Annotated in this window: 39 protein-coding genes; 19 read left to right on the top strand and 20 right to left on the bottom strand. The window is 33.5% G+C overall.

Annotation, left to right across the window (positions count from 1 at the left end; genetic code table 11):
• The first annotated feature begins 141 nt into the window (after positions 1–141).
• From HJ01_RS13945 to HJ01_RS13880, 14 genes are all read left to right on the top strand, one after another.
• Positions 142–1131 (top strand): alpha/beta hydrolase, encoded by a 990-nt coding sequence (locus tag HJ01_RS13945; RefSeq protein ID WP_100208581.1) that lies wholly within the window; start codon positions 142–144, stop codon positions 1129–1131.
• A 177-nt stretch (positions 1132–1308) separates the two neighbouring features.
• The gene (locus HJ01_RS13940) at positions 1309–1722 is read left to right on the top strand and encodes a hypothetical protein (RefSeq protein ID WP_007139110.1); all 414 of its coding nucleotides are present in this window, start codon (positions 1309–1311) and stop codon (positions 1720–1722) included.
• A gap of 275 nt (positions 1723–1997) precedes the next feature.
• The gene (locus tag HJ01_RS13935) at positions 1998–2216 is read left to right on the top strand and encodes a hypothetical protein (RefSeq protein WP_007139109.1); all 219 of its coding nucleotides are present in this window, start codon (positions 1998–2000) and stop codon (positions 2214–2216) included.
• Positions 2217–2817: 601 nt separating this feature from the next.
• Positions 2818–3207, top strand: coding sequence for a hypothetical protein (locus HJ01_RS13930; protein ID WP_138984274.1), 390 nt, complete (start codon positions 2818–2820; stop codon positions 3205–3207).
• Positions 3208–3387: 180 nt separating this feature from the next.
• The gene (locus HJ01_RS13925; protein WP_007139106.1) at positions 3388–3819 is read left to right on the top strand and encodes a hypothetical protein; all 432 of its coding nucleotides are present in this window, start codon (positions 3388–3390) and stop codon (positions 3817–3819) included.
• Between the two features lie 148 nt (positions 3820–3967).
• On the top strand, positions 3968–4627 hold the full coding sequence (locus HJ01_RS13920; protein WP_040473999.1) for a hypothetical protein: 660 nt from the start codon (positions 3968–3970) through the stop codon (positions 4625–4627).
• 167 nt (positions 4628–4794) lie between these two features.
• A complete protein-coding gene (locus HJ01_RS13915; RefSeq protein ID WP_100208580.1) occupies positions 4795–5646 on the top strand; it encodes a hypothetical protein in 852 nt (283 codons plus the stop codon).
• A gap of 243 nt (positions 5647–5889) precedes the next feature.
• On the top strand, positions 5890–6993 hold the full coding sequence (hisC, locus tag HJ01_RS13910; protein ID WP_007139102.1) for a histidinol-phosphate transaminase: 1104 nt from the start codon (positions 5890–5892) through the stop codon (positions 6991–6993).
• Between the two features lie 176 nt (positions 6994–7169).
• The gene (locus HJ01_RS13905) at positions 7170–7682 is read left to right on the top strand and encodes a GNAT family N-acetyltransferase (RefSeq protein ID WP_007139101.1); all 513 of its coding nucleotides are present in this window, start codon (positions 7170–7172) and stop codon (positions 7680–7682) included.
• Between the two features lie 415 nt (positions 7683–8097).
• A complete protein-coding gene (locus HJ01_RS13900) occupies positions 8098–8895 on the top strand; it encodes a DUF1853 family protein (protein WP_050855238.1) in 798 nt (265 codons plus the stop codon).
• Between the two features lie 146 nt (positions 8896–9041).
• Positions 9042–9689, top strand: a complete 648-nt coding sequence (locus HJ01_RS13895; RefSeq protein ID WP_007139099.1) for an HAD family hydrolase — start codon at positions 9042–9044, stop codon at positions 9687–9689.
• Between the two features lie 177 nt (positions 9690–9866).
• Positions 9867–11711, top strand: a complete 1845-nt coding sequence (locus HJ01_RS13890) for a PLP-dependent transferase (RefSeq protein ID WP_040473998.1) — start codon at positions 9867–9869, stop codon at positions 11709–11711.
• Between the two features lie 437 nt (positions 11712–12148).
• Positions 12149–13903: a hypothetical protein gene (locus HJ01_RS13885; protein ID WP_007139097.1), complete on the top strand. Its 1755-nt coding sequence runs from the start codon at positions 12149–12151 to the stop codon at positions 13901–13903.
• Between the two features lie 675 nt (positions 13904–14578).
• Positions 14579–15496, top strand: coding sequence for an AraC family transcriptional regulator (locus HJ01_RS13880; RefSeq protein WP_007139096.1), 918 nt, complete (start codon positions 14579–14581; stop codon positions 15494–15496).
• Position 15497: 1 nt separating this feature from the next.
• On the opposite strand, the gene HJ01_RS13875 is transcribed toward HJ01_RS13880, so the two are convergent.
• The 3 genes from HJ01_RS13875 to HJ01_RS13865 all read right to left on the bottom strand — a co-directional run bounded on the left by HJ01_RS13875 (position 15498) and on the right by HJ01_RS13865 (position 18550).
• On the bottom strand, positions 15498–15872 hold the full coding sequence (locus HJ01_RS13875) for a DUF779 domain-containing protein (RefSeq protein WP_007139095.1): 375 nt from the start codon (positions 15870–15872) through the stop codon (positions 15498–15500).
• A gap of 73 nt (positions 15873–15945) precedes the next feature.
• Positions 15946–16980 (bottom strand): alcohol dehydrogenase AdhP, encoded by a 1035-nt coding sequence (gene adhP, locus HJ01_RS13870; protein WP_007139094.1) that lies wholly within the window; start codon positions 16978–16980, stop codon positions 15946–15948.
• 64 nt (positions 16981–17044) lie between these two features.
• Positions 17045–18550 carry an aldehyde dehydrogenase family protein gene (locus HJ01_RS13865; protein ID WP_007139093.1) on the bottom strand — a complete coding sequence of 502 codons (1506 nt, stop codon included), beginning with the start codon at positions 18548–18550 and terminating at the stop codon, positions 17045–17047.
• A gap of 264 nt (positions 18551–18814) precedes the next feature.
• Between HJ01_RS13865 and pheT the strand changes: the two genes are divergently transcribed.
• Positions 18815–21235 (top strand): phenylalanine--tRNA ligase subunit beta, encoded by a 2421-nt coding sequence (gene pheT, locus HJ01_RS13860; RefSeq protein ID WP_007139092.1) that lies wholly within the window; start codon positions 18815–18817, stop codon positions 21233–21235.
• Between the two features lie 121 nt (positions 21236–21356).
• Here the strand turns inward: pheT and HJ01_RS13855 are convergent, their stop codons facing one another.
• From HJ01_RS13855 to HJ01_RS13790, 14 genes are all read right to left on the bottom strand, one after another.
• Positions 21357–21911 (bottom strand): fasciclin domain-containing protein, encoded by a 555-nt coding sequence (locus tag HJ01_RS13855; protein ID WP_007139091.1) that lies wholly within the window; start codon positions 21909–21911, stop codon positions 21357–21359.
• A 168-nt stretch (positions 21912–22079) separates the two neighbouring features.
• On the bottom strand, positions 22080–22544 hold the full coding sequence (locus HJ01_RS13850) for a DUF5362 family protein (protein ID WP_007139090.1): 465 nt from the start codon (positions 22542–22544) through the stop codon (positions 22080–22082).
• 113 nt (positions 22545–22657) lie between these two features.
• Positions 22658–24433: a 30S ribosomal protein S1 gene (gene rpsA, locus HJ01_RS13845; protein ID WP_007139089.1), complete on the bottom strand. Its 1776-nt coding sequence runs from the start codon at positions 24431–24433 to the stop codon at positions 22658–22660.
• A 331-nt stretch (positions 24434–24764) separates the two neighbouring features.
• On the bottom strand, positions 24765–26144 hold the full coding sequence (locus HJ01_RS13840; RefSeq protein ID WP_007139088.1) for a nucleoside permease: 1380 nt from the start codon (positions 26142–26144) through the stop codon (positions 24765–24767).
• Between the two features lie 70 nt (positions 26145–26214).
• The gene (gene cmk, locus HJ01_RS13835; RefSeq protein WP_007139087.1) at positions 26215–26907 is read right to left on the bottom strand and encodes a (d)CMP kinase; all 693 of its coding nucleotides are present in this window, start codon (positions 26905–26907) and stop codon (positions 26215–26217) included.
• An 82-nt stretch (positions 26908–26989) separates the two neighbouring features.
• Positions 26990–27577: a murein L,D-transpeptidase catalytic domain-containing protein gene (locus tag HJ01_RS13830; RefSeq protein ID WP_007139086.1), complete on the bottom strand. Its 588-nt coding sequence runs from the start codon at positions 27575–27577 to the stop codon at positions 26990–26992.
• An 89-nt stretch (positions 27578–27666) separates the two neighbouring features.
• A complete protein-coding gene (porQ, locus tag HJ01_RS13825) occupies positions 27667–28686 on the bottom strand; it encodes a type IX secretion system protein PorQ (RefSeq protein ID WP_040473997.1) in 1020 nt (339 codons plus the stop codon).
• 172 nt (positions 28687–28858) lie between these two features.
• Positions 28859–31309, bottom strand: a complete 2451-nt coding sequence (gene lon / locus HJ01_RS13820) for an endopeptidase La (RefSeq protein ID WP_007139084.1) — start codon at positions 31307–31309, stop codon at positions 28859–28861.
• A gap of 361 nt (positions 31310–31670) precedes the next feature.
• The gene (locus tag HJ01_RS13815) at positions 31671–32975 is read right to left on the bottom strand and encodes an MFS transporter (RefSeq protein ID WP_007139083.1); all 1305 of its coding nucleotides are present in this window, start codon (positions 32973–32975) and stop codon (positions 31671–31673) included.
• Positions 32976–33121: 146 nt separating this feature from the next.
• On the bottom strand, positions 33122–33940 hold the full coding sequence (locus HJ01_RS13810; protein WP_007139082.1) for a M48 family metallopeptidase: 819 nt from the start codon (positions 33938–33940) through the stop codon (positions 33122–33124).
• Between the two features lie 94 nt (positions 33941–34034).
• The gene (locus HJ01_RS13805; RefSeq protein WP_007139081.1) at positions 34035–36431 is read right to left on the bottom strand and encodes a glycoside hydrolase family 31 protein; all 2397 of its coding nucleotides are present in this window, start codon (positions 36429–36431) and stop codon (positions 34035–34037) included.
• Positions 36432–36621: 190 nt separating this feature from the next.
• Positions 36622–38529 carry a 1,4-alpha-glucan branching protein GlgB gene (gene glgB / locus HJ01_RS13800; RefSeq protein ID WP_007139080.1) on the bottom strand — a complete coding sequence of 636 codons (1908 nt, stop codon included), beginning with the start codon at positions 38527–38529 and terminating at the stop codon, positions 36622–36624.
• Positions 38530–38594: 65 nt separating this feature from the next.
• Entirely contained in the window at positions 38595–39875 is a 1281-nt protein-coding gene (locus tag HJ01_RS13795) for a glucose-1-phosphate adenylyltransferase (protein ID WP_007139079.1), read from the bottom strand.
• On the bottom strand, positions 39872–41293 hold the full coding sequence (locus HJ01_RS13790; protein ID WP_040473996.1) for a glycogen synthase: 1422 nt from the start codon (positions 41291–41293) through the stop codon (positions 39872–39874). Before HJ01_RS13790 ends, HJ01_RS13795 begins: the two co-directional genes overlap by 4 nt.
• Positions 41294–41480: 187 nt before the next feature.
• Between HJ01_RS13790 and HJ01_RS13785 the strand changes: the two genes are divergently transcribed.
• The 4 genes from HJ01_RS13785 to HJ01_RS13770 all read left to right on the top strand — a co-directional run bounded on the left by HJ01_RS13785 (position 41481) and on the right by HJ01_RS13770 (position 44561).
• On the top strand, positions 41481–42347 hold the full coding sequence (locus tag HJ01_RS13785) for an alpha/beta hydrolase (protein ID WP_007139077.1): 867 nt from the start codon (positions 41481–41483) through the stop codon (positions 42345–42347).
• A gap of 17 nt (positions 42348–42364) precedes the next feature.
• Positions 42365–42751, top strand: coding sequence for a peptide-methionine (R)-S-oxide reductase MsrB (gene msrB, locus HJ01_RS13780; RefSeq protein ID WP_007139076.1), 387 nt, complete (start codon positions 42365–42367; stop codon positions 42749–42751).
• A 7-nt stretch (positions 42752–42758) separates the two neighbouring features.
• Positions 42759–43403 carry an endonuclease III domain-containing protein gene (locus HJ01_RS13775; RefSeq protein WP_040473995.1) on the top strand — a complete coding sequence of 215 codons (645 nt, stop codon included), beginning with the start codon at positions 42759–42761 and terminating at the stop codon, positions 43401–43403.
• A 126-nt stretch (positions 43404–43529) separates the two neighbouring features.
• The gene (locus HJ01_RS13770; RefSeq protein ID WP_007139073.1) at positions 43530–44561 is read left to right on the top strand and encodes an isoaspartyl peptidase/L-asparaginase family protein; all 1032 of its coding nucleotides are present in this window, start codon (positions 43530–43532) and stop codon (positions 44559–44561) included.
• 75 nt (positions 44562–44636) lie between these two features.
• Here the strand turns inward: HJ01_RS13770 and HJ01_RS13765 are convergent, their stop codons facing one another.
• The 3 genes from HJ01_RS13765 to HJ01_RS13755 all read right to left on the bottom strand — a co-directional run bounded on the left by HJ01_RS13765 (position 44637) and on the right by HJ01_RS13755 (position 50741).
• Positions 44637–45587 (bottom strand): NAD(P)H-dependent flavin oxidoreductase, encoded by a 951-nt coding sequence (locus HJ01_RS13765; protein WP_007139072.1) that lies wholly within the window; start codon positions 45585–45587, stop codon positions 44637–44639.
• 373 nt (positions 45588–45960) lie between these two features.
• On the bottom strand, positions 45961–47586 hold the full coding sequence (locus HJ01_RS13760) for an amidase (protein ID WP_040473994.1): 1626 nt from the start codon (positions 47584–47586) through the stop codon (positions 45961–45963).
• A gap of 149 nt (positions 47587–47735) precedes the next feature.
• A complete protein-coding gene (locus HJ01_RS13755; RefSeq protein WP_007139069.1) occupies positions 47736–50741 on the bottom strand; it encodes a histidine kinase in 3006 nt (1001 codons plus the stop codon).
• Positions 50742–50921: the final 180 nt, after the last annotated feature.

Raw genomic sequence — 50921 nt, 5'->3', positions numbered from 1 at the left:
TTTTGAGCTAGCTGGAGTTTAGTGGAATTATCGGTTCGCATCAAGTTTTCGTTAAGCCGAAAATTGAGCGGTTACGAACTTCCAGCCATCTCAAAGTGGCAAAACGTTGTAAGTAATTTCAAAAAAAACATCACCCCTAAAATGAAAAAAACATTAACATTATTAATTATCACTATTCTCTTTTGTAGTTTTAATATAGAAAACCATAAAAAATCTATCTTAAAAAACAGAGAGAGTATAGTTGTGAAAATTGATACTATTTTAACTGTTGAAATTGGAGGAGTCAAACAATTTGTCGAAATTAAAACAGATGATAGTACAAGACCTGTTTTATTATTTCTATCTGGAGGGCCAGGTGGGTCAATGATGAACTCAGCTAGTAAATATACCAACAAGCTAAAAGATAAATTTACAATAGTGCAATGGGATCAAAGAGGCGCAGGTAAAACTTTAGAATTAAATCCCTCTCCTATTCAACCTTCAGTTGTCCAAATGGAAAACGACACTTATGAAGTAATTCAATTTATTTCTAAAAAACTAAAAAAGAAAAAAATATATTTAGCTGGATGTTCTTGGGGTAACATTTTAGGTTTTTACATAGTTGAGAAACATCCTGAAGTTTTACATTCGTATTTAGCTATAAATCCAGTTGTCAGTCAAATGGCAAGCGAAAAACTATTATTAATAAGATTAAAAGAAGTTTATGAAAATAATGAAATTGCACTAAAAGAACTATCTACTGTAAAGATTCCATTTGAAAGAGCTGAAGATTTATTTTTCATTCGAAAATGGCTTTTTGATATGGATGGAAAAGATTACGCAATTAAAGATAACTTTAAAGATTTTTTTCTTGAATGGACTAAAACTTGGTTTCCTGTATGGCAAGAAGTAATGAATATCAATTTACCGAAGACCTTAATTGAAGTAAAGTGTCCAGTATATTTTTTTGTTGGAAAAGATGATATTCAAACATCTACTAAAATCACAAAAGAGTATTTTGAGAAAATGAAAACACCAAAGAAAGATTTGTATTTATTTGAATACTCTAAACATTCAATCCAAGAATCAGAACCGGAAAAATTTCAAAATATTATAATTGAAAACATATTATCAAAAAATACAATTGATTAGAAACTACTTACAACAGCTGTTTTGATATAGCTGGAATTTAGTGGAATTATCATTTCGCATCAAGTTTTCGTTAAGCCGAAAACTGAGTGTTTACGAACTTCCAGCCATCTCAAAGTGGCATAACGTTGTAGGCAATTTTAAAACCGAATCGCTAAAAACAATTAAAACCAAAATATTATGAAAAAAATTGTCATCTATGGAATTCTTGCTTTAATCGGTTTTTTTATGAATTCTTGCACTAAAAGTGAAAATGAGGAAATTATTGGAAAATGGGATGACAATATTAAATTATCTCAAAAGACAGCAACTCTAAATTCCAATGAGAATTCTATTACGATTACAACCGAATCAACATTTTGGTGGTTGGGTGGTATTTCTCTTAACAATAAAAATATTGAATTAGCAGACGTTGAAAAACTTTCTAAAAATTTTGTGATTGCAAATTCAGATTTCCAAGTTGAACGAAAAGAAGATGGAAAAAAAATTATTATTACTTTAAAGCAAAACAATACTAATTCTGAAAGAATTCTAGTTGTAAGTATGCAAAATGGTGATTATTTTGATGGAGTGAGAATAATACAAGCCAAATAAAAAAACTGCCTACAACAATTGCTACAATTGATTTGGGCAATAGGCTTAATTTGAAAATGAGTTTGTATTTGGGATGTTTAAGCAAATCCGAACACAAGGCTTAATTTAATCCCAAACCACTTGTAGCAAAGGAACGTTACATGCTAGTTATGCCGAAATTACGCAAGTAATTCGATTTGAAAATAAGCATTTGTTTCCGCAGAAAGTTTACAAAGCAGCTGGCGGTAATTTTAAGAAATACGAGAGAATTTAATGATATTTTAAAAATATAAATTATGATAAAGTTTTGGTTAATTGCCATTTTTATTTTTATTATTTCAACATATATATTGTCGAAATTAACTTTGAAATCAAACAGAGAAGAAGCTGGTGAAAGAATTTGGAGATTTGGAAATGGAAGATCCGTTTATTGGCGTATTCTTACTTTGTGCAGTTTTGGAATAACTGTTGTAATAATGCTTATTATGCATTGGATAGGAATTTCTATTCTGTAAAAAATTAAAATATTTTAAATAATCAATTTTAGCCCAAACCAGCTGCAGTAAGAAAACGAAGCGTGAAAATTGGAACTTTCCAGCAGAAACTTGAAAAACTAAAACCTCAAAAACAGAAGGGTGAAAGTTGGAACTTGCCGATAGAAACTTGAAAAGTTCTGCGCAGAAAATAAAAAGTGAATAATTAAAAATAATACTTCGAAAATTACAAACCGAAAGCAGACCAGAGCAATAGCGAACAGACGAAGAAAACGTGAAAGTTGGATTCTGTCAACAGAAGCGTGAAAAGTTTGCGGTTTAATTGTAATTTCAACAAAATAACCAGCCACCAACAGCCATTTTGAGCTAGCTGGAATTTAATGGAATTACCATTTCGCATCAAGTTTTCGTTAAGCCGAAAATTGAGCGGTTACGATTTTCCAGCCACCTCAAACTGGCATAACGTTGGCAAACAGTCTGGTAGAACTGAATAAGAAAATTATTTAATTGAAAAATTATGAAGAATCAAATTCTATTTTTAATCACTTTCATTCTACTTTCTTGTTCAAAAAGACAAGAAAATTTTGATTTATATATTTCCAATTCAAATTATGAATTGAATTTGAAAACTGGAGATTTTAAAATTAACTGGTATAATGATTATAAGGATAAAATAGAATTATCTAAAAATGAGAAAAACCAAATAAGAAAATTGATTTTTAAATATAATGTTGACACTTTTAAAGGCGAAAAAAATGTTTTTGGTGAAGAACCGCTAATAATGCCAAATTTTAATGACAAATTTACTCTAGCTATAGATAATAAAATAGAAAGCGAAATTTCTATCTCAACACAAGTAAATTTAGAAAAATCAAAACTGAATAAAATTGATACAGATATCTATAATTTTAAAACAGAAATTTTTAAATTGCTAAGTGAAAATAAAGACTTTGAAAGAAATATGGACACTGTAAAAATTGCAAATAAAAAAATAAAACGATTATTTCTATAAATTCAAAATGTTCTGAAATTGAAAAATTCCTTTCAAAAGAAAAACCGATCTGCCAACAGCCATTTTGAGCTATCTGGAATTTAGTGGAATTATCATTTCGCATCAAGTTTTCGTTAATCCGAAAATTGAGCGGTTACGAAGTTTGCAACATCGCTAAGTGGCGATCCGTTACCAGCAATTATGAAAAAGATTATTATAACATTACTATTTTTATTTGTAAGCTTTAATGTCAAAGCTCAAAATCAGAATATCCCTTTTGAAGATAAAGTCATAAAAGTCAAACTTGTAAAATCAATTTCTTACGATGCCTGTGACAAAAAAGACTCAAAGAAAAATGCAGTTATATTAGAATTTGACGTTCTGCTACCAGAAGATAAAAAAATCTTTGGTGACAAAATATATGCAGCCACTATTTGCAACGATTTTCCAGGAGAAGGTGTATTTGACAGAACGTATGATTGGGATTTACAACTTTATGAAAGCAAATACTATCAATGGGAAATTTTAATTCTCAATAAGGACTTATTTGAGAAAAACATCAACAGAAAGAAGTATTGGGTCAAAGATATCCGCCGAAAACACACTATATATTGTGGTCTCGCAAAACAATAACTGCTCGTAACAGCCGTTACACAAGATTTGGGCATTTGGCTGAATTTAAAAATGGTTTTGTATTTGGGAATATTTGGCAAATCCGAAGAATGGGCTTAATTTAGTCCCAAACCCGCTGTAGTCCCAGAACGTTATGCCTTATTTTGAAATGAAAGAAACTACAGAAAAATATTCGACAGAAGAAGTTCTTGAAATTTTCAAAGAACAACATAGACTTTGTAGTCCACTTGACTGCGAAGCAGACCCGTGGGCAGAAATAACAGCAGAAATGACAATAAGAGAATGGAGATGGGCTAACGACTTATTAGAATGGAAGAAACTAGGTGAATTTCTTAATCAAGAATTCCGAATTGACATAACCGAAAAAGAATGGTTTGACAATTTAGAACCCGCAAAAAGCAGAAAACTAATTGATGTTTGTGAACTAATTTCCAATCACGCAGTAAAAGAAGGTTACGAACCAAAGAAACTATTTGGACAACCTTGTATTAAAGCGGGTGTATTTTTGACGATAAAAAGAAACTTAAAACAAAAAGGTGTTGATGTTTCGGAACTCAAGCCTTCTTCAAGTTTGGTTGAATATATGGATAAATATTTTTCACCAGTTTTGGAAGAAATTACTTTGACAGGGACAAGACCAATAGAAAAAATTGAAACGAAAATAAGAGCCAAAACAAGAACAAAAGGATTTTGGAAATCAATTAACATTTTTGAACCTGAAATACAAGAATTACTAATCGGAGAAGTGAAAACGTTCCGGGATTTAGTGGAAAAAATAATTGAGGAGAAAAAGAAAAACAAGGCATAACAGCCACTACAACTGATTTAGGTATTTGGCTTAATGGAAAGTTGGTTTTGTATTTGGAAGTTTTGCAAATCCGAAAATAGGGCTTAATTTAATACCAAACCCGCTGTAGTGCCAGAACGTTAGCGGTCATTGTGGAACAAACGAGCAGAAAAAGAAATGAAAAAGAAATGAAAATTTTAAAATTGATATTTATAGTATTTGGACTTTTGCTTTTCGGGTGTAACCAACCGAGAAATAAAAACACGTCAGCAACAGATAAAAAATCGGCTGACACAACAAACAATAGGATGCCTAAACAAGAAAAGTCTGAAGACAATGAAAAACTTGAAGACTACAAAATAGACAGTATAAATAATGTTATTACTTTATTCAAGGCGAAAAACATTGAAAAAATTTCAAGTATAATTAATTTCCCGTTATACAGAGCATATCCAATACCACCTATTAAGAACCAAAAAGAATTTAAGAAAAGGTTTAGTGAAGTTTTTGACCAAGTTCTAATTGACAAAATTGCTAATTCTGAAATCAAGCAATGGTCAGAAGTCGGTTGGAGAGGTATAATGTTAGACAATGGTGTTTTGTGGATGGCTAATTCTGACGGAATAATAACAGCGATTAACTATCAAAGCGATTTTGAAAAAAAACTAAGGAAAGATTTAATAGACAGAGAAAAAGAATACTTATACAATTCACTAAAAACTTTCGAAAGCCCGACTTACAAAATAAAGACGACAAATTATCTAATTAGAATTGATAAGGTTACTAATCACAAATACAGATATGCTTCCTGGAAAATAAGTGAAAAAGAAACTTCAAAACCAGACATAGTCTTGAACGATGGAGAATTAGAGTTTGATGGAAATGGTGGAAATCACTCTATTACTTTTGTTCAAGGAAAGTATACCTACATAATTTACAGAAATATTATTGTCGAGGAAAATTCGCCAGACATTACGCTTGAAATTGAAAAAGCTGGTAAAATAATTTTATCAGAAGACGGAACATTAATACTTGAATAAAACAACGAACCGCCAACCGCCATTTTGAGCTAGCTGGAGTTTAGTGGAATTACGGTCTCGCATCAAGTTTTCGTTAAACCGAAAACTGAGTGGTTACGAACCTCACACCATCTCAAAGCAGCGGGAAGGTATGTGCTATTTTCGAGCGACAGAAATACAAGGGGAAGATTGTAACAAATTTAAAAATAATAGACATATTGAGTAATATTAAAATATTGTGTTTAACATTTTTAATTAAATATTATGAATAACCGAAGAAATTGGTTAAAACAAACTGCATTAGCATTTGTAGGTATTGGAATTATACCATTAGAGAATTTTGCAATTCCAAAATCAGAAAACATAATTGATGATAAAAATAATTTAATCCCAATTCGTTTAAGGTCTAATGAAAATCCTTATGGTCCATCGACATTAGCAAAAAATGCTATGTTGAAAAACATAAATATAAGCAATCGTTATAATTGGGAAATGTTAGACGAACTAATTGAAAAAATTGCCGTAAAGCATAATTTAACCGCCCAAAACATATTATTAGGTGCGGGTTCATCCGAAATTTTAAATTTAGTTGCCTTGTATTGTTCTAAAAAATCAGGAAATTTAATTATTGCGGAAACTACCTTTGATTATTGGACAATAACAGCTGAAAATGCAGGTCTTAAAAAAATTGCAATCCCATTAACAGCAGATAAAAAACATGATTTATCTGCAATGTTACATGCAATTGACACTGATACGAAAATGATTTATATATGCAATCCTAATAACCCAACGGGAACAATTTGTGCAAGTGAAGAACTTCTAAATTTCATAAATGAAGCCACAAAAAGGACGAAAGTTTTAGTAGATGAAGCGTACCTAGATTTTACCGACCAACCCTCACTTGCAAATCTTGTAACGGAGAATAAAAACTTAATTATTGCCAAAACCTTTTCAAAAATATATGCCTTAGCAGGTTCACGTATTGGATATGCAATAGCACATCCCGATACCATTAAGGAAATAAGTCAATTGCAATTTGCCACAAATGGTAGTGTAAGTGTTGTCTCGGCTTCAGCAGCTTTAGCGTCATTAAAGGATGATAAATTTGTAACAGATACTATTACATTTAATAATGAAGTACGAAAATTTACAGTTGATCAATTGGAGAATTTAAAAATACGTTGTATTCCGTCGCACACAAACTTTGTTTATTTTTCATTAGAGAATTACAACAAAGACCTTTTTGAGCAATTAAAAAAGAATAATATTCTAGGAACTAAAATTTATGAAGAAAAAGGAAAATGGTCAAGAATTACAATTGGTACAATGAAAGAAATGAAACAATTTATTAAAGCATTAGAGTAAATATAAAAAACAGCAAACAACAGACATTTTGTAATATGGTGGATTTAGGCTTAATTTAAAGATAGTTTTGTACTTGCAATTATTCATTAACCGAAAGTTTAAGCTTCCTTAATACGCTACATAGCCAAGCCGCAAAACTTTAGCGGTAAGCACATACAAACACTACAACAAACAAAATGAGACTTCCACCGTACGACAATTTTCCAAGTATTTCGGACGACAAAATATTGTTGCGACAAATTCAGTTTTCCGACATCAATGACATTATTGAAATTTCATTCTACGACTCTATTCAAGCTACAACACTGACACAAGCAATAGAAATGCAAGCCGAAATAAATGTGGACTATAGCAACGGAAATTCAATACACTGGGGTATTGTAGACAAATTAACAAATAAAATTGTTGGAACTTGCGGTTATTATCGTGGACTTGACAAAGGCGAAGGAGAAATGGGTTGTGTTTTATTAGCTCAATACCGTAGACAAGGTTATATGACTTTTGCAATGTTATTAGCAATTCAATTTGGACTAAATAATATTGGACTAAAACGCATTTGGGCTATAACAACTAAACAAAATCAAAAAGCAATAAAACTTATTGAGAAACTTAACTTTATTAAAATTGCAGATTTGGACGACAATGAAGTTGAATACGAATTAAGAAAAGATTTAAATCTAACAGACTAATGGAAAAAATGTCTACCTCCAACAGGCTTTTAGCAAAATTGTGGGCTTAGACTTATTTTAAAGATAGTTTTTTACTTGTAAATTAGTACTCACCCTACCGCATTGTAGGATAACAAACAAAATCAAAACCAATTGTAATCAAAATACAGGATGCCATTGCTTTCCCCAACTGTGAACAATTCGCAATGACAAAATGCTTACATTTTGATTTCTGCCATATTTAATATTTGTTATCTACAAGTTAAAATTTAGCATCTCTTTGTAGTTATCATTTGGGTCTCTCTGCTAAATGAACTAGTAGAACTAAGCGGATATCCGTTGCAAACAAGCTTTAGGTTTAACTAGATCTGCTGGACTTCTCGACTTAAATTCCAAATATTTACTACCTTTCAATAAAATAGTAATTCCATATAAAATGAACTCTAAATCGAGAATAGCGTCAATTTTAAAAGCGGATAGTTTGGACTCTTCAGTTACTGCTTTACCTACTTTTGATTTGTCAGTATTAATCCTTCCAAATGAGTTGGATTTCCAATTACCAACTAATATAAGATTAGGGCATTTAGCCGAAAAAATTGTTTCTGAATTGATTCAAGCCTCCACAAATTACAAAGTAGTTTATGAAAATTCTCAAATAATTGAAAAGCAAAAAACCATAGGAGAAATTGATTTCATCATTGAAAACGTCAAAGAAAACAAGATAATTCACTTGGAACTAGCTTATAAATTTTACCTTTTTGACCCTACAATCTCTTCGGAGGCCATAAATAACTGGATAGGTCCCAATAGAAACGATTCGTTAAGCGAGAAATTAGAAAAATTAAAAACAAAACAATTTCCTTTATTGTACCACAGCATTACAGCTGTAAACTTTGATAGTATCGACATCAACCGCGTTTCTCAATCCTTATGTTTGCTAGTTTCATTGTTTGTTCCCTATGCATTTAAAACAAAAGTAGACCCCGCTTACGAGAAAGCTATTAAAGGCTATTATTTAGATTCAAAGACTTTTATTAGCCTTGATAATGTAGAAAAAGTGTATTATTTACCTTCAAAAAAAGAATGGGGAATGGATCCTTCGCAAAATGAAATTTGGACCGATTATAAAAGTATCGAAAATAAAATTGCTACAAGCATACAAGAAAAACAAGCATTATTGTGCTGGCAAAAATATAAGGAAACCTATTTATCTTTTTTTATTGTTTGGTGGTAGATTCGTTTAATTATCATAATGCCGCGCAACTTTAAAACAAGAATAAATAAAAAAGGGTAGACTAAAAATAACAATATTCCTATCTTTGAGCGAAACGACAACATAATTGAAATACATATCCTTTCGATTAAATAAAAAAGTAACAAATGAGATTTAAAGGAATAATTTTTGATTTAGACGGAACATTAGTTAATTCGCTTGAAGATATCGCGGATGCTATGAATAATGTATTGCAAAGCCTTGACTACTCTACTCATAGTTATCAAGATTTTCAATATTTTATTGGTAGCGGCCTTAGGAATTTGGTTAGTAAAGCCTTGCCTGGAAACCATAACGATGCAAACCAAATTGATCGTTGTTACCATTTGATGGTACAAGAATATCGAACTATTTGTACACGTAAAACAAAACAATATGACGGGATTTTTGAATTATTGGATCAATTAATTGAGCGTGATATTAAACTAAGTGTATTTTCAAATAAAGCGGAGGATTTAACTCAAGAAATTACTACTGCTCTATTTCCTAACTATTTTAATCCAATAGTTGGTTTGACTGATGAACCACTTAAAAAGCCCAATCCATTTAAAGCTATAGCAATAAGCGAAAAGTTAAAATTGAAACCCGAAGAAATCATTTTTGTAGGAGATTCAGATATTGATATGCAAACAGCTACAAATGCCAATATGTATGCCGTAGGTGTATCCTGGGGATATAGAACTAAAGAAGAATTGTTATCCAATGGCGCACAAAAAGTTTTAGACCATCCTTTAGATTTAATTTCGATTTTATAAGAACTATTGCATTTCGATAGTAAACTTCTTCTGCACTAAAAATTTTCAACAAATCAACGCGTCTTAAACACATCTGAAGTTACAGGAACTTTAGACAAAATGCTACAAAAACATCTTGTTACATTTTTAGAATAAATGGAATTCATGTACCTTGCAGGTCTATCTAAAAGTGAAGTTATGAAAGAGAATAAAATGCTAAATTATATTAAAGAAGTTTTAAAAAACAAGCCAACTGGCTGGTTAAATATAACCACCCATCGCCTAGATATTTATGACGAAAAATTGGCTAAAACGCAATTTTTAGACCAGTTTGAAACTTTATATAATGACAATAATGCTACAATATCAGCACTGAGCGAATTGCCTACTGCTTACGACTATATTCGACTAGGTCATCCTTTATCTTGTGTACTAGAATGGGCAATTGCTCACATGCAACATATTAAACCAGAAAATGCAATCAGTTTTTCATCAAAGACGATTCCTGTTTTGGCAATTTTAAGAAAAAACTTATTAGACAATAAAAACACCCAAATCGCATACACAGGTGAGTTACCTCATGCTTTTGATAAAGAAGTGCTGCAGCATGTTTATGGTTATAAGTTTGAATTAAACAAAGTAGAGAGTGTAGAAGCCATTTCTGCTTTTGAAGGAAGTACTATTTTTATTTCACAACAAGAAAATATTAGTACAATTGATCTCGATCCAAAAATCGACTTTTTCGTTAGTATTTATGGTCAATTGGGAAGCGTTTTGTTAGTAAATGGCAAAGAAAATGAAAGTTATATTCCAGAAATTCAGCATGTAAGAAGAAGAGAGAGCATCGCTATGACACCAGCCAATAGTCTTGTTGCCTTAGAGTCTTTAATAGGGCAATCTACTATAGACACTAGTAAAAAAGAAGTCGCCACCAACAAAGCACTTGTTTTAAATTCTATTACAGAAATTACCTGTGCACATACAAAGCCATTAGTTGCTTCTAGTGGGTTGTCTATTCAATACGCGATTTTAATGGGGCTAATAGATGACGCACTCGAAAAACACAAAGGAAAGGCAATTAAAATTATTGTTCCTCCCAATTGTTATGGTGGAACAAATGACCAAGCAAGGCGAGTAGCTGCTAGCGTTGATAATGTTGAAATTGTCGATCTAGCCGTAGATGGTGGTAACGATATGGTGCAAAGTATTGCTATAATTTTAGATAAAATAGCAAGCGAAAATGCTATCCCCTACATCATCGCTGAAATTCCAACAAACCCTAGAGTTGAAGTGCCAAATCTTACACAACTAAAAGAAGTATTAAGTAAAATTCGCAAAACGACAACTGGTACAATTGCGATAGACCCTGTTTTTATTTTAGACCAAACTTTTTGTCCTAATGTGCACTTTTTAGGTGAAGACGACGTACTTTCAAATGTTAGGACAATTTCATTTGCCAGTGGTTCGAAATTTCCAAGTGGCGGGCAATGTACTGCTGGCTACTGTGTAGGAAATAAAAAAACTGAAGCTTTAATGGGCAAAATTGAAAAGCACCTACTACTTTGCGATAATGAAGCTACCCCTCTTCAATATGAAATATTGGCTAAGCAATTGCCTTCAATGAATCAAAGAATTAAGGATGCGTATAAAAACACCCGTGAATTTGTACATTTTATCCACGAAGTTTTGCCGGGAGCAAAAATCAATTTTGTTTCAGAAGAACTGGCGCAACAAGGCTTTACTCCATCTGTGTTTTCATTAGATCTTCCTACTAAAGGGAATACTCCCGAGGAAAAAGAAGCTCATAAAAGAGAATTAAATCTGAAGTTAATTCATTTAATGATTACAGAAATCCCTAATGAAAGTAAGTTCTGCGTGAGCTACGGACAGTTAAATGGTGTTTACTGGACAATACCAGCTACCTCTACTCAAGGGACAACTAAAGAAGGTGACAAAGATTACATTGTTCGGGCATCACTATCTCCTACTATGGATTTGGAACTACATAAAAAAGTCTTTTTAGATTTTGTCAGAACAATATAGAATCATTGGGGAGGTCGTAAGTCCTCCCCAATTTTTTATGCCAACTTTTTTTTAAGAACAAATCAATGCGCTTGCCAAATGGTCAAGCACACAAATTATCCAAATAGCACTCTATTGTCAATCGTTATAACAGGATTTTTTTCTGTAGCCGAAAAAAAACAATTAATATAAACCTAAATCGTAATAAAATCGTTTCTAAAAAAAGGGGGATTTACGAAATCGTTTTCAATCGATATTCTGAAAACAAAATAATTAATCGGTATTCTTCCATTTCCTGTTTTGGATATATTTTAAGAAATTGTTTAGTATATTTGGAATCATTACTAACAAAATTAAGATTATTTAATCCAAGGACTGCTCAAAACCCGATGAATTTGTATTTAGGCAGTAGGCAGCTTATTCTAAAATTCCAATTCCATAATTTTTAATAAAAAGAAATGACAGTATTAAACGATAATAAAAACGGTCTAACAAATAATAGCAATGGGGTAATGTTAAATGCGTATCCCGATAGTATTGGAACTAATTTGAGTGATATTGTTAGCATGCTAAAAATGCCTCAATTCAAAAATACATTTTCCCAGTTTTACGTTTTGCCTACCTTTTTTAATAGTGACTTAGATAGAGGGTTTTCCATCATAAATTATGACATCAATGAAGAGCTAGTTTCAAAAGAAGATTTAGTGGCTTTACGTGAATTGAATATCATGCTAAAGTTTGATATTGTTTTAAATCATTTATCGGTTGCTTCTCCCCAATTTAAAGATATAATTAAAAATGGGGATCAGTCTAAATTCAAAGACTTTTTCATTGATTGGAATGAGTTCTGGGAAGGAAATGGAGACTTAAACGCCGACGGTATAATCGTTCCTAAAAAGAATTTTTTAGACAAGCTTTTTATGCGAAAATCAGGACTTCCTATTTTAAAAGTTTTGTTTCCTGACGGAAAAGAAAAACCATATTGGAATACCTTTTACCAAAAAATTACTTTCCAAAAAATCACAACAACTGACTTAAAATCGATACTGAATTTAAGTCCCGAAAATGCCTTACTTATTTGTGATACAGTAAATAATGCTATTGATGAAGCTCAAGATTTACAAACTTTAGATTTGAGAGATCAATCAACTTATAAAGACGAAGTACTAGAAATAGTGAATCGCAATCGTACTTATTTAGGTCAAATGGATGTCAATGCTAAATCACCTTTAGTTTGGGAATTTTATGAAGAAGTATTGGCCAAAGTGGCAAGCTATGGCGGTCAAATTTTGCGATTAGATGCATTTGCTTATTTACATAAAGAAGTGGGTGAAACTAACTTTTTTAATAAACCAGGAACTTGGGATTATTTAGAGAAAATAAATCAGATTGCCAAAAACAATAATTTAGTTTTGCTTCCTGAAATTCATGCAGAGTTCGGAATGCACCTTCATGATGAGGTTGCTAATGAAGGATATTCTATTTATGATTTTTTCCTACCTGGACTAACTATACATGCGATTGAAAAAAACACGAATAAAGCGCTAATGACTTGGGCTAAAGAAATAATTTCTAAGGGCTTCAAAACAGTTAATATGCTTGGTTGTCATGATGGTATACCAGTGTTAGATTTAAAAGGTAAAGAAGTAAATGGCTTGTACCAAAAAGGACTCCTAGAAGATGCTGAGATTTCAGATTTGATGGAATTGATCATTTCACGTGGTGGCCAAGTAAAAAATCTTTATGGAGCAGATGGTAAAAAAATATCTTACTATCAAGTAAATGCAACGTACTTTAGCGCACTAGGCGAAAGCGAGCAAAAACTACTATTGGCAAGAGCTATTCAACTATTTATGCCAGGTATTCCTCAAATTTGGTATTTAGATATTTTTGCCGGAGCCAATGATCATGAAGCAGTTGCGAAGGCTGGAAAAGATGGACACAAAGAAATTAATAGAACCACTTTAACTATAAAAGATATAGAAGAAGGTCTGAAGAAAGAAGTAGTTACAAAACAATTAGACATCATTCGATTAAGAAATACTTCAAAAGCGTTCCTTGGAACTGTTACTTTTAATGATACAATTGAAGAAGAGATTAATATTCTTTGGAAAAATGAGGGCGAATATGCACATTTAATAGCCAACCTTAAAACATTAGATTTTTCGATAAAATATACAGAATCAGGGGAAGAAAAACGTTTCCAGTTTTAAATATTCGGTTTTTCTGATAAGCAGCAAAACTAAAAACTAACATTGTGAAGTAGCGTTCAATTGCTGCAAACAAAAAAAGCTCCAGATAGTTCTGGAGCTTACAGTAACCGGCTTGCTAAGATTTTAATCCTGATTAACAGTTAGTTAAATATAAATAAACCAGTGCGAACGCAAAAGTAGCTAAACTTTTTTGAGTTAAGTATATCTATCAGGACTTATAGTATAGCCTTACATTAAGAAAAAGCAACAAAGGATTATTTAATGATATGCTTGCTTGCAAAATGTTTGATGACTAAAAAGGAAGCAACTCCCAATAGAGTTTGGGTTGTAGTTAAAGGCTACTAACGTCTTCCCTAGCCCTGATGGAAGCGATATCTCGCGATTTAGAAAAACAAGGCTTTTTTGGCCGTAGTTTTTGTTATCGAGAATATAGCGCACAGCAGGACAAAACGTTTTTCAGCGTGCATTTTCTCTGCTCCTAAAAATAACAAAATCTTACTCTATAAAAGTAATTTGAATCTGTTTCTATTGCATTTTACGATCCAGAATTACACGAATTGCAGTTTCGAATAAATGTAGTTTACGACCTACAATTATATCCTTTTTAACAAAATAAGACTTCATTAATACGTTTATTTTCAGTAAGTTTATCTTTCCTTTTTATAAAGTACAATTATGAATCGCAATTACATTAATCCACCACATTTATCGAATGAAAAATCACTAAAAACTTTAGTCGAAAATAGAACCGTTTACAATCTAAATCACTGTGAGCTAAATCTGTTTGAAACCTATAAAGCTTCAGAACTAGTTCCTTTGAAATTTAACGATTTAGTAGTGACCAGCATGCTGAGAGGCAAAAAGGTGATGCATCTTTTTGATGATCCTGGTTTCGAATATTTGCCAGGAGAAACGGTTGTTATTCCTTCTAATGTAGAAATGAAAATTGACTTTCCAGAAGCCACAAAAAACAATCCTACCCAATGCTTGGCTTTGGCGATAGACCAACAAAAAATAGCGCAGACCTTAGATTTCCTCAATGAACGTTACCCTAAGGAAGGCAATAAGCAGTTCTGGCATTTAGACTATCAAAATTATTATTTCTATAATAATGTAGAATTAGCCTCAACTATCAATAAACTAATCAAGGAATGCATGAGTACATCACTCACAAAAGATGTTTTGGCTGATTTGACTTTGCAGGAACTGTTGATTCGGATTATTCAGACGCAAACGACAAAATCTATCGATGACGGTTTATATGCGAACCCAAATTCACCAATAACACAGGTTCTGGAATACATTCGCTTAAATCTAAGGGAAAATATCAGCCTTAAAAATTTGAGTGATATCAGTTGTATGAGTACCACATCATTCTATCGCTTTTTTAAAAGAGAGTTAGGCATGAGTCCAATTGAGTTTGTAATCAATGAAAAAATGCGATGCGCTAAAAAACTGCTCAAAAACCCTAGCATACAAATCAACGAAGTATGTCATTTATCTGGTTTTGAAGACAGCAATTACTTCATTCGTTTGTTTAAAAAACACGAAGGAATTACACCAAAGCAATACCAGTTATTGTATGTGAATTAAGTTATTCAATATATTTTACAGGTTCTAAATCAAGCTCCTCCTCTGGAGTAAAAATGCGATATTCAATTTGAAAAGTCTTTTTCAACGGTGTTTCTAATGAAAAACCACCAACTCCAAATGCGTCAATTACTTTTAAAGTAAAATGGGCGTGTTTCCAATATTCAAACAAATCTTTATCAACCCAGAATTCGGTTTCTTCAATGGTTCCAATACATACGTCTCCCATTCTTTGATAAAAGCCTCCTTTTTCAAAGCATTGTGGCTGGGATCCCTCACAACAACCTCCTGCTTGATAAAACATTAGGTCTCCATGTTTTTCTTGCAATATTTTGATTAATTCTATTGCTTTTTCTGTAGCATCAATTCTTTTTATCATCGTAATGTATTTATTTTTAAGGTAAAAACAGAAAACCTGCTAAAAGTCAGGCTTTCTGTTTTAGTAATTTCAATTATGGTTTTGCAATTTCAAGCACTACTCGTCCATCAATTTGTCCTTTTCTCATTTTATCAAAAACTTCATTAACATCCTCTAATTTTGCTGATGTAATGGTTGCTTTTACTTTCCCTTCTACTGCAAATTGTATTGCTTCTTTCAAATCTTTTCGTGTTCCTACAATAGAACCACGAATTGTTATTCTATTTAATACGGTATCAAAAATTGGTAAATCAAAACTTCCAGGAGGAAGTCCATTCAAAGCCATTGTTCCTTTTCTTCTCAATGTTTCTAAACCTTGTTTAAAAGCAATTGGAGATACCGCAGTAATTAATGCTCCATGCATTCCTCCAACTTCTTTTTTCAGAAATTCACCCGGATTTTGATGCTTGGCATTGACAACTATATCAGCACCTAATTTTTTTGCCAGTTCTAATTTATCATCTGCGATATCAATGGCTGCCACATTCATACCCATCGCTTTTGCATATTGTACTGCAACGTGTCCTAAACCACCAATTCCTGAAATAGCAACCCATTCTCCAGCTTTAACTTCAGTTTCTTTCAATCCTTTATAGGTAGTAACACCGGCGCACAGTATTGGTGCCATTTCCATAAAGTTCACATTTGAAGGTAAAAGTCCCACATACCTTGCGTCAGCAATTACATATTCGGCAAAACTACCATCAACACTATAACCACCATTTTGCTGCGTGTCGCACAGCGTTTCCCAGCCAGTAATACATTGGTCACAACCGCCACAAGCGCTATATAACCAAGGCACACCAACTGCATCTCCTTCTTTTACGTTCTTTACATCTGGACCTACTGCCACAACATAACCGACACCTTCATGACCTGGAATCAAAGGCATTTTTGGCTGGACAGGCCAGTCGCCTTCCGTTGCGTGTAAGTCAGTATGACAAACACCACTTGCTATTACTTTTACTAAAATTTCATTTCTTCCAGGACGTTTCACTTCTACTTCTTCAATTTTTAAAAGTGATCCAAATTCCCTTATCACTGCAGCCTTCATTGTTTTTGGTAACATAATATATTTGTTTTATAAAAAAAAGGTAAGTTTCGCAACTTACCTTTCAAATTAATAATTCATTCTAAAAGAATCCTAATTTCTTTTTATCATAAGAAATAAGCATGTTTTTTGTTTGACGGTAATGACCAAGCATCATTTTATGATTTTCGCGTCCGATACCTGATTGTTTGTAGCCTCCAAAAGGAGCACCTGCAGGATAAGAATGGTACTGGTTGATCCATACACGACCTGCTTGAATTGCTCTTGGCACCTGATAAATTTCATGTGCATCACGTGTCCAAAGTCCTGCCCCTAATCCATACATTGTATCATTTGCAATAGCAATAGCTTCTTCAGTAGTTTTAAAAGTAGTAACGGCCAATACTGGTCCGAAGATTTCTTCTTGAAAAATTCTCATTTTGTTATTCCCTTTAAAAAGTGTTGGTTGGATGTAATATCCTCCGTCTAAATCACCTCCTAATTTCTTAACATCACCTCCTATTAATAACTCGGCACCTTCTTCTTTACCCAGTTTTATATAAGACATAATTTTTTCTTTTTGTACTAGTGAAGCCTGAGCTCCCATCATAGTGGTTCTGTCTAATGGATTTCCCATTTTTATCGCTCCAGTTCTTTCAATCACTCTAGCAATAAACTTATCATAGATATCCTCATGAACTAACAGTCTAGAAGGACATGTACAAATCTCACCTTGATTTAAGGCAAACATTACAGCACCTTCAACCGCTTTATCAAAGAAATCATCATCAGCATCACCAACTGATTTCATAAAAATATTAGGCGACTTCCCTCCTAGTTCCAATGTTACTGGAATAATATTTTCAGTAGCATATTGCATCACTAAACGGCCTGTAGTTGTAGAACCGGTAAAAGCAGCTTTTGACACTTTTTTGTTGGTCACTAGCGCTCTACCCAGTTCAGCTCCAAAACCATTCACAATATTGATTACCCCTGGAGGTAAAATATCACCTATCAATTCCATCAAGACAAGAATCGAAATTGGCGTGCTCTCGGCTGGTTTTAAAACGACAGTATTTCCTGCAGCAAGTGCAGGAGCCAATTTCCAAACAGCCATAAGTATTGGGAAATTCCACGGTATAATTTGCGCAATAACTCCCAAAGGCTCGCTTAATGCAATAGAAACAGTTTGCGAATCAAGTTCAGCAATTGAACTTTCCTCAGCTCGTATAACTCCAGCAAAATACCTGAAATGGTCTATCGCCAAAGGAATATCTGCAGCCAATGTTTCACGGATAGCCTTACCGTTATCTACCGTTTCCACTGTGGCAATATATTCAAGGTTATCTTCTATAACCTGTGCAATCTTATTCAATAAATTACTTCTTTCAGTAACTGATGTCTTCCCCCAACTTTGAAATGCATCATATGCCGTATCCACAGCCAAATCCAAATCTGCTTTAGTTGAATGTGCAGCCCTTGTAAATACTTTACCATCAATGGGTGAAACCACATCAAAGTACTGCCCCCCAACTGGTGCCACAAATTTTCCACCTATATAATTATCATACGTTGCCTTAAATTCAGGTCTTTGTGCTATGTTGCTCATAATTATTTAATTTTAGTTTTCTCAAATTTACCCTTCATAAAACAATACATATAGCATTATTCGGTCAACTAGTAGCATAAAATTTCCATATCTATTTATTTAACAATATATTATTATTTTATTCGCAAATATTTATAGTTTACATTGCCAAATAATCATTTTTAAAGCTTTTTAAGTAGCACAATTAAGTCCTAAAAAACCAAATAAATTGTTTCTTACTACAAACTGCAATCCTTATATTTGCAACCTTATTAAAAATGACAGATGAAAATATCTTACAATTGGTTAAAACAATTCATTAAAATAGACTGGGATTCCGAAGAAACGTCCGCTTTACTTACTGATTTAGGTTTGGAAGTAGAAGTTGTCGAAAAATACCAATCTGTAAAAGGCGGATTAGAGGGGATCGTGGTTGGACATGTCCTTACTTGTGTTCCACACCCTGATGCTGACAGACTAAAATTAACGACAGTTGATATTGGTACGGGCGCCCCTATACAAATTGTATGTGGAGCCGCCAATGTAGACTCAGGGCAAAAAGTACCTGTAGCCACAATAGGTACTGTCTTGTATGATAAAGAAGGTGGCTCTTTTACCATCAAAAAAGGAAAAATCAGAGGACAGGAAAGTCATGGAATGATTTGTGCCGAAGATGAATTAGGTCTTGGTGAAAGTCATGACGGAATTATGATTCTTGATGCTGCTTTAGTTCCTGGAACAAAAGCATCTGAAGTTTTTAAAATAGAAAATGATGAGGTATTCGAAATTGGGTTAACACCTAACCGTGCCGATGCCATGAGTCATCTAGGTACCGCGCGTGATCTAAGAGCTGGTTTACTACAAAGTGGTGTGAATGTCGAACTGATTACTCCTTCAGTGAGTAATTTCAGAGTAGATATGAGAACGCTAAAAATAGACACTGTTATTGAAGAGTCGCAATTAGCGCCGAGATATTGTGGCGTAACGATTTCTGGTATTAGCGTAAAACCTTCACCAAAATGGCTACAAGATCGATTAAAAGCAATTGGATTAAATCCAAAAAATAATATTGTTGATGTTACTAATTATGTTTTACATGATTTAGGCCAACCTTTACATGCCTTTGATGCTTCTAAGATCAATGGAAAAATCATTGTAAAAACACTTCCATCAGGAACTAAATTTACAACCCTTGATGATATCGAGCGTACTTTACATGAGGAAGATTTAATGATTTGTGATGAAAAAGGTCCGTTGTGTATCGCAGGAGTTTTTGGAGGTAAAAATTCTGGAGTTTCAGAGCATACTACTTCTATATTCTTAGAAAGCGCCTACTTCAATCCGGTAAGCATAAGAAAAACAGCAAAAAGACACCAATTAAACACAGATGCTTCTTTCCGTTTTGAAAGAGGAATCGACCCTACAATTACAGCATACGCTTTAAAACGTGCAGCTTTATTAATTCAAGAAGTGGCTGGTGGAGAAATCACATCAGACGTTAGCGACATATATCAAAAGAAACTGGAAGATTTTTCTGTTTTTCTAAATTTTGCAAATGCAGCAAAAATTATTGGACAAGAAATTCCAAAAGATACCATTAAGCAAATTTTAGTTTCATTAGACATAAAAGTAAATAGCGTATCTGAATACGGATTAGGATTAACTATACCTTCTTACCGTGTTGATGTACAAAGAGAAATTGACGTTATTGAAGAAATCTTAAGAGTTTACGGATACAATAATATCGGCTTTTCTAAAAAACTGAACGCTACGGTGTCAAACTCTCCTAGAAATGAAGATTACAAACTTCAAAACATAGTTGCTACACAGTTGAATTCACAAGGCTTTCATGAAATGATGGCTAATTCATTGACAACAGCCTCTTATGTGAAGTTGTCAGATAACCTGAAGGAAGAACACAACGTAACAATGCTTAATCCTTTAAGCAACGATTTAGCCACGATGCGACAATCTTTATTGTTTTCAGGACTAGAGGCGATATCCTATAATATCAATCGTAAAAATGGCGATTTAAAATTATTTGAATTCGGAAAATCATACCATAAGTTTCTTTCTGGATTTGAAGAGCACAAACATTTGACTTTATTAGTTTCGGGAAGCAGAAATAAAGAGAGCTGGACAACAGCTCAAAAACCCTCTGATTTCTTCATGTTTAAAGGATATGTGGATGCTGTTCTTGCTAGATTTGGCATACAAAAAACGCAAAATAGTCCAGCTACCTCAGATATCTTTTCGGAAGGAATTGCGATTGGAACCGGTCATAATGCATTAGTGGAATTTGGAGTGGTTAAGAAATCAATATTGAAACATTTTGGAATTAAACAAGAAGTGTTTTATGCTGATTTTAATTGGGACCTAATTATAAAAGCAATCGCAGGTAAAATAAAATTTACTGACATTCCTAAATATCCTGAAGTGCGTAGAGATTTAGCCTTGCTAATCGATCAAAACGTAACTTACGATAGTATCTATACTATCGCGAGACAAACAGAAAAAAGTCTATTAAAAGGCATTAATCTATTTGATGTATATGAAGGTGAAAATCTACCCGAAGGTAAAAAATCATATGCCTTAAGCTTCACAATTCAAGACAGTTCAAAAACACTGACTGATGCACAAATTGACAAAATCATGAGTAAGCTACAGAAGAACTTTGAAACAGAGCTTGGAGCAAGTTTAAGATAAAAATACCTTATTATAAAACCAGAAATCCCAATTCTAAAATTAGAATTGGGATTTCTGGTATAAAAAAAGTCCCGTAGATATACAGGACTTTTCAATCAACAAACAAACCAACCTCTTATAATTATTGTTTTGGCAATAAAACTGCATCAACTACGTGAATCACGCCGTTTGATTGATTTACGTCAGCAATAGTCACTTGTGACATACCTCCTTTTTCATCCGTGATATACAGTTTTTTACCTTTCATCCAAGCTGTCAATGTTCCACCACTTACGGTTTTCATCATTGCTTTTCCATTACCCATTTTGATCGCTTTAGCAATATCGGTAGCATTCATTTTACCTGCTACAACATGATATGTAAGTATTGTTTGTAACATTTTTTTATTCTCTGGCTTCAAAAGAGTCTCTACAGTTCCCATTGGTAATTTTTCGAATGCTGCATTTGTAGGAGCAAAAACAGTAAATGGACCTTTTCCTTGTAGAGTTGCAACCAAGTCTGCTGCTTTAACCGCCGCCACTAATGTTGTATGGTCTTTCGAATTAACCGCATTTTCAATAATATTTTTAGAAGGATACATGGTGGCTCCACCTACCGTAACTGTTTTTTGAGCGAAAGATGTTGCTCCAAATACTAATGCGAATAATGCTACTGATAAAAATTTTCTAGTTTTCATAAATCTATTTATTAAAGTTATATAAAAGCATTTACGCTAAGAAAAGAGATCTGGTTTTAAAAAAGTACAACTATTTTTCAAATACCTTAAAATCAGCTATGTAAAATAAAAAAAACTAGATTTCAAATAGAAAACTAGCTTTACTCCTTTTAAAAATTCTAATATATCTTAGCTAAGAAAAGCGATGCCTCCAATAAGGATCGTAAATAGAAATATAAATCCATATAGTATTACAAATACCAAAGCTAAAATCCCCATGAACTTATAATGTGATTTCAAGAAACTGAAAGACTCATTCAGCTTATCGTTATCATCATTTTTAAATGCAGCTTTCATTTTTGATGAAAATTGAAATAAATAATATACAGGAAAAAAATAAAGTACCGCGATAGCAATATAAATTAAACTTATAAATCCCCCACCCATTCTTTGTAACATCGCCGCGTCTCCTCCCATGCTATCTAATTTAGAGAATATAGTCCCTATAAAAACAGCCAATAAAAGCATGAGACCTACTCCAACAAATCCTAAAATTGATAAAAAATAGGCCCACTTAGCTGTTTCTTTTAAAAACCCTTTTGATTCTTCATTCAAATAAAATTTTGAATTTTCCTGTAATGTAATTTCTTCCATATGATATTCTTATAAAGTTAGATATAAATATAACAAAAAAAGTAAGAAATTACAACTCGAAAAAAAAGCCCCACATTACTGTGGGGCTTTACTATTATAAGAAAGATGGAGAATTATTTTTTCTCTGTCTTTTCCATTTTAGCTTTCAATGCTGCAAGAACATCATTACCGTCTCCTAAAGTAGAGGCAGCTGCATTTGCAGATGGAGTAGAACTGTTAGAAGTAGCAGCTTTAACATTTTTCTCTTCTTCTTCACGGAAGATAGCAGTGTGAGACGCAACAACTCTTTTGAATTCTTTGTTAAATTCGATTACTTTGAAATCAGCAGATTCTCCTTTTTTCAATTTCTTACCATCTTCTTTTTCAAGGTGACGAGTAGGAATGAAAGCAACGATATCATCTCCAAATTCTACAGTAGCTCCTTTATCAACGATCTCAGAGATTTCTCCGTTGTGGATAGTTCCAACAGCGAATGAATCTTCATACTGATCCCAAGGGTTAGCAGTAGTTTGTTTGTGACCTAAAGATAATTTACGCCCTTCAACATCTAATTCTAATACTACAACGTCTAGTTTTTCACCAACATTTACAAATTCTGATGGGTGTTTGATTTTCTTAGTCCAAGAAAGGTCTGAGATATAAATCAATCCGTCGATACCTTCTTCAAGTTCTACGAAAATACCAAAGTTTGTAAAGTTTCTAACGATACCTGAATGTTTAGAACCTACAGGATATTTACTAGTAATATCAGTCCAAGGGTCTTGAGACAATTGTTTGATACCTAATGACATTTTACGGTCATCTCTGTCTAATGTTAAAATTTGAGCTTCAACAATATCACCTACTTTTACGAAATCTTGAGCAGAACGTAAATGAGTAGACCATGACATTTCAGAAACGTGGATCAAACCTTCAACACCTTCAGCAACTTCAATAAATGCACCGTAATCAGCGATTACAACTACTTTACCTTTTACTTTATCTCCAATTGCTAAGTTAGCATCTAGAGCATCCCAAGGGTGAGCGTTTAATTGTTTCAATCCTAATTGAATTCTTGTTTTCTCATCATCGAAATCAAGGATTACAACGTTTAATTTTTGGTCTAATTCAAGAACTTCAGATGGGTGATTAATTCTTGACCAAGAAAGGTCAGTAATGTGAATCAATCCATCAACTCCACCTAAATCAATAAAGACACCATAAGAAGTAATGTTTTTAACAACACCTTCTAATACTTGTCCTTTTTGTAATTGACCGATGATTTCTTTTTTCTGTATTTCAATATCCGCTTCAATAAGCGCTTTATGAGATACTACAACGTTTTTAAATTCGTGGTTGATTTTCACAACTTTGAATTCCATTGTTTTGTTTACGTATACATCGTAATCTCTAATTGGCTTAACATCAATTTGAGATCCTGGTAAAAACGCTTCAATTCCGAAAACATCAACGATCATACCACCTTTAGTTCTGCATTTTACAAAACCATTAACGATTTCTCCTGTTTCGTTAGCCGAAATAACTCTATCCCAAGATTTGATAGTACGAGCTTTTCTGTGAGATAAAACTAGTTGTCCAGTTTTGTCTTCACGGATGTCGATTAATACTTCAACAGTATCACCTACTTTTAAGTTTGGGTTGTAACGGAATTCGTTTAATGAAATAACACCTTCCGATTTTGCGTTGATATCAACGATAACGTCTCTATCTGTAATTCTTACAACTGTTCCATCTACTACTTCTTCTTGATCAGTAGAAATAAATGTTTTTGAAACTAATTCTTCGAATTCTTTTAAGTTTTTTTGATCAACTGCATCAATACCTTCTTCAAAGTTGTGCCAGTTAAAATTTGCTAAAAACTCTTCTTGTGATTTTACTTGTTCAGACATGCTGATAAAAATTTGTATTCTGTATTCTCTCGAGTTTCATAAAGTGATAGAAAACAACAGAAGTTGTTTGTATAATTAGTTGAACCCCAAAGGAAACTCTTATTCACCTAAAGGACTGCAAAGGTAATACATCTAAATCTAATTTTCAACTTTATTTTAACATGAAAATAATTAAGCTGAAATTTATAACCTTTTGATTACCAGTAACACATTCATCATGCGCTTTTAAAGACATCCTACTTAATTGTCATTATCTGTCTTATCTAACAATAAACAAAAAGACCCGATGCCATTTTTTCTGGAATCGGGTCTACTGTTTTTACTTTTAAGGTTAATGACCTACTACACTAGCCACATCTTCTGGATGATGTTTGTGCTTAAATAAAATTGCAAAAGCAATCGCTATAATTAAAGAGTAAATTGCAAAAGCCAGCCAGATCGTATGCCAGTCCTTCATAAAAATAGTATTACTCAGCATGCCATCTGTCGAAATTGAATTTCCTTGAGCTGTAATAAACTCTAACATCTTTTGATTCGTTTGTTCTGTTTGTAAGAAACTCGCTAAATCAGTTGTATTATTAAATGATTTGGTAAAATATTTATCAATAGCCCATCCCGAAGTAAAACTTCCAAAAACAGCTCCAAAGCCATTAGTCATCATCATAAATAAACCTTGTGCTGAAGAACGATTCTTTGGATCCGTATTGGTTTCAACAAACAATGACCCTGAGATATTAAAGAAATCAAACGCCATACCATATACCACACAGGACATTACAATCATCCATAATCCATTTGTTGGATTTCCGTAAGCAAACAGTCCAAAACGCAATACCCAGGCCATCATGGAAATTAGCATTACTTGTTTGATTCCGAAACGTCTTAAGAAAAAAGGAATCGCAAGAATAAACAAGGTTTCTGAAATTTGAGAAATTGACATGATAATAGTTGAATATTCTACAACAAATGAATCAGCATATTTTGGAAAATGCTTGAATTCATCTAAGAAAACATCTCCGTACGCATTTGTCAACTGTAAGGCCCCTCCTAAAAACATAGAGAAGACAAAAAACAAAGCCATTTTATAATCAGCAAACAACTTAAAAGACTCTAACCCTAATGTCTCAGTAAGAGAAGCGTTTTCAGTAGACAAACGTTGTGGTTTACACTTTGGCAAAGAAAAAGAATAGATCCCTAGAAGTACAGCTGCTAAGCCTGCTATATAAAACTGATATTCTGTTGCTTTATTTCCAGTTAAATTAGTAATCCACATTGCAACAATAAAACCTATAGTCCCCCAAACCCGTATGGGAGGAAAATTTTTAATAATGTCTTTATTATTTAATTTGAGTGCAGTGTAAGAAATAGAGTTACTCAAAGCGATCGTTGGCATATAAAAACACATTGCCAATAGCATTATATAGATAAAGGTTTCCGGTGTTGTTACTTGCGGTATATAAAATAAAACTCCTGCGTATAAAACATGAAGTACACCATATAATTTTTCTGCATTTACCCATCTATCGGCGATAATTCCAGTTAATGTTGGCATAAATAAAGAGGCAATTCCCATCGTCCCAAAAACCAACCCAAATTGAGTTCCATCCCATTGCATTGTGCCAAACCAGTAATTAGCAATCGTAATCAACCAAGCTCCCCAAACAAAAAACTGGAGAAAACTCATTATTATCAATCTGTTTTTAATTCCCATAAAATGAATTCTTTAATTTCAAAAATTAACAAGCCGTAAAACTAGTATTTAAATTGAAATATACAAACATTTAGTTTGCTTCTGTAGTTTCGTTCACTAAGCCCAATACAACGTCGAATTGTTCTTCTCTACTAAGATATGAATTGTCAATTTCTATGGCATCATCTGCCCGCACTAATGGAGAGTTATCTCTATGGGTATCAATGTAATCACGCTCTTCTACGTTATGTAAAACTTCTTCAAAACTTACGTCACCTCCTTTTTCCGTTAGTTCGTCAAAACGTCTTTGCGCTCTGGTAGTAGCGCTTGCGGTCATGAAAATCTTTAGTTCTGAATCAGGAAAAACAACCGTTCCAATGTCTCTACCATCCATAACGATTCCTTTATCCTTGCCCATCTCCTTTTGTTGCTCCACTAATTTAGCACGCACTTCAGATATTTCGGCTACTTTACTCACGAAACTAGATACTTCAATAGTTCTGATTTCATTTTCAACATTAGTATCATTCAAATACATTTCAGCAAAACCCAAATCAGTATTAAATTTGAACTGTAATTTTATAGATGATAAACTGGCTATTAATGTTTCTTTATCAAAAAACTCGTTGCTTATATACCCGTTCTGCATTGCAAATAATGCAATAGCGCGATACATAGCTCCAGTATCGACATATACATATCCTAAATGCTTTGCGAGTTGTTTTGCCAAAGTACTTTTTCCTGTAGATGAAAATCCGTCAATGGCGATGGTAATTTTTTTCAATTTTGTAATTTTAATGTTCCGTAATTAATTCTCTATTTTACCTTGTATGTATTTATAAAACCAATTTCATTTACTATTATTTTTAGTAGTAAATACTCATAATAATATTCGAATTTGAATTGTCTATTATAGTAGCAAGCCTTTCAAAATAGCGTTCGTTAACAGCGGGACAGCCAAAACTTTTCTCTATTGATCCATTTTGCTCTTGATCCGGAATACTGCTCATTTTATGCAAAACTATATTTCTCTTGAATGCATTGCTATTCGTTTTGTCTAATCCATATAATTTATAAGCTTTCCCGTAAGACCCCAAATAGGATTTGCCCACCGAATATTTTCCTAATGAAGTGCATAGTGAATTACTGACATTACTAAATATCAGCTCTCCACTTGATCTTTTTTCTGACCCAAATCCATGAGTAACTAAACCTCCATCTATAATTTCATTGGTTTTCAAATTATAAATAAAAAACCGAAACTTCCCAGACTCAATACCCATATCTATAAAAAAAGCAATTTCTTTATTATATTTTGAACTAGCGTCAACCACTTTTTTTACTTCATATATTTGAATAGCAAGTCTCACTTCTGCCGAATTATTTTCTGGCTTTTCCGAAAAACCAGAAAAAACAAATCCTACAAAAACCAATAGTATAAGCAGTACTCTCATCTCTTATTTGCCTTTAAATTAGTACTCATCGATATTTATATTAAACAGTAACCCGCGCGACAATTAAACCATTTTTGTCTCAGAAACTACTACTGAAAATTTATAGTCAACCCAAACAGACTTGTATTGCCTGCTAAAGTATAACGCGAATAGGAATAATTAAATTTTAATTTATTCATTTTTAATCCAAAACCAAGCGAAACTCCCGAAAAATTGCGCTGTTCCAGAATCCGTAATTCCTCTGCCCTTCTAAAATTATACCCAAACCGCAGGTTAAATGATTTTTCAGGAAACAATTCCACTCCAAAAATCACATGACGCAATGCGTTATTTGTAAACGAAACCTTCTCTTCATTTGCATTTCCATCAATTGAGGATTCAGCCCTTTCAGGATTAGAAAAAGCAATATTCCATTGCTGCAAATTCTCTAAGGTAAGATGCCATCTTAATGGCACATGTTCCAATTCCTGCGAAACACCTACTAATATTTCCAATGGTAATTTTTCATTCACTCCTGAATAAGTGGTAAACTGCGTTCCGACATTTCGAATCACTAAACCCCAATTAACATCATTACTTTCATCTACAAAAATAGCGCCAATATCTATGGCTCCGCCAAAAGACGAATAACTTTCAAGTGAGGAGGAAATCAATTTTGCATTTGCCCCTATATGTATAGTAGTATAAGGTATGTTATAAGCATATCCAAAAGAAAGCGCTATTTCGCTTCCTGTAAATTCACTTGTATACTGGCCGTTTTCATCATATCCTTCAAACTTACCGTAATTCACATAATTAACCCCAGCTTGAAATGTTTGCAAATGCCGATCGTAAGTATACGCATAAGAAGCCGTACCGTAGGTAACCTCATTAAAATAATTACCATAGTTCAATGCCAAATGGTTATTCATCTCGACATTTATCGTCGCAGGGTTAAAATTAACCTGATTAACATCATCATCATAGATAGTTATCGTTTTCCCGCCTAACGCCGCCTGTCTGGGCGAAGTAACCAAATTCAAAAACTGATAAGTATACTTGCCCCCTATTTGACTGTAAGACACAGTACAAATAAATATTGACAAGGATAGAAAAATGTTTTTGAACATGCTTTTGGTCTCTGTTTTCGTAAAATAAAACGCAAATGCGAAGATAAAATTATAATAGTAAAAATACTCATTATAAATCTTCAAATACCATTTAAATAAAATTCCAAAATCATTGCCTAATTATCTTAAGTTTTGATTTTGGAATAAATAATTAGAAATCAAAAAAGACTACTTATAAGATTTTGGCATTTTTAACCTTTTGATCCGTAATTGCAATTTTCAAAACTTCACTCATTTCTTTAACGTAATGAAAAGTTAAGCCTTCAATGTATTCTGGTTTTATCTCGTCGATGTCACTTTTATTTTCATGACAAAGAATAATTTCTTTAATATTTGCGCGTTTTGCAGCTAATATTTTTTCTTTAATTCCACCTACAGGCAATACTTTACCTCTTAGCGTAATCTCACCAGTCATCGCCATATTTTTCTTCACTCTTTTCTGAGTAAATACAGATACTAGTGAAGTCAACATTGCTATCCCTGCACTTGGACCATCTTTTGGTGTCGCTCCTTCCGGAACGTGCAAATGGATATTATATTTTGAAATAATATCTGGATTCAAGCCTAGTAATTGCGCATTCGCTTTTATGTATTCCAATGCTATTGTAGCTGATTCTTTCATTACAGTACCTAAATTCCCTGTAATAGTCATGCTGCCTTTACCTGGAGAAATTAGAGACTCTATGAAAAGAATATCGCCTCCTACACTTGTCCAAGCTAATCCTGTAACAACACCTGCTACATCATTACTCTCATATTTATCTCTTTCTAATCTAGGAACCCCAAGAATTCGAACAACATCTGCATCCGTTACTTTTTTATTGTACTCCTCCTCCATAGCAACAGATTTAGCTGCATTACGGATTACTTGTGCAATTTTAGCTTCTAAGCCACGAACGCCAGATTCACGAGTATAGCCTTCCACAATCTTTTCTAATTGTTTCTTACCGATTGCTAAATCCTTAGCGGTTAATCCGTGTTCTTTTAATTGTCTTGGTAATAAATGCTGACGAGCAATCTCTACTTTCTCTTCAATAGTATATCCAGACATTTTTATGATCTCCATACGATCTCTCAATGCAGGTTGAATCGAAGACATTGTATTTGAAGTGGCTATAAACATCACTTTCGACAAGTCATATCCCATCTCTAGGAAATTATCGTAAAACGAATTGTTTTGCTCTGGATCTAATACTTCAAGTAAAGCTGACGAAGGATCTCCTTGACTGCTTACTGACAATTTATCAATTTCATCTAGGACAAAAACGGGGTTTGATGTACCTGCTTTTTTTAAGCTTTGGATAATCCTACCGGACATAGCCCCAATATATGTCTTTCTGTGCCCTCTTATTTCTGATTCATCTCGCAAACCTCCTAAAGAAATACGAACGTACTCTCTACCTAAAGCTTCTGCAACAGAACGGCCAATAGAAGTTTTACCAACACCCGGAGGTCCTGTCAAACAAATGATAGGTGATTTCATATCATTACGCAATTTCAAAACTGCCAAATGCTCAATCATTCTTTTCTTAACGTCTTCTAATCCGAAATGATCTCTATCCAAGATTTTTTGCGCTCGTTTTAAGTCAAAATTATCCTTTGAATATTCATTCCAAGGAAGCTCTAAAAACAGATCTAAATAATTTCTCTGAATTCCAAAATCAGGCGCTTGTGGATTCATCCGGCGCATTTTTGACAATTCTTTTTCGAAATGCTTTTTGGTTTTTTTATCCCATTTTTTAGACTTCGACTTAAGCAACATCTCTTCCATTTCTTCTTCCTGCGAAGAGCCACCCAATTCTTCTTGGATCGTTTTCATTTGCTGCTGAAGAAAATATTCTCTTTGCTGTTGATCTAAATCAAAACGAACTTTAGATTGAATGTCGTTCTTCAATTCGAGTTTTTGCAACTCAATATTCATAAAACGAAGCGTTTCTAATGCTCTATCTTTCAAACTACTGATGGCAAGTAAGTCTTGCTTTTCTTTAACTGATAAATTCATGTTAGAAGTAACAAAATTAATCAGGAAAGATTGACTCTCAATGTTCTTAATAGCAAATGTTGCCTCACTTGGAATATTCGGACTTTCCTTTATTATTTGAATTGCTAATTCTTTAACAGATTCAAGAATAGCTAAAAATTCAGTGTCTTTACTTTCTGGTCTGCTTTCTTCAAACTCTTTGATACTTGCCGTTATATACGGCTCTTCAGAAACTACAGTGTCTATTTCAAAACGTTTTTTCCCTTGAAGAATAACTGTCGTGGTACCATCAGGCATTTTTAAAACCCTTAATATTCTAGCCACAGTTCCTATGTTGTGAATATCATCCTTTGTAGGCTCCTCGTCTTCTTCATTTTTCTGAGCAACAACACCTATTATTTTTCCTCCGGCATTGGCATCATTAATTAGTTTAATAGATTTATCGCGTCCAGCGGTAATCGGAATCACTACACCTGGAAACAGGACCATATTGCGCAAAGGCAAAATCGGTAATGAAGGCGGTAATTCCTCGTTAATCATTTCTTCCTCATCTTCAGGAGTTAATAATGGAATTAACTCAGCTTCTGAATCATATTCCTGAAGTGACAGATTGTCTATTGTAAGTATTTTATGATTTGACATAATTATATATAAGTCTTTTTGTCATTAAAAATTTTGAATTCATGAACAAATATAGGGTTTCGCTACTTTAAATATCGATAAAATTGACTTTATCCCACAGCATTCATTAAGTACTTAAAAGGGACAATCATTGTGCCAAAAGAAAATTATTGATCAATATTTTCGTAAAAGTACTTCAAATATCCCTAAATGAAAAAATCTGAAAAAGTAATATTTACATCACATGAAAAACAAATAGAAGTCGTCCTTAAGTGTAGTTTACATCGATTTAAATATTGCTTGAAGAGCCTAGGTCTCTCACTAAAAACACTTCTTTTAGCACTATTACTCCATTTTCTTTTCATTTAGAATAAAAACAACTTTATACACCTTTCTTCTTTTTCATAAAACTAAGAACAAGATATCCTAACAGAAAGAAGATTGCTAAGATAAAAAAGGAATTTCGCATCGAGTTAGTAATTGAGGCTACAAAACCAAAAATAAAAGTTCCAACAACGATTGCAATTTTTTCTGTTACATCAAAGAAGCTAAAGTAAGTTGCATGGTCCTCTGTGACCGGCAATAATTTTGAATAAGTAGAACGCGACAAAGATTGTATCGCTCCTAAGACCATTCCAATGGTTCCTCCAAGAGCATAAAACTGAATATCTATATATTGATTCTTAGCATCTAATAAATAGGCTGCAAGGCAAATAAGACACCAAATTGCAATAGTTAATTTAAGTGTTTTTATATTTCCAATTTTTTCTGATATCCTTGAAAACACATAAGCTCCAAAAATAGCAACTATATTTATTAATAAAATAATGATGATCAATTTACTAGTTCCTATTCCTAGTTCTTTTTTACCGAAAATTCCAGCTAATAATATTACTGTTTGAACACCAATACTGTAAAGAAAAAAAGCAGTTAGAAATTGTTTAAGGTCAGTTTGCTTATTTATACTTTTTGTCACGCCTTTAAGTTCTCTTAAACCTTTGAAAATAAAATCTTTTTCTGGTTTTTTATGAAATACATTATTAGGCAAATGGTAAAATGTAACTTGTGCAAAACCTACCCACCAAATACCAACTGATAGAAATGAAATTCTTGCAGGCAAAGAACTATCAACAATTCCAAACCATTCTGGCTTCATAACCATAGTCAAGTTAAAAACTAACAATATTAAAGAGCCAGTATAACCGTACATAAAACCTTTAGCACTCACCCTATCATGCTGCTCAGGAAAAGCTATTTCTGGCAAATACGAATTATAAAAAACAATACTACCCCAAAAACCAATACTTGCTAAAACGGTACCTAAAATACCAATCCACAAAGTGTCAGGACCAGTAAAAAAGTATAAACTCATTACCGAGAGCGATCCTAAATAACAAAAAAACTGCATAAATCGTTTTTTATTCCCCGTGTAATCAGCTATTCCAGATAAAATAGGTGACATAAACGCTACAATTAAAAAAGAAAACGATAAAGAATAAGAAAGTAATGAGGAGTTATTAAAATCAGTACCCAAAAACTGCACAACATCATTATTACCGCTCGTTACACTTTCATAATAAATAGGAAATACTGCTGTCGCAATAACTAGACTATAAACAGAATTAGCCCAATCATAAAAAGCCCAAGCATTTATTAATTTCTTATCCCCTTTTTGCAGTGTTTTCATATTTGTAGTTTTATACGAATTTATTTATTTTCATGACATAAACGCTATAAAAACGCGGAATATTCAAAGCTTAATCTTTATTTAAACAAGAAAAGCCAATTCGATGAATTGGCTTTTCTTGTTTATGCAAAAACAATAATTACTTTTTAGTTATAAATCATTCCAAATTTAGCCGCAGTGGCTTTCGCTTCAGGAACTAATTTTTTTAAATCTGCAATTCTCGCTGCATCAGATGGATGTGAACTTAAAAATGGCGGCGGCGCTTGACCTGCCGAATTCGCTGACATTCTCATCCAAAAAGCAATAGCCTCATCTGGATTATATCCTGCAATTGCCATTAGTGTTAACCCAATTTTATCTGCCTCAGTTTCATGACCCCTACTGTAAGGTAGCATGACTCCTACTTCTGAACCAACACCATAAATTTGTTGCCATGTTTGTTGTGTTTCTTCGCTTTTTCCTCCCGTTGCAACGGCAACCCCTACAGCACCTAGGCCCTGAAGTTGAGATGCACTCATTCGTTGCGCACCATGATTAGCTAAAGCATGAGAAACTTCATGCCCAATAACCGTAGCTAAACCAGCTTCATCCTTCGTTATTGGTAAAATACCTGAGTAAACAACTATTTTCCCTCCAGGCATACACCAAGCATTAACATCCTTACTTTCAACTAAGTTGTATTCCCAGCGATAGTCCTTTAAATATTCAGGTTGACCAACGTAAGCGACGTATTTCTCAGCGGCTAATTTAATTTTCGCTCCTACTTTTGCTACTCTATTTGCATCAGCAGTACCTGAAATTATTTTGTTTTCCTTTAAAAAAGTACCATATTCTTGAAATGAGGAAGGGAAAAGCTCGCTATTTGATACAAAATTCAAAGTTTTTTTTCCGGTAATTGGATTAGTTGCGCAGGAAAAAAGTAAGCCTATCGTGCAAACTCCTAGAAGTATTGAATGTTTTTTCATGATTATAATTTTAAATATTAACAAAATTACGAATATTACCAACTCAAAGTTTATAAAATTTAACTCAAAAGTATCATTTTTTTTGTTTTAATTATTAACCTGTAATATGCAAGGCATTAAATTCTTTGTCTACAATAAGATAACTATCTCTTTCAAGAGCCTCAATATCAAGGTCAACCTCTTCATTGTCAATTTCAATCCTTTTGATTTTAAACGGTAGCCCAATCAGATTAATTTTATACTTGGAATATGGAGTGTCGTATTTACCTTCTTTGTGTAATTGTATGTTAAGTTCAGATACTTTTCCAGTGATCTGAAATGTTAAGAAACTGTATCTGCCTTTTTTATAATCATAACCATCTTGCGCATCTTCATAGACTACTGACTTTTCTTTACCTTCTTTATAATATAAATCTAATATTAATTCATCAAACTCTAATTCGCCCACATATTGTTGAACTGGGTATTTTGGAATGATAGAACCTGCTTTTACAAAAACTGGTATTTCATCATATTTCGTATCCACCCACATTTCTTTTCCACCATTTACTAATTTAGCTGTCCAATAATTATACCATTGACCACGTGGCACATACATCCTCCTACCTATAGCGTTGGGTTCTAAAATAGGACAAACTAATATTTGATTTCCAAATACAAATTCATCATTTCTATAATGCGTTTGCGTGTCTGCTTGGTCATAATACACCAAAGGTTTAAGCATAGGAATACCTTCTTCTATATATTGCCAAAACATAGTGTATAAATAAGGTAATAATTGATAACGCAGATTGACAAATTTTCTTGTGATATCAATCACTTCTAAATCAAATGCCCAAGGCTCTTGATCACCATGATCCCCTGAAGAGTGTGTTCTACAAAAAGGATGAAAAACACCCAATTGAATCCAACGTGTATAAAGTTCTCCTGACGGCTGTTCGGCAAATCCACCGATATCAGATCCTGTAAATCCCATGCCCGAAATTGACATTCTTTGCACTTGTATGTTTGCTATCCATAAATGTTCCCAACTAGCAACATTATCACCTGTCCAAGAAGACGTGTAACGTTGTGCCCCAGCATAAGCAGATCTCGTTATAATGAATGGTCTTTTTGGATATGCAAAACGTTTCACCCCATGATAGGTAGCTCTAGCCATTTGAGTTCCATAAACATTATGTGCTTTTCTGTGACTACAAGGATTCCCATCATAATCATGTCGCACATCCATTGGAAATGTTTTATTGGGAACTTCCATCACCGCTGGCTCATTCATATCATTCCAAACTCCCTTTACACCAATATCAGAAATCAGTTCTTTAAATAATCCTGCCCACCATTCTCTGACTTCGGGATTGGTATAATCAGGAAAATTGCATTCTCCCGGCCATACTTTTCCTTTCATATATGGGCCATCAGCTCTTTTACAGAAATAATCTTTTTCTAAAGCCTCTTTATATACTGAATATTCTTTGTCGATTTTTATACCTGGATCAATGATTACAACCGTTTTAAAGCCATTCTCAGCCAGTTCAGCCACCATTCGTTTTGGATCTGGGAAATATTCTTTATTCCACGTAAAACATCTAAAACCATCCATGTAATCAATATCTAAATAAATGGCATCACATGGAATCTTTGATTCTCTGAATTTTGCAGTCACTTCCTTCACATTACTCTCCGGAAAATAACTCCATTTGCATTGGTGATATCCCAAAGCCCATAAAGGTGGTAATTCTGGTTTACCCGTAAGGTCAGTATAACTGGCGACAACATCCTCCATCTTTGGACCATGGATGAAATAATAATTCATCTCTCCTCCTTCTGCCCAAAAACTCGTTACATTTCTTCTTTCATGACAAAAGTCAAAAAAAGTTCTGAATGTATTATCAAAGAAAATTCCATATGCCTGTTTGTGCTGTAGTCCTATATAGAACGGAACCACTTTGTATAATGGCTCCTGCTCTTTTTGAAAAGCATATTGATCAGTTGCAAAATTCTCTAATCTTTTCCCTTTCAAATTCATTTGAGTCGCTTTGTCTCCTAAGCCATAAAAACATTCGCCATCCTTTGAAGCTTTACTCATCTTAACGATATTACCGCCAAACTCATAACTTTCTTCCCAATGGAAACCCAATTCATCTTCAAGCAAGATATTGTCTTTCAAATCAAAAACAGATATTCTCATGTCTATTTTCTGAATGATACATTTTACTTTACTAGTTTGTATCTTAAAAAAATCAAACTCCTCTATTACTTCTAGGAAATTATATCCATGCGAATGACTTTTGTCTATCGCATATGAAAAATCGTTACTAAAATATCCTTTTGTCGTATATCTAAAACGAATTAGACTATCGCGTACTATGGTAACTTTTAATATTACGCTATTGCTACTATGAAAATAGACTGAATCAACATCATGTTCAAAAGAAACTATTTTTGATGGATATAGATCCCCTTTAAATTCTAATTCTGTATTTGTAATCATTATCTATATTATTAAAAAAAGGCTTTTATATGATTGCAAAAATATAAAATAAAGACAGTTCAATATTCTATCTAATTATTTATTTACGTAGACCTTTTAATTTTCCTACCAAAAAGAAACAGTATTAATCCATGGAATCAATACTGTTTCTTTAATCTTATTAGTCAAGAGAGCTCTATTTCCCCTTTTTTTATGAAATTTTAAATACTGTCACACTCAAAGGAGGCAATTGTAATTCTATAGAATAATCTCTACCGTCATATGGCGACGCATCAATCCCTAATTTACCATAATTTGTAATTCCGCTACCTCCATATATTTCGGCATCACTATTGAAAATTTCACTAAGCTTTCCTTTTCTTGGAAGTCCAATTCTATAATTCTCACGAACTATTTGCGTGAAATTACAAACTACTATTAGATCATCTTTTGGCTTATCCCCTTTTCGAATAAATGACATAACTGCATTTTGATGATCTGAATAATTGATCCATTCGAATCCTTCAGCACTAAATTGCTTTTCATGTAAAGCGGGTTGCTTTTTGTATAATCCATTTAAATCGGTAATTAATTTCTTAACGCCTTCATGAAACGGATACTGTAATAAATGCCAGTCTAAACTTCCTTCAAAATTCCACTCGGCACTTTGACCAAATTCACATCCCATAAACAATAATTTTGTACCAGGATGGGTAAACATATAACCATAAAGTAGTCTCAAATTTGCAAATTTCTGCCATTCATCTCCAGGCATTCTTCCTGCAATTGATTTTTTCCCATATACCACTTCATCATGAGACAATGGCAGCATAAAATTTTCGGAAAAAGTATACGTCATAGAAAACGTCAAGTCATTTTGATGGTATTTTCTATAAACCGTATCCTTTTTAAAATATTCTAAGGTATCATGCATCCATCCCATCATCCACTTCATTCCAAATCCTAGGCCTCCAACAGATGTTGGCCTTGAAACCATCGGAAAAGAAGTACTCTCTTCAGCAATGGTCTGCACTCCATCAAAATTAGAATAAACCGCCTCATTAAATTCTTTTAAAAAACTGATGGTATCCAGATTTTCATTTCCGCCATAGATATTAGGTTCCCATTCTCCTTCTTCGCGTGAATAATCCAAGTAAAGCATTGATGCTACGGCGTCAACACGAAGTGCATCGGCATGGTAATTCTGTAACCAAAAAAGGGCATTACTAATTAAAAAGGAACGCACTTCGTTACGCCCATAGTTAAAAACCAGACTTTTCCAATCTGGATGATAGCCTTTTTTACGGTCTGGATGCTCAAAAAGGTTCGATCCGTCAAAAAATCCTAATCCATGAGCATCATCAGGAAAATGAGATGGAACCCAATCCAGAATTACTCCTATACCAGCTTGGTGTAATTTATCAACCAAAACCATGAAATCCTGCGGTTCTCCAAAACGGGAAGTGGGCGCAAAATACCCTACTAATTGATATCCCCAAGAAGGATCATATGGATATTCCATTATTGGCATGAATTCAACATGAGTGAATCCTGTCTCCTTTACATAACTTACTAATTCTTCTGCAAACTCAAGGTAAGTCAAAAAACGATTGTCTTCAGCATGACGTTTCCAAGATCCCAAATGAACTTCGTAGACAGAATATGGCTTGTCTAAACCATTATGGTCCTGACGTGATCTCATCCATTTCGTGTCCTTCCATTTATAATCAAGATCCCAAATTACGGAGGCCGTATGAGGTGGCTGTTCACAGTAAAAAGCGAATGGATCTGCTTTTTCAGTAACAATTCCTTTATTATTAGATTGTATTCTATATTTGTAGGTCGCTCCTTTTTCTATATTTGGAATAAAACCTTCCCAGATACCTGAGGAATCCCAGCGTACTTCAAGCTGGTGTTCTCCCTGTTTCCAAAAATTAAAGTCACCCACAACAGATACTGAATGGGCACTTGGAGCCCATACAGCGAAATAAACGCCCTTTACACCATTTAATTCGATCAAATGTGCACCAAGCTTTTCATATAATCTATAGTGCTTTCCTGCTTTGAACAAGTCGATATCGAAATCAGTAAAAAGGGAATGTGAAATAACTGTACTCATATGGTATTTGTATAATTCTAAACTATTAAAGTAGAATATTAATTTAAAAAATAGTTCTGATAACTTTAACTAATCTTATAGTTATCTGGTAGTATAGCACCCTTTTTTATAACAACGATTCCTTCTTTAATGGCATACAGTTCATTTGAAAAATCGGGCAAATGTTTTCCACCATTAATATAAACATCGTTCCCTATTCTACAGTTTTTGTCGACAATTGCATTACTAATAAAACAATTCTCACCTATACCAATTAATATTTTACTTTTTTCAACATCGGCATTCATATCATCTATATTCTGATAGAAATCATTTCCCATTATATAACAATTCTGAATAATGGTTCCATCTCCAATCCTAGAACGAATACCTACTACTGAATGATTAATTTCTTTGGCATTTAAAATACAACCTTCAGAAATTAAAGACCTGTCTACAAGTGTTTTTTGGAATTTTGATGGAGGCAATAGTCTTGGCCTAGTGTAAATTTTATTGTCGTTGTCAAACAAATTAAATTTTGGGATATCATCAGTCAAGCCAATATTAGCTTCAAAAAAAGAATCAATATTACCAATATCTGTCCAATAACCCTCATATTGATAACTTAGAATCTTTTTATTACCCACCGCTTGTGGAATAATTTCTTTTCCAAAATCTTTAGTTTCCTTGTTTGACATGATATCAACTAACAAATCTTTATTGAAAATGTAGATTCCCATTGAAGCTAAATAATGCTTTCCTTCAGACTTCATCTGTTCACTCACATCAGATTCCCATTCGGATAAAAGTTCCTTAGCAGGTTTTTCAATAAAAGATTCTATACAGTTTTCATGATTTGTTTTAAGAATGCCAAATTCTGGTGCGTCCTTGGCGTTAACTGGTAATGTGGCTATTGTTATATCTGCTTGATTTTTAATATGTTCTTCTATCATATCATTGAAATCCATTTGATACAATTGATCTCCAGAAAGTATTAATGCATAGTCAAAATCATGATTTAAAAAATGAGGCATACATTGTCTAACGGCATCGGCAGTGCCCTGAAACCAAGTCGGGTTATCAGGAGTTTGTTCAGCAGCAAGAATATCAACAAAAGCGTGGCTAAAAACACTAAAGTTATAAGTATTCTTAATATGAGCATTTAATGAAGCCGAATTGAATTGTGTCAATACAAACATTCTGTAAATATCTGAATTCATACAATTTGAAATTGGAATATCTACTAATCTATACTTCCCTCCTATTGGAACAGCAGGTTTAGACCTGGTTTCAGTCAACGGGTATAATCTGGATCCTTGACCTCCTCCTAAAATAATCGCAATCACATTTTTCTTTTTAGCTTTCATACTTTTTTAATTATTAAATTATACACCTCTATATATTCTTGACAAACTCTCTCCCAAGAGTGGTCTGTAAGCATTCCTTTCTCTCGAATTTTATTTAACTTTTCTTTATCCTGATATAAGTTAATTGCTCTTTGAATGGAGTAGCAAATATCTCCCACCGAGGATTGATCATGACAAATTCCGTTTCCATCATCTCCAAAATCAATTACGGTGTCTTTCAAGCCTCCTGTTCTTCTGACAATTGGAATCGTTCCATATCGCAATGAGTACATTTGATTCAATCCGCAGGGCTCCACTCTTGATGGCATTAATAAATAATCGGCTCCTGCATATATTAGATGTGCTAATTCCTCATTATACCCTATGAAAGTATTGTAATTCCCTTTATAATCAATCAATAAACTATTTAATTGATTTTCAATATCAGTATTTCCGGAACCTAAAATCAAAATATTGATTTCCTTGTAATTCTCAGACATAGCTAAAGCAGCAGCATGTGGTAACAAGTCCCCTCCCTTTTCTTCTAGTAAGCGGCCTATAAAGCTAAATAATGGTTTGCTAGGATCTAAATTAAAAAGCGTGCATAGTATCTCCTTATTCTGCTGTTTACCAACCTCAAAATTAGTTACAGAATAATTTTTCTCTAGCATTTTGTCCTTTTCAGGATCCCAAACTTCAGTATCAATTCCATTTAATATTCCTCTTGATTTATAGCGAACAAGGTTGAACAATGTCTCAAGTCCATTTGCCGAAAAATTGATTTCATTCAAATAGTTTGGAGAAACGGTAGTTACTGACCAGGCACATTTTATACCAACCGCCAGGGAGTTTATACAGTTGTCCCATTCCAAAATGTTCACATGGGACAAGTCAAACTCTGGTAAATAATGAAGTTTATCAAATCCAAATTGCCCCTGATACAAACCATTATGTATGGTAATAATAGAGGGAATGTTTTGCAATTTTTGATATTTATTAGAGTACAACATCATAAAAGGAATCAATCCCGTATGATGATCATGACAATTAATTACATCCGGCATTTCATCCCTTCCAATTATCCAATCTAAAGTGGCGATTTGGAAAGATAAAAATCGTTCAATATCATCCTCGTATCCATAGACGTTCTTTCTGTCAAATAGTTCTGGTATTTCAATCAGATACAGCTCAAAACCTAATTTATCAGTAGTTTCCTTCAGAACACTAAAAGAAAAATTAAATCTCCCTAATTTAACGGTTCCCCAATGGACACACTCAAAATCATTATCCTTTTTAAACTTCGTATCATAACAAGGTATTACAACCCTTGCAAGATGTCCGGCATTATTTTGGTATTTTGGTAAAGCTCCAACAACATCTGCTAATCCGCCAACTTTTGCCACAGGATAACACTCTGCACTTATATGAAATATTTCCATTTATTAATTATATTATTCATCAATTATTTACAATTATATAAGACAGCTCATTTATTAATAAGGCTACTCTTCCCTAAATGTAATTGTCAATTAAGAGGTTAATATTTTACTAATTATATTACTTTTATGTTTTTCTAAATTTAGTGAAAAATAAATAAAATAAAAGCACTCTTACAAATTTATCAATATGACAAAAAACACTTCTATTCATACACAATCATTGAAAATTCCTAAGTTTATACTGCTTAGCAGTAAGTTTATCTCCTATATTTCTCCAAAACTAACCACATTATATGCCGCTAAATTATTTACAACTCCTATAAAACATAAAGTTCCAAAAAGAGAATTGCATATGGACCGTGATAGCGTGCAAAATTTAATCACTGTTCCGAGCCTAAATAAAGACGTCGTTGTCTATGAATATGGTCAAAATGAAAAGAAAATTTTATTAGTTCATGGATGGTCTGGCCGCGGAACGCAATTAGTAAAAATAGCTGATGAATTACTAAAATCGGGCTATTCTACAGTGAGTTTTGATGCAACAGGACATGGAAAGTCACCTGGTAATAATAGTATAATGACAGATTTTATTGCAGCTATCATCGAAATAGACAAACAATACGGTCCTTTTGATGCAGCCATTGGTCATTCCCTTGGTGGAATGTCAGTATTAAATGCCATTAATAAAGGACTTAGACTAAAATGTGCGGCAATTATTGGAAGTGGAGATATTGTACAAGATATCATTGATGATTTTGTCGCGAAACTTGAATTAAAACCAGAATTTGCTACTAGTTTAAGATTGCATTTCGAAAAAAAATATGGAGGAAAAATGAATGACTATTCTGCTTATAAAGCCGCCAAGGATACTGATATTCCTATTCTGGTAATCCATGATAAAGACGATCCAGAGGTTTCCGTCAAAGCTGGAATTAACATACACAAACATTTGAAAAATGGAACATTGATGCTAACTGAAGGATTAGGACACCGTAAAGTTTTAGGTAATCACGAAGTCGTTCATAAAGTCATTCAATTCATTACTAATAACTAATAAACAAAATACAAATCATGAAATACCCATTAGAAAAAACAGAAGAGCAGTGGAAAGAGGAATTAGGTGAAGAACGTTATAATATCCTTCGCCAAAAAGGAACAGAGCGTCCTCATACAGGAACCTACAACCTACATTACGAAAAAGGAACCTATTGCTGCGGTGCTTGTAACGAACCCTTATTTGAAAGTGACTCTAAATTTGATGCTCATTGTGGATGGCCTTCATTTGATGATGCCATTCCTGGAAAAGTAAAAAATATTTTAGACAAATCACATGGAATGATTCGTACCGAAATTGTTTGTGCAAATTGCGGCAGTCACTTAGGACACGTATTTAATGATGGTCCTACTGTTACAGGACAACGTTTTTGTGTGAATTCACTTTCAGTAGACTTTAAATAATGATGACGTGGATTTATTTGAAAACTCAAATGATTGGGATATAAAGTTAGAACCAATTCTAGAAAAATATAAAGCAAGAAAGCACCCTTTAGAGTACCACAACTTATACCAACTTTTGGTAATGGTTGTTTTATCTGCCCAAGATTCTGATTCCAATATAAACAAGATTGGTCCAGAACTGTTTATTACTTTCCCTAGTATGGAAATCTTGGCCAAATCGAATTTAGAGGTGTTAATTCCATATATCGCTAGTGTCAAGAATTTTGGAAATAAAGCCAAATGGTTATTAAAAATTGCTAAAACCATCCAAAAAGATGAAAATATTCCATTAAGCATGCACGCTTTAGTTGCGCTGAAAGGAATAGGACGAAAATCAGCGAATGTAATTATGCATGAAACTAAAGTTCCTCCAGCAGGAATAATAGCTGACTTACACGTCATTAGAGTAGCTCCTAGAATTGGGTTAATCCCAGAAACTAAAGACGGAATAAAAGCCGAAAAACAACTCATGCAAGTACTTCCAAATGAGATCTGGGATGAAATTGGAATGGCCATTTCTTTCTTGGGAAGGGAAATTTGTCGGCCTCAACCTAAATGTCCTGAATGTCCTATAAATTCGATTTGTAAATATTACAATGAACCTTATAAATAGTAAAAGAATACTGTAGTACATTACTTTAAAATCGCTATCAACTTCTCTCGAAAATAGCCAATAACAATTTGTGCAACGTTTTGATTATCTATACATTTACAATTAAACATAACTAAATAACCTTCCATGAAAAAAACTTTAGCCCTTCTATTAATCCTTTTTGTATTTGTTCAATGCAAAAGTGTACAATCACCCACTAAAGACAATTTTGCAATAGTAATTCATGGAGGTGCTGGAACTATTTTGAAAAAGAATATGTCTCCAGAATTGGAGGCAGAATACAAAGCTAAACTCGAAGAAGCTGTAAAAGTAGGTTATGCGGTTTTAAAAAATGGTGGTTCAAGTATAGAGGCGGTAGAAAAAACTATTAATGTAATGGAGAATTCCCCATTATTTAATGCAGGAAAAGGTGCCGTGTTCACTAATCAAGGGAAGAATGAATTAGACGCATCAATAATGGATGGAAAGACTTTAAAGGCAGGTGCAATTGCTGGGGTTACTACAGTAAAAAATCCTATTAGTCTGGCAAGGGCCGTAATGGAAAAATCAGAACATGTACTATTAGCCAGAGAAGGAGCTGAATATTTTGCAAAAGAAAACGGACTAGAAATAGTAAACCCCGCTTATTTTTATACAGAAAACCGATACCAATCTTTACTTAAAGCGCAAGAAAAGGAAAAGATTGAGCTTGATCATTCTGGAAGCACCTCTTTTTATGACCCGTACATCAAAGACAATAAATTTGGAACTGTAGGTTGTGTAGCCTTAGATAAAAACGGAAATCTAGCAGCAGGAACTTCTACTGGTGGAATGACCAACAAAAAATGGAGTCGCGTCGGTGATACGCCTATCATTGGCGCAGGAACTTATGCCAATAATAATACCTGTGGAGTTTCTTCAACCGGATGGGGAGAGTTTTTTATTCGCAATGTTGTCGCTTACGATATTTCCGCTCTAATGGAGTATAAAGGATTATCTCTCGACAATGCCGCTAAAGAAGTAATTCAAAAAAAGTTAAGCAAACTTGGTGGTAACGGCGGAATCGTAGCAATGGATAAAGACGGCAATATCACAATGGAATTCAATACTGCCGGTATGTACAGGGCCTCAATAGATACCAAAGGAAAATTGAAGATCGCAATTTACGATAAGGAATAAACAATGCTTACCAGTTAAAAAAGCCTTTTAACTCCTAATTATAGGACTTAAAAGGTTTTTTTTGTGTTTAAATATTTACAAACACAATCTATCAACTATCTTAGATACCGAACTTATTTCGGTTGTATTTTCAATTGTAGGTCCAGCGACCCAAACCGTTTTATAAGTAACTTCAGTAGCGGCTTTTGTAACCGCATTTGATCCTATCATATAACGTATCATTTTAACCCACTTTTTTAAGGTTTTGTTTTTATTTAAAGTTTGTTCTATCCAACTTTGCTTAGTTCCCACTTTTTGAACATAAGGTGTATTAATAACCGTGCAAGGTGTCCCAGAAATTTTCTCAGTCAAAACAATATCTTTTTCTCCATAATCGACACAAGCTTGTTTGTATTCCTCCGAAACTCCAGATTCAAATGACGCTATAAAAGGACTACCAACAGATACACCAACAGCACCATAAGATAACATCTCGTCCAGTTCATTTTTAGTACTCACACCTCCTGCTGATATAACAGGCAACGTTGTCTTTTCATTTAATTCTTTAATCAACTCTTTGGGACTAATATTCCCCCTATGACCTCCCGCCAGATTATTGACAGCTATTAAAGCGTCAGCTCCCAAACTCTCTACCTTTTTGGCGAATGCCAAGTCCGTAACATCACAAAAAACTTTAATCCCTACTTTATGCGCTTGATTGATTGTCTCCTCAGGTGAACCTAAAGAAGTAATTATGAAATCTACTTTCTCCTCACACAATACAGCCAGTTGATCTTTGTATTTGATATTCGATTTATTCACAATTAAATTATAGCCAAAACTCCCACCAGCAACTTTAGCTTCTCTAAGCTCGATAACTGACGCTCGTAATTCATCTAATGTGCGATAATTTAATGCAGGAATACAACCCGCCACCCCAGATTTCATTCCTTCAACTACCATTTTAGTATTTGATACCAGAAACATAGGCGCCATAATCAAAGGACGATCAATATGCAAAAGGGATGTTAGCGTAGGTTTTACCATGATTTTTTGTTTTTATTGAAACAAATATAGCGAAATATACTATGCATGCCTACTATATAAAAACTAAATCCATGACACATTAACAATCTCTCCTGCTTATTGAACAGCATCTGTAAAACTCATAATACCAGATTTAGAATTAATAAAACTCTTTTTAGAATTGATATATCAGCACAGTGATAGATAGTACTTCGGCATCGTACTTTTATTTATTCAGTTTACTTGGTTTAGCTCTCAATACTGCCTCGGTTGTATCATAACTTCTATTGTCTTTTGATAAACTCGAAACATTTATTTAATAATTACCCTACTAACATAGCACAACGCTTATAAGTTAATTTATTATCTGTAAATTTCAAACCGTCAGTAAATATTACAAAAATGATTTCTTGAAACTAGGTTTTGTTCTTTTCCTTGACGCTTGTTCATAAGCGTAAGCTATACTTATTAACTTAGGTTCTGAGTAAGCTATTCCAAAAAATGAAAAGCCAACAGGTAAATCATAAACCACTCCACAGGGAACAGTGATATGTGGATATCCACTAACTGCTGCTGGCATTGTTAAGAAAACATCGCCCCAGCGATCTCCATAAATCATATCGATACTACAAGCCGGTCCCATCGTTAACCCACAAATAGCATCCAATTTATTTACTGTAATAACTTTGTCAATTATTTCCTTTGACCCTAAATGGCATTTTTTAAGTGCTTCAACGTATTTTTTATCAGTAAGGCTCCCTTTTTCATTTGAACTGATTAGGGTTTCCTGTTTGAAGTATGGCATTGCTTTGTCTTCATTAGCATTGTTGAAATCAATAACTTCTTTCAAGTTTTTCAGCTTTGCATTAGAAGAACTTAAATAAGAGTTTAGTCCTGCTTTGAACTCAAACTGCATTACTTCGAACTCATCTTCCCCTAATTTACTAATTTCATCGAGATAATCAATTTCGATGATTGTAGCACCTTTACTTTTCAGTAAATCAATAGTTTTTTTCTGAAGTGCATGCATAAACTGATTCTTGCCCTGAGGTTTTCGCTCTACTCCAATTCTTTTTCCATTTAGGGCATCATGGTCCAGGAACGCCGTATAATCGCTATGGGCCTTTCCTTTACTTTCCATAGTCACAAGATCCTGATCATCAATGCCTGTCATTGCTCCTAATAAAATGGCTGCATCAGCAACTGTCCTTGCCATAGGCCCGGCTGTGTCTTGAGTACTTGAAATTGGGATAATACCAGTTCTGCTAACCAATCCAACCGTTGGTTTAATTCCTACTATTCCACTTACAGAAGCAGGACAAACTACAGATCCATCTGTTTCTGTTCCTATGGCAACAACACAAAGATTAGCGGCAACAGCCACTCCCGAACCTGCACTTGAACCACATGGATTATGATCCAAAATGTAAGGGTTTTTAGTTTGACCACCTCTACTACTCCAACCAGAACAAGAAGAAGTAGATCTAAAATTAGCCCATTCACTTAAATTCGTCTTGCCAATTAATACGGCTCCTGCCTCTCTTATTTTCTTGATAACAAAAGCATCATTACTTGCAATGTTGCCTACTAATGCTAATGAACCCGCTGTCGTTTGCATTTTATCGCCTGTATCAATATTGTCCTTTATCAGTATTGGAATACCATGCATAGGTCCTCTACTCTTTCCTGATTTCATTTCTAAATCCATCGTTTTAGCCAGAGCAATTGCATCAGGATTGATTTCAATTACGGAGTTTAATTCGTACCCATTTTTATCTATAGATTCTATCCGATCTAAATACATTCGAACTAATTCCTCTGAACTATATTTACCGGAAGATAATTTCTCCCTTAAGCTGCTAATTGTTTCTTCATTTAGTTCGAACACAGTACCGGAATTCCCAACTGCTTCGGTTACTTCATCATTTTTTATACTGTTCGGATTACACCCAGAAATTAAAAAAGTGCTAAGGCCTGCAGACCCTAAAGTTGCAGTTGTTAAAAAGGATCTTCGCTTCATAGAAAAAAATTTAAAAAAAATAATGCTCTAAAGTACCCTTTTTTAAACACTTTTAGTAAAATATTAAATTGAACAATAGTTAAAGTCAGTTCTAATTCTAGAAAGGCCATCAAAACGATATTTTTTCTTATTGTCACTCAAGGAAAAACTTATGCATTAACAAATAAATGAATAGTAACTGTTGTTCCATTATCATCAGTAAAGTGAATATTTATAGGGTCTAAATTATTTTTTTGTAACAAAATAATGCGTTCCCTGGCTAATGCAATCCCCCTGCAAACATGAAATTTGGATTGTTTGACCGCTTTTAGACCCTTACCATTGTCAATTATCTTACACTCTAAAATACTGTCATTAAACATTTTAAATGAAATATTCAGTTTTGGCGAAGGATAAAATTCATCAAATGCATGTGCAAAGACATTTTCGACAAAAGGCTGTATTAGCATTGGGGGGATTTCAAATAATGATTGCTCAACCGAGGGGTCAATATAAACATTACATAAAACGCGATCTTTAAATCGCATATTTTCAATGTAGATATAACTGTTTAAATACTCGACTTCATCTTTAATTGAAATGGTCTGTTTAGGCGAATTTTTTAAGGTCTTTCTCATCAAACCTGCAAATTCACTAATATAAAGTGTCGAATTATATTCATCATTTTTACCTACGAAATATTGAATGGAGTTCAAAGCATTGAAAATGAAATGAGGATTCATCTGATTTGACAGAGCTTCAAACTTAGCTTCTGTTATTTGTTTTTCTACAATCGCTTTGTCTCTCGCATTAATTTTCTTCCGTACGATTAAATAAAACACAATTCCCATAACAAATAGGACAGTCAGGGTAATAAACCACCAAGCGAACCAAAACGGTGGCGAAATATAAATTTTAAGCAGTTTAAAAACGGTAGATTTCCCCGCATTCAAATCTAACACTTCCACTTCAACTAAATAGTTGCCATAAGGCAAATAAGCTAAAAACAAATTCGTTTTATCGTTGTAAGGACTCCAACGATTCGCGCTTTTTAAACGATATCGAAATTTCAATTTATTGGCAATGGTATGCCCTTCAGGAATAAAATCAATAGAAAGAGAATTCTGATTATAATCAAGACTCAATTCATCCGCAGCAAATCTGAACCAATAGAAGTTCGATTTAGCCAATGGAATATTATTGACAGCTATTTTACTGATGTATAACTTTGAAACCGTTGCTTGTTCTTTTGTAAGAGTAGCTAAATCAATAATATAATAACCTTTTTTGCTACCAATCCACAATTGTTTGTTAAAAATTTGTGAGGTTGTGAATTCACAGTCTATTAACCCCAATTGCTTATCAATTAATCGGACTTGGCCGTTCTGATAAATATTAATTCCTTTTTCGGTACCAATAAAAATGTAATCCTTATAAGACTCAAGAAATAATATGGTCTTTCCTATAATTTTGTCTTTAGCAATAGTTTCTACTATTTTGAATGATTTTGTATCATCTACGACAAAAACATTACCAAACTCTGCAGATAATATCAATTGACCCTTATCATTCTTTGTGATATGTTTTAACTTTTTTTCCTTCCAAATACCTTCGGCTAAATAAGAATGAAATTGACCGTCATGATGTACATACAATCCATTAAAAACGGACAGTAAATAGGTTTTTCGATTATGATTCAGGATGTTTACTATATCGGTCGTCTTTTCATCTAGAGAATTTACTTTTAAATTATAAATATTATCATATACATGAACACCACCGTAAGGATTGGTTTCAAAAAACTTTTGGTCTCCAGTGAAACCAAATTCATACGTGTGAATGGGTATATAGTTAATGATTTTATCTTCTAAATTAATTTCAAACAGTCCTATATTGCTGCTGACCCAAAAAGATTTTTCATGCTTTACGATTTTATAAAATTCGATGTCTTTGGAAGGAATCCTATAATTCAATTCAAAAAAATCATCGGCATGCGTCGGCAAACGATTTTTGGAATCGCGTATATAATTGAGTTCCTTATTTTTGAAATCTGACAACGAAATCGTTCTTATAAGCTGTTGTGAAGCACTTAAAATAGAAACTCCTTTATTGTGCAGAATAATTTTTTGATCTCCTAATTCTTCAAAATCAATGATTGTTTTTCCATCAAAAAAATTATACCTAATCATTTTGTTTAATCGCACCTCATAAACCCCTTTGTCTTTAGAGCCTACATAAAGAATATCATTTGCTTTATCATAAACGACATTTAGTAAGCCTTGGGAATCAATACCGTAGTAATCGGAAACATTATTCATTTTACCATCAGCTATCTCATAAAGTCCGCCGCTGTTATCAAAAACTCCCCAAGCCGCAGCGTAAATAACATCACGTTTGTCCTTGGCATATTGCCAAACAATCGATTGTCCAAAAGGGGGAGTCGCTGAAATGACATCTTTACCATTATCTAAAATAAAAGTATTGACAAAACCTTTGTTACTGGCATAAAGTACAGAATCAAAATAGCCTAAACTATAAGCATGTTCATCAGTATCCTTACCTGTAATAGTATATTCTAAAACAGCAACTATTTTGGCGACAGCCCCAGATTCATCCAACTTGAAAACTCCTTCATTAGTGGTCGCAAAGTAAACCTCTTTATCGTAAACAAAAAAACCGGTTACAATGAACACCCCAAAATGAGGTTTAGTGTCTTTTGGGGTAGCTATTTTACCGGTATTAATATCTAAAATTGAAACTCCTAATTCTGTGCCCAGATATATTTTGCTTCTGTAAGAAAAAACTTTACGCACCCTATTGGACGGCAATCCATTTTTGGTAGTAAAAACAGTGAATTTTTTACCGTCAAACTTACTTACGCCCCCTCCATAACTGGCAAACCACATATTTCCCTTACTGTCTTGGGAAATACCCCAACAGCTGTTATGCCCTAATCCATCAGATTCATCAAAATTAGAAAAGGCTCCATTTTCCATTTTGGAAACTCCATTCTCTGTTCCTATCCATAAAATGGCGCTGGAATCCAAAAATAAGGACCGGACCGCATTATTAGGTAAACCATCGGAGGTCGAATAGTTTTTGGATGGTAAGTATTGTCCAAAAATCGCGTATGTAAAAATAAAATATATAAAAAAACAACTGTTTTGTAATTTCATTCATACGCATTTAGCAATATTAAAAGGCACGTCTTCCAAGCAACCGATAATTCTCTGCTACTAAAAATACAGAGCTAAAATAATATTAATAAAACAAGAAAGCTGTGTTTTGTAGTACTAATAATGGATCTATAGCCAATATTATTAATATATAAAACATTACGCACAAAAAAACCCTAT

Origin of the sequence: Flavobacterium frigoris PS1 (assembly GCF_000252125.1) — a bacterium.
Taxonomy (GTDB): Bacteria; Bacteroidota; Bacteroidia; order Flavobacteriales; family Flavobacteriaceae; genus Flavobacterium; species Flavobacterium frigoris_A.
Note: the sequence above shows the minus strand (reverse complement) of the source record. Positions and strands in the feature narration are given on the sequence as shown.

Bases quoted from the DNA above. Each gene is read 5' to 3' on its own strand.
- HJ01_RS13925 (WP_007139106.1), top strand. From the start codon at position 3,388: ATGAAAAAGATTATTATAACATTACTATTTTTATTTGTAAGCTTTAAT.
- HJ01_RS13790 (WP_040473996.1), bottom strand. From the start codon at position 41,293: ATGGAAATATTTCATATAAGTGCAGAGTGTTATCCTGTGGCAAAAGTT.
- HJ01_RS13915 (WP_100208580.1), top strand. From the start codon at position 4,795: ATGAAAATTTTAAAATTGATATTTATAGTATTTGGACTTTTGCTTTTC.
- HJ01_RS13920 (WP_040473999.1), top strand. From the start codon at position 3,968: ATGAAAGAAACTACAGAAAAATATTCGACAGAAGAAGTTCTTGAAATT.
- hisC (WP_007139102.1), top strand. From the start codon at position 5,890: ATGAATAACCGAAGAAATTGGTTAAAACAAACTGCATTAGCATTTGTA.
- HJ01_RS13900 (WP_050855238.1), top strand. From the start codon at position 8,098: ATGAACTCTAAATCGAGAATAGCGTCAATTTTAAAAGCGGATAGTTTG.
- HJ01_RS13765 (WP_007139072.1), bottom strand. From the start codon at position 45,587: ATGGTAAAACCTACGCTAACATCCCTTTTGCATATTGATCGTCCTTTG.
- HJ01_RS13810 (WP_007139082.1), bottom strand. From the start codon at position 33,940: ATGAAAAAACATTCAATACTTCTAGGAGTTTGCACGATAGGCTTACTT.
- adhP (WP_007139094.1), bottom strand. From the start codon at position 16,980: ATGTTACCAAAAACAATGAAGGCTGCAGTGATAAGGGAATTTGGATCA.
- msrB (WP_007139076.1), top strand. From the start codon at position 42,365: ATGAAATACCCATTAGAAAAAACAGAAGAGCAGTGGAAAGAGGAATTA.
- HJ01_RS13935 (WP_007139109.1), top strand. From the start codon at position 1,998: ATGATAAAGTTTTGGTTAATTGCCATTTTTATTTTTATTATTTCAACA.
- HJ01_RS13840 (WP_007139088.1), bottom strand. From the start codon at position 26,144: ATGGGAATTAAAAACAGATTGATAATAATGAGTTTTCTCCAGTTTTTT.
- HJ01_RS13880 (WP_007139096.1), top strand. From the start codon at position 14,579: ATGAATCGCAATTACATTAATCCACCACATTTATCGAATGAAAAATCA.
- HJ01_RS13895 (WP_007139099.1), top strand. From the start codon at position 9,042: ATGAGATTTAAAGGAATAATTTTTGATTTAGACGGAACATTAGTTAAT.
- HJ01_RS13795 (WP_007139079.1), bottom strand. From the start codon at position 39,875: ATGAAAGCTAAAAAGAAAAATGTGATTGCGATTATTTTAGGAGGAGGT.
- HJ01_RS13890 (WP_040473998.1), top strand. From the start codon at position 9,867: ATGAAAGAGAATAAAATGCTAAATTATATTAAAGAAGTTTTAAAAAAC.
- HJ01_RS13855 (WP_007139091.1), bottom strand. From the start codon at position 21,911: ATGAAAACTAGAAAATTTTTATCAGTAGCATTATTCGCATTAGTATTT.
- HJ01_RS13755 (WP_007139069.1), bottom strand. From the start codon at position 50,741: ATGAAATTACAAAACAGTTGTTTTTTTATATATTTTATTTTTACATAC.
- HJ01_RS13945 (WP_100208581.1), top strand. From the start codon at position 142: ATGAAAAAAACATTAACATTATTAATTATCACTATTCTCTTTTGTAGT.
- rpsA (WP_007139089.1), bottom strand. From the start codon at position 24,433: ATGTCTGAACAAGTAAAATCACAAGAAGAGTTTTTAGCAAATTTTAAC.
- porQ (WP_040473997.1), bottom strand. From the start codon at position 28,686: ATGTTCAAAAACATTTTTCTATCCTTGTCAATATTTATTTGTACTGTG.
- HJ01_RS13830 (WP_007139086.1), bottom strand. From the start codon at position 27,577: ATGAGAGTACTGCTTATACTATTGGTTTTTGTAGGATTTGTTTTTTCT.
- HJ01_RS13940 (WP_007139110.1), top strand. From the start codon at position 1,309: ATGAAAAAAATTGTCATCTATGGAATTCTTGCTTTAATCGGTTTTTTT.
- HJ01_RS13850 (WP_007139090.1), bottom strand. From the start codon at position 22,544: ATGGAAGAAATTACATTACAGGAAAATTCAAAATTTTATTTGAATGAA.
- HJ01_RS13885 (WP_007139097.1), top strand. From the start codon at position 12,149: ATGACAGTATTAAACGATAATAAAAACGGTCTAACAAATAATAGCAAT.
- glgB (WP_007139080.1), bottom strand. From the start codon at position 38,529: ATGAGTACAGTTATTTCACATTCCCTTTTTACTGATTTCGATATCGAC.
- HJ01_RS13785 (WP_007139077.1), top strand. From the start codon at position 41,481: ATGACAAAAAACACTTCTATTCATACACAATCATTGAAAATTCCTAAG.
- HJ01_RS13805 (WP_007139081.1), bottom strand. From the start codon at position 36,431: ATGATTACAAATACAGAATTAGAATTTAAAGGGGATCTATATCCATCA.
- HJ01_RS13760 (WP_040473994.1), bottom strand. From the start codon at position 47,586: ATGAAGCGAAGATCCTTTTTAACAACTGCAACTTTAGGGTCTGCAGGC.
- HJ01_RS13905 (WP_007139101.1), top strand. From the start codon at position 7,170: ATGAGACTTCCACCGTACGACAATTTTCCAAGTATTTCGGACGACAAA.
- HJ01_RS13865 (WP_007139093.1), bottom strand. From the start codon at position 18,550: ATGAGCAACATAGCACAAAGACCTGAATTTAAGGCAACGTATGATAAT.
- HJ01_RS13815 (WP_007139083.1), bottom strand. From the start codon at position 32,975: ATGAAAACACTGCAAAAAGGGGATAAGAAATTAATAAATGCTTGGGCT.
- HJ01_RS13875 (WP_007139095.1), bottom strand. From the start codon at position 15,872: ATGATAAAAAGAATTGATGCTACAGAAAAAGCAATAGAATTAATCAAA.
- lon (WP_007139084.1), bottom strand. From the start codon at position 31,309: ATGTCAAATCATAAAATACTTACAATAGACAATCTGTCACTTCAGGAA.
- HJ01_RS13770 (WP_007139073.1), top strand. From the start codon at position 43,530: ATGAAAAAAACTTTAGCCCTTCTATTAATCCTTTTTGTATTTGTTCAA.
- pheT (WP_007139092.1), top strand. From the start codon at position 18,815: ATGAAAATATCTTACAATTGGTTAAAACAATTCATTAAAATAGACTGG.